Source organism: Rhodococcus sp. RD6.2 (genome assembly GCF_001040705.1).
In the GTDB taxonomy this organism is placed as follows: Bacteria; Actinomycetota; Actinomycetes; order Mycobacteriales; family Mycobacteriaceae; genus Rhodococcus_G.
Map to the genome: position 1 here is coordinate 227114 of NZ_CVQP01000007.1, position 56321 is coordinate 283434.

General features: G+C 69.4%; 57 protein-coding genes and 2 riboswitches (2 of these 59 running past the window's edge). Of the genes, 28 read left to right on the forward strand and 29 right to left on the reverse strand.

Features of this window, described 5'->3' with window-relative positions:
• Positions 1-814: the 3' portion of an acetate kinase gene (locus RHCRD62_RS14735; RefSeq protein ID WP_084734280.1), read on the forward strand. 386 nt of this gene lie to the left of the window's left edge; 814 of the gene's 1200 nt are visible here — the last part of the coding sequence; its start codon lies beyond the left edge, outside the window; its stop codon occupies positions 812-814.
• 38 nt (positions 815-852) lie between these two features.
• Here the strand turns inward: RHCRD62_RS14735 and RHCRD62_RS14740 are convergent, their stop codons facing one another.
• The 3 genes from RHCRD62_RS14740 to RHCRD62_RS14750 form a co-directional block, all read right to left on the reverse strand.
• On the reverse strand, positions 853-3126 hold the full coding sequence (locus RHCRD62_RS14740) for a serine/threonine-protein kinase (RefSeq protein WP_050065479.1): 2274 nt from the start codon (positions 3124-3126) through the stop codon (positions 853-855).
• Position 3127: 1 nt separating this feature from the next.
• Complete coding sequence (locus tag RHCRD62_RS14745) at positions 3128-4072, reverse strand: glutamate ABC transporter substrate-binding protein (RefSeq protein WP_050065820.1); 945 nt, start codon at positions 4070-4072, stop codon at positions 3128-3130.
• Between the two features lie 77 nt (positions 4073-4149).
• Positions 4150-5391 (reverse strand): hypothetical protein, encoded by a 1242-nt coding sequence (locus RHCRD62_RS14750; RefSeq protein ID WP_157050938.1) that lies wholly within the window; start codon positions 5389-5391, stop codon positions 4150-4152.
• Between the two features lie 260 nt (positions 5392-5651).
• On the opposite strand from RHCRD62_RS14750, the gene RHCRD62_RS14755 reads away from it, so the two are divergent.
• Positions 5652-6524: an NUDIX hydrolase gene (locus tag RHCRD62_RS14755; RefSeq protein ID WP_050065821.1), complete on the forward strand. Its 873-nt coding sequence runs from the start codon at positions 5652-5654 to the stop codon at positions 6522-6524.
• Positions 6525-6610: 86 nt separating this feature from the next.
• Here RHCRD62_RS14755 and thiE read toward each other — a convergent pair whose 3' ends face one another.
• Complete coding sequence (gene thiE, locus RHCRD62_RS14760; protein WP_050065481.1) at positions 6611-7321, reverse strand: thiamine phosphate synthase; 711 nt, start codon at positions 7319-7321, stop codon at positions 6611-6613.
• Positions 7322-7347: 26 nt separating this feature from the next.
• A riboswitch (TPP riboswitch) is annotated at positions 7348-7459 on the forward strand.
• On the opposite strand from thiE, the gene thiO reads away from it, so the two are divergent.
• The 8 genes from thiO (at position 7456) to RHCRD62_RS14800 (ending at position 13713) form a co-directional block, all read left to right on the forward strand.
• On the forward strand, positions 7456-8544 hold the full coding sequence (thiO, locus tag RHCRD62_RS14765) for a glycine oxidase ThiO (RefSeq protein ID WP_050065482.1): 1089 nt from the start codon (positions 7456-7458) through the stop codon (positions 8542-8544). Its footprint overlaps the riboswitch before it by 4 nt.
• On the forward strand, positions 8541-8756 hold the full coding sequence (gene thiS / locus RHCRD62_RS14770) for a sulfur carrier protein ThiS (RefSeq protein ID WP_050065483.1): 216 nt from the start codon (positions 8541-8543) through the stop codon (positions 8754-8756). Before thiO ends, thiS begins: the two co-directional genes overlap by 4 nt.
• A gap of 4 nt (positions 8757-8760) precedes the next feature.
• Positions 8761-9525 (forward strand): thiazole synthase, encoded by a 765-nt coding sequence (locus tag RHCRD62_RS14775; RefSeq protein ID WP_283235437.1) that lies wholly within the window; start codon positions 8761-8763, stop codon positions 9523-9525.
• A 205-nt stretch (positions 9526-9730) separates the two neighbouring features.
• Positions 9731-10696 (forward strand): polyphosphate kinase 2, encoded by a 966-nt coding sequence (gene ppk2, locus RHCRD62_RS14780; RefSeq protein WP_050065823.1) that lies wholly within the window; start codon positions 9731-9733, stop codon positions 10694-10696.
• 102 nt (positions 10697-10798) lie between these two features.
• Complete coding sequence (locus RHCRD62_RS14785) at positions 10799-11749, forward strand: ABC transporter ATP-binding protein (protein ID WP_050065824.1); 951 nt, start codon at positions 10799-10801, stop codon at positions 11747-11749.
• Positions 11749-12543, forward strand: a complete 795-nt coding sequence (locus RHCRD62_RS14790) for an ABC transporter permease (RefSeq protein WP_050065484.1) — start codon at positions 11749-11751, stop codon at positions 12541-12543. The genes RHCRD62_RS14785 and RHCRD62_RS14790 overlap by 1 nt, the downstream gene beginning before the upstream one ends.
• A gap of 115 nt (positions 12544-12658) precedes the next feature.
• Positions 12659-13483 carry an adenylate/guanylate cyclase domain-containing protein gene (locus RHCRD62_RS14795; RefSeq protein WP_050065485.1) on the forward strand — a complete coding sequence of 275 codons (825 nt, stop codon included), beginning with the start codon at positions 12659-12661 and terminating at the stop codon, positions 13481-13483.
• Between the two features lie 44 nt (positions 13484-13527).
• The gene (locus RHCRD62_RS14800; RefSeq protein WP_050065825.1) at positions 13528-13713 is read left to right on the forward strand and encodes a hypothetical protein; all 186 of its coding nucleotides are present in this window, start codon (positions 13528-13530) and stop codon (positions 13711-13713) included.
• On the opposite strand, the gene thiD is transcribed toward RHCRD62_RS14800, so the two are convergent.
• Both thiD and thiC read right to left on the reverse strand, forming a co-directional pair.
• Positions 13705-14565, reverse strand: coding sequence for a bifunctional hydroxymethylpyrimidine kinase/phosphomethylpyrimidine kinase (thiD, locus tag RHCRD62_RS14805; protein ID WP_050065486.1), 861 nt, complete (start codon positions 14563-14565; stop codon positions 13705-13707). The genes RHCRD62_RS14800 and thiD overlap by 9 nt on opposite strands.
• Before the next feature lie 11 nt (positions 14566-14576).
• Positions 14577-16217 (reverse strand): phosphomethylpyrimidine synthase ThiC, encoded by a 1641-nt coding sequence (thiC, locus tag RHCRD62_RS14810; protein ID WP_050065487.1) that lies wholly within the window; start codon positions 16215-16217, stop codon positions 14577-14579.
• Positions 16206-16332, reverse strand: a riboswitch (TPP riboswitch). Its footprint overlaps the gene before it by 12 nt.
• Positions 16333-16474: 142 nt before the next feature.
• Between thiC and RHCRD62_RS14815 the strand changes: the two genes are divergently transcribed.
• Both RHCRD62_RS14815 and RHCRD62_RS14820 read left to right on the forward strand, forming a co-directional pair.
• Positions 16475-16813, forward strand: a complete 339-nt coding sequence (locus RHCRD62_RS14815) for a GNAT family N-acetyltransferase (RefSeq protein ID WP_050065488.1) — start codon at positions 16475-16477, stop codon at positions 16811-16813.
• A 105-nt stretch (positions 16814-16918) separates the two neighbouring features.
• Positions 16919-17293, forward strand: a complete 375-nt coding sequence (locus tag RHCRD62_RS14820) for a GNAT family N-acetyltransferase (protein WP_050065826.1) — start codon at positions 16919-16921, stop codon at positions 17291-17293.
• A gap of 19 nt (positions 17294-17312) precedes the next feature.
• Here RHCRD62_RS14820 and RHCRD62_RS14825 read toward each other — a convergent pair whose 3' ends face one another.
• From RHCRD62_RS14825 to RHCRD62_RS14835, 3 genes are all read right to left on the reverse strand, one after another.
• Positions 17313-18128, reverse strand: coding sequence for an exodeoxyribonuclease III (locus tag RHCRD62_RS14825; RefSeq protein ID WP_050065489.1), 816 nt, complete (start codon positions 18126-18128; stop codon positions 17313-17315).
• 100 nt (positions 18129-18228) lie between these two features.
• Positions 18229-19146: an N-acetylglutamate synthase, CG3035 family gene (locus tag RHCRD62_RS14830; protein WP_050065827.1), complete on the reverse strand. Its 918-nt coding sequence runs from the start codon at positions 19144-19146 to the stop codon at positions 18229-18231.
• 352 nt (positions 19147-19498) lie between these two features.
• The gene (locus RHCRD62_RS14835) at positions 19499-20092 is read right to left on the reverse strand and encodes a peptide deformylase (protein ID WP_050065490.1); all 594 of its coding nucleotides are present in this window, start codon (positions 20090-20092) and stop codon (positions 19499-19501) included.
• Positions 20093-20349: 257 nt separating this feature from the next.
• Here RHCRD62_RS14835 and RHCRD62_RS14840 point away from each other — a divergent pair, with 257 nt between their 5' ends.
• The 5 genes from RHCRD62_RS14840 to RHCRD62_RS14860 all read left to right on the forward strand — a co-directional run bounded on the left by RHCRD62_RS14840 (position 20350) and on the right by RHCRD62_RS14860 (position 24655).
• Entirely contained in the window at positions 20350-20676 is a 327-nt protein-coding gene (locus RHCRD62_RS14840) for a nucleoid-associated protein NapA (RefSeq protein ID WP_050065491.1), read from the forward strand.
• Positions 20677-20686: 10 nt separating this feature from the next.
• Positions 20687-21244, forward strand: coding sequence for a LytR C-terminal domain-containing protein (locus tag RHCRD62_RS14845; protein ID WP_050065492.1), 558 nt, complete (start codon positions 20687-20689; stop codon positions 21242-21244).
• Positions 21245-21353: 109 nt separating this feature from the next.
• Complete coding sequence (locus RHCRD62_RS14850) at positions 21354-22031, forward strand: superoxide dismutase[Cu-Zn] (protein WP_050065493.1); 678 nt, start codon at positions 21354-21356, stop codon at positions 22029-22031.
• 98 nt (positions 22032-22129) lie between these two features.
• Complete coding sequence (locus RHCRD62_RS14855; RefSeq protein WP_050065828.1) at positions 22130-23254, forward strand: glutamate--cysteine ligase; 1125 nt, start codon at positions 22130-22132, stop codon at positions 23252-23254.
• A gap of 135 nt (positions 23255-23389) precedes the next feature.
• The gene (locus RHCRD62_RS14860; protein ID WP_301280725.1) at positions 23390-24655 is read left to right on the forward strand and encodes a phosphatase PAP2 family protein; all 1266 of its coding nucleotides are present in this window, start codon (positions 23390-23392) and stop codon (positions 24653-24655) included.
• Between the two features lie 24 nt (positions 24656-24679).
• On the opposite strand, the gene RHCRD62_RS14865 is transcribed toward RHCRD62_RS14860, so the two are convergent.
• From RHCRD62_RS14865 to RHCRD62_RS14895, 7 genes are read right to left on the reverse strand one after another with little or no spacing between them, the layout of a single operon-like run.
• Positions 24680-24973 carry a DUF6191 domain-containing protein gene (locus RHCRD62_RS14865; protein WP_050065830.1) on the reverse strand — a complete coding sequence of 98 codons (294 nt, stop codon included), beginning with the start codon at positions 24971-24973 and terminating at the stop codon, positions 24680-24682.
• A 43-nt stretch (positions 24974-25016) separates the two neighbouring features.
• A complete protein-coding gene (mnhG, locus tag RHCRD62_RS14870) occupies positions 25017-25364 on the reverse strand; it encodes a monovalent cation/H(+) antiporter subunit G (RefSeq protein WP_050065494.1) in 348 nt (115 codons plus the stop codon).
• Positions 25361-25621: a monovalent cation/H+ antiporter complex subunit F gene (locus RHCRD62_RS14875; protein ID WP_050065495.1), complete on the reverse strand. Its 261-nt coding sequence runs from the start codon at positions 25619-25621 to the stop codon at positions 25361-25363. Before RHCRD62_RS14875 ends, mnhG begins: the two co-directional genes overlap by 4 nt.
• The gene (locus tag RHCRD62_RS14880) at positions 25621-26178 is read right to left on the reverse strand and encodes a Na+/H+ antiporter subunit E (protein WP_050065496.1); all 558 of its coding nucleotides are present in this window, start codon (positions 26176-26178) and stop codon (positions 25621-25623) included. Before RHCRD62_RS14880 ends, RHCRD62_RS14875 begins: the two co-directional genes overlap by 1 nt.
• Positions 26175-27803, reverse strand: coding sequence for a Na+/H+ antiporter subunit D (locus RHCRD62_RS14885; protein WP_050065497.1), 1629 nt, complete (start codon positions 27801-27803; stop codon positions 26175-26177). The genes RHCRD62_RS14880 and RHCRD62_RS14885 overlap by 4 nt, the downstream gene beginning before the upstream one ends.
• Positions 27800-28399 (reverse strand): Na(+)/H(+) antiporter subunit C, encoded by a 600-nt coding sequence (locus tag RHCRD62_RS14890; protein WP_050065498.1) that lies wholly within the window; start codon positions 28397-28399, stop codon positions 27800-27802. Before RHCRD62_RS14890 ends, RHCRD62_RS14885 begins: the two co-directional genes overlap by 4 nt.
• The gene (locus RHCRD62_RS14895) at positions 28396-31233 is read right to left on the reverse strand and encodes a Na+/H+ antiporter subunit A (protein WP_084734314.1); all 2838 of its coding nucleotides are present in this window, start codon (positions 31231-31233) and stop codon (positions 28396-28398) included. The genes RHCRD62_RS14890 and RHCRD62_RS14895 overlap by 4 nt, the downstream gene beginning before the upstream one ends.
• Positions 31234-31413: 180 nt before the next feature.
• On the opposite strand from RHCRD62_RS14895, the gene RHCRD62_RS14900 reads away from it, so the two are divergent.
• From RHCRD62_RS14900 to RHCRD62_RS14910, 3 genes are read left to right on the forward strand one after another with little or no spacing between them, the layout of a single operon-like run.
• Positions 31414-31821, forward strand: a complete 408-nt coding sequence (locus RHCRD62_RS14900) for an NUDIX hydrolase (RefSeq protein ID WP_050065500.1) — start codon at positions 31414-31416, stop codon at positions 31819-31821.
• 7 nt (positions 31822-31828) lie between these two features.
• Entirely contained in the window at positions 31829-32413 is a 585-nt protein-coding gene (locus RHCRD62_RS14905) for a helix-turn-helix domain-containing protein (RefSeq protein WP_050065501.1), read from the forward strand.
• A 53-nt stretch (positions 32414-32466) separates the two neighbouring features.
• Positions 32467-34071, forward strand: a complete 1605-nt coding sequence (locus RHCRD62_RS14910; protein ID WP_050065502.1) for a GMC oxidoreductase — start codon at positions 32467-32469, stop codon at positions 34069-34071.
• A 65-nt stretch (positions 34072-34136) separates the two neighbouring features.
• Here RHCRD62_RS14910 and RHCRD62_RS14915 read toward each other — a convergent pair whose 3' ends face one another.
• Positions 34137-35630, reverse strand: a complete 1494-nt coding sequence (locus tag RHCRD62_RS14915; protein WP_050065503.1) for an MFS transporter — start codon at positions 35628-35630, stop codon at positions 34137-34139.
• Positions 35631-35815: 185 nt separating this feature from the next.
• Here RHCRD62_RS14915 and RHCRD62_RS14920 point away from each other — a divergent pair, with 185 nt between their 5' ends.
• On the forward strand, positions 35816-36484 hold the full coding sequence (locus tag RHCRD62_RS14920; protein ID WP_050065504.1) for a TetR/AcrR family transcriptional regulator: 669 nt from the start codon (positions 35816-35818) through the stop codon (positions 36482-36484).
• A gap of 35 nt (positions 36485-36519) precedes the next feature.
• Here RHCRD62_RS14920 and RHCRD62_RS14925 read toward each other — a convergent pair whose 3' ends face one another.
• The 6 genes from RHCRD62_RS14925 to RHCRD62_RS14950 form a co-directional block, all read right to left on the reverse strand.
• Positions 36520-37830, reverse strand: a complete 1311-nt coding sequence (locus tag RHCRD62_RS14925; protein ID WP_157050939.1) for a hypothetical protein — start codon at positions 37828-37830, stop codon at positions 36520-36522.
• A complete protein-coding gene (locus RHCRD62_RS14930) occupies positions 37797-39176 on the reverse strand; it encodes a hypothetical protein (RefSeq protein ID WP_050065506.1) in 1380 nt (459 codons plus the stop codon). The genes RHCRD62_RS14925 and RHCRD62_RS14930 overlap by 34 nt, the downstream gene beginning before the upstream one ends.
• A 124-nt stretch (positions 39177-39300) precedes the next feature.
• Positions 39301-40155, reverse strand: coding sequence for an alpha/beta fold hydrolase (locus tag RHCRD62_RS14935; protein ID WP_084734282.1), 855 nt, complete (start codon positions 40153-40155; stop codon positions 39301-39303).
• 165 nt (positions 40156-40320) lie between these two features.
• Complete coding sequence (locus RHCRD62_RS14940) at positions 40321-41241, reverse strand: helix-turn-helix transcriptional regulator (protein ID WP_050065508.1); 921 nt, start codon at positions 41239-41241, stop codon at positions 40321-40323.
• A 6-nt stretch (positions 41242-41247) separates the two neighbouring features.
• Complete coding sequence (locus RHCRD62_RS14945; protein ID WP_050065509.1) at positions 41248-42084, reverse strand: alpha/beta hydrolase; 837 nt, start codon at positions 42082-42084, stop codon at positions 41248-41250.
• 108 nt (positions 42085-42192) lie between these two features.
• Positions 42193-43158, reverse strand: a complete 966-nt coding sequence (locus tag RHCRD62_RS14950; protein ID WP_050065510.1) for a helix-turn-helix domain-containing protein — start codon at positions 43156-43158, stop codon at positions 42193-42195.
• 255 nt (positions 43159-43413) lie between these two features.
• Here RHCRD62_RS14950 and RHCRD62_RS14955 point away from each other — a divergent pair, with 255 nt between their 5' ends.
• Positions 43414-44166 (forward strand): isocitrate lyase/PEP mutase family protein, encoded by a 753-nt coding sequence (locus tag RHCRD62_RS14955; RefSeq protein WP_050065511.1) that lies wholly within the window; start codon positions 43414-43416, stop codon positions 44164-44166.
• Here RHCRD62_RS14955 and RHCRD62_RS14960 read toward each other — a convergent pair.
• The 6 genes from RHCRD62_RS14960 to RHCRD62_RS14985 all read right to left on the reverse strand — a co-directional run bounded on the left by RHCRD62_RS14960 (position 44163) and on the right by RHCRD62_RS14985 (position 50674).
• Positions 44163-45137 carry a DUF3089 domain-containing protein gene (locus RHCRD62_RS14960; RefSeq protein WP_050065512.1) on the reverse strand — a complete coding sequence of 325 codons (975 nt, stop codon included), beginning with the start codon at positions 45135-45137 and terminating at the stop codon, positions 44163-44165. The two genes, RHCRD62_RS14955 and RHCRD62_RS14960, sit on opposite strands and share 4 nt — an antisense overlap.
• A gap of 18 nt (positions 45138-45155) precedes the next feature.
• Entirely contained in the window at positions 45156-47345 is a 2190-nt protein-coding gene (locus tag RHCRD62_RS14965; RefSeq protein ID WP_050065513.1) for an AAA family ATPase, read from the reverse strand.
• Positions 47346-47366: 21 nt separating this feature from the next.
• Positions 47367-48455 (reverse strand): alpha/beta hydrolase, encoded by a 1089-nt coding sequence (locus RHCRD62_RS14970; protein WP_084734283.1) that lies wholly within the window; start codon positions 48453-48455, stop codon positions 47367-47369.
• 46 nt (positions 48456-48501) lie between these two features.
• Positions 48502-49353, reverse strand: coding sequence for a CDP-alcohol phosphatidyltransferase family protein (locus RHCRD62_RS14975; RefSeq protein WP_050065832.1), 852 nt, complete (start codon positions 49351-49353; stop codon positions 48502-48504).
• An 11-nt stretch (positions 49354-49364) separates the two neighbouring features.
• The gene (locus RHCRD62_RS14980; protein ID WP_050065514.1) at positions 49365-50078 is read right to left on the reverse strand and encodes a phosphatidylserine decarboxylase; all 714 of its coding nucleotides are present in this window, start codon (positions 50076-50078) and stop codon (positions 49365-49367) included.
• Positions 50079-50203: 125 nt separating this feature from the next.
• Positions 50204-50674, reverse strand: a complete 471-nt coding sequence (locus tag RHCRD62_RS14985; RefSeq protein ID WP_050065515.1) for an SRPBCC family protein — start codon at positions 50672-50674, stop codon at positions 50204-50206.
• Positions 50675-50849: 175 nt separating this feature from the next.
• Here RHCRD62_RS14985 and RHCRD62_RS25900 point away from each other — a divergent pair, with 175 nt between their 5' ends.
• From RHCRD62_RS25900 to RHCRD62_RS15010, 6 genes are all read left to right on the forward strand, one after another.
• The gene (locus RHCRD62_RS25900; RefSeq protein ID WP_157050940.1) at positions 50850-51014 is read left to right on the forward strand and encodes a hypothetical protein; all 165 of its coding nucleotides are present in this window, start codon (positions 50850-50852) and stop codon (positions 51012-51014) included.
• A gap of 61 nt (positions 51015-51075) precedes the next feature.
• Positions 51076-51870, forward strand: coding sequence for an HAD-IIA family hydrolase (locus tag RHCRD62_RS14990; RefSeq protein WP_253277327.1), 795 nt, complete (start codon positions 51076-51078; stop codon positions 51868-51870).
• Positions 51871-51969: 99 nt separating this feature from the next.
• The gene (locus tag RHCRD62_RS14995) at positions 51970-52491 is read left to right on the forward strand and encodes a DUF6764 family protein (RefSeq protein WP_050065517.1); all 522 of its coding nucleotides are present in this window, start codon (positions 51970-51972) and stop codon (positions 52489-52491) included.
• A gap of 280 nt (positions 52492-52771) precedes the next feature.
• Positions 52772-54397: a chaperonin GroEL gene (groL, locus tag RHCRD62_RS15000; protein ID WP_050065518.1), complete on the forward strand. Its 1626-nt coding sequence runs from the start codon at positions 52772-52774 to the stop codon at positions 54395-54397.
• A 329-nt stretch (positions 54398-54726) separates the two neighbouring features.
• Positions 54727-55749: an alpha/beta hydrolase gene (locus RHCRD62_RS15005; protein WP_050065519.1), complete on the forward strand. Its 1023-nt coding sequence runs from the start codon at positions 54727-54729 to the stop codon at positions 55747-55749.
• Positions 55750-55953: 204 nt separating this feature from the next.
• Positions 55954-56321, forward strand: the start of a protein-coding gene (locus RHCRD62_RS15010; protein WP_253277349.1) for an HD domain-containing phosphohydrolase. Its footprint extends 1117 nt past the window's final position; only the first 368 of its 1485 coding nucleotides appear in the window; the start codon lies at positions 55954-55956; its stop codon lies beyond the right edge, outside the window.

Consider the following 56321-nt stretch of genomic DNA (forward strand, 5'->3'; position numbering starts at 1 on the left):
AATCGAGAGCGCGATGGCGGTGTTGCCGAACGTCCCGCACGTCGCGGTGTTCGACACGGCCTTCTTCCACACGCTGCCTGCTAAGGCCCGTACGTATGCCATCGATGCCGAGGTGGCGAAGGCACACGACGTGCGACGCTACGGCTTTCACGGTACGTCTCACCAGTACGTGTCGGGCCGGGTCGCCGAGTTCCTCGGCCGCGACATCGGTGAGCTGAACCAGATCGTCCTGCACCTCGGGAACGGGGCGTCGGCGTCCGCGATCGCCGGGGGCCGCGCCGTCGACACCTCGATGGGACTCACTCCGCTGGAGGGGCTCGTGATGGGTACCCGCAGCGGTGACATCGATCCCGGCCTCGTGATGCACCTGCGGCGCAGCGCCGGACTCGACGTCGACGCCATCGACGACCTCCTCAACCGCAGGTCCGGGCTCAAAGGACTGTGCGGGGTCAACGACTTCCGGGAGCTGCGCCGTCTCATCGACGAGGGCGACGTGGACGCGGCACTGGCCTACGACGTCTACATCCACAGGCTGCGCAAGTACATCGGTGCCTACCTGCTGTCGCTCGGCGGAGTCGACGTCATCACCTTCACCGCTGGTGTCGGCGAGAACTCCGCCCCGGTCCGCGCCGACGCACTCGCAGGTCTGGAGCGACTGGGCATCGAGATCGACGCCGACCGCAATGCCGCACGCAGTCGTGAGGCCCGTGTCATCTCCACGGACGCGTCCGCGGTGACCGTTCTCGTCGTCCCCACCAACGAGGAATTCGCGATCGCGCAGCAGGCGCTTCGCGCAGGTGCGCCGATCGTGTAGTTCCAACCACGACAACGGCGCACGGCACCCGGAGGTGCCTACCACCAGGTGCGGGGGCGGACGCGGTTGGCGAGATCGACGAGTTCGTTGCGGTGCCGCGGGTCGGACGTGTTGCGCGCCAGCGTCCGCAGCGCCGCTTCGGTGCCCGTCCGCAGTCCGTGCTCGGTGAACTCGGCACCGAGGATCGGGCCTGCGGTGAGGTCGGCGGTGTGTCCGGACCGCACCCAGTCCAGCGCCGTGCCCAGGACGACCGCACGCATCTGGGGCACGCGTCCCTCCTCGGGCGGCAGTCGCTCGATGCGACGGGCCGCATCGCGTAGCGCCGCCTCGTCCAGGTCTGGGATCGGAACCCCCGACAGCCGCGTCAACGCCGCCGTCATCTGGGCCGTCGCGTACAGTCGCGACGTCGCCGGTATCTGGTCGAGCGCGAGGACCGCGCCCGCGATGTCGCCACGATCCGCGAGTTGCCGCGACAGCCCGAACGCGGCACTCACCACGCCGCGATCGGTGCGCCACACGATTCGGTAGTACTTCTCTGCGAAGGCCCGCCACTGTTCGGGATCGTCGGTGTGCCAGTCCTGCAGGATCAGTTCCGCCGTCGCCGCGAGAGCGAGTTTCGGCGCGATTTCCCCTGGCAGCGCGGCGAGGGTCGCGTCGAAGTTGGTCATCGCGGCCTCGTACTCGCCGCCGAGCAGCGCGACCATCCCGCGGTACCAGTCGACACGCCAGTTCCCGCCCTTCGGCAGGGCAACCGTGTCGAGGACGTGTCCCGCCGCCTCAGGATCACCGAGATCGAGGAGCGCGCGGGCTTCGGCGAACGCGATCTCCGTGGTGTGTCCCGGGGTCCCCGCGACGCCGATATCGAGCCCCTTCGCGCGGGCGAGCCGGATGGCGTCGAGGGTCTGCTCGGGTTCCGCATGAACCGTCGCCGCAATCAGTCCCGAACTGGGATCGGTCGGATCGACCAGTGGAACCGACAGTGCCGCAACGATGTCGCGCGCGGAGACCACTTCCTCGTGACGGCGTCCGTCGGCGTAGACGTCGGTGCCGCGCACCGCCCAGTCGGTGCCGAAGACTGTTCGTCCGGGGCTGAACACCTCGGACATGCCGGGCCGTTCGTCCCCCGTCTGCTTGGCGAGGACCTCGCGGAGCACGCCCGTCAACTGACCCGCGGTCGTCGCGGTGTCCGCGAAGCGTCGCTCCGGCTCGCTGTCGGTGGCGCGCAGCAGGAACCGGTACAGCGACTCGTACTCGGCGAGCGCGGGCGCGTCCTCCGGATCCGGGATCCCCGCGCGATACCGTCCCTTCTCCGACGGCAGGGTCAGGCACAGTGCGGCGAGCGTGCGCCCGACCGTGTAGATGTCGCTGGCGACCGTCGGCCCGGTGCGCAGGATCTCGGGAGCCTGGTACCCCGGAGTGCCATAGAGGTATCCGAAGTCCTCCAGGCCCGCGACCGCTCCGAGGTCGATCAGCTTGACCTGGTCATCGGTGATCATGATGTTCTCGGGCTTGAGATCGTTGTACGCCAGACCGATGGAGTGCAGATGTTCGAGTGCGGGCAGTACCTCGAGCACGTAGGCCACGGCCTGCTCGACCGGAAGTCGGTCGCGTTTCGCTCGGGCACGAAGCAGGTCCCGCAGCGAGTGCCCGCCGACGTACTCCATCACGATGAAACCGACAGTGCTGCCGTCGGATTGCGGATGCTCGACGAAGTTGTAGATCCTCACGATGCTCGGATGCTCGACCTCGGCGAGGAACTGCCGTTCCGCCAGTGCGACCGCCTGCGCGTCGGAGTCGCCCGCATGCAGCAGTCCCTTCAACACCACCCAGCGGTCACTGACGTTCCGGTCGATCGCCAGGTAGATCCACCCGAGGCCGCCGTGCGCGATGCAGCCCTGCACCTCGTACTGGCCGGCGACGATGTCGCCCTTCGCGAGTCGCGGAGTGAAGTCGAAGCCGGCGCCACATGTCGGACAGGTTCCCGAGGCGTCCTCGAGTCCGCCGCGGCCAACTGCTGTCCCGCACTTCCAGCAGTAGCGTTTGTCCACGACGACAACGGGATTCGCCATCACCACCGTCGCCGGATCAGGACTGGCGACCGCGGGAACCTCGACCAGGCCCGCGCCGATCCGGCGTCGCACCGTTCCCCGGGAGCGCTGAGATCGACTGCGACGCCCCGAGATGCGTCCCGACTCCGACTCCGACGGCGTCGTCGGTGCGGCGGCCGGCGCGGTCGGCTTCGCGGCTCTGGTGGCGGACGGGTCGTTGTCCGGGGTGGCGGACGGGTCGTCCTCGGGTTCCTTGTCGGCCACGTCAGTCCTCGTAGTGGGGAGTCGGCGGCGCGGGGGCGGGTCCGAGTGGCGTCAGCCATCGGTCGTGGATGCGCTGCCACGTGCCGTCGGCGCGGATCCGATCGAGGGTGGCGTTCACCTGGCGAACCAGATCGGAGTCGGACTTGTTGACGCCGATCCCGTACGGTTCGTCACTCACCGGCGGCCCCACCAACTCCAGGTTCGGGTCCTGGGCGGCCAAGCCCGCGAGGATCGAGTCGTCCGAGGTCACCGCGTCGACCTGGCGTTGCTGCATGACCACCAGGCAGTCCGCCCAGTTCGGCACCGACAGCACCCTGGCGTTCGGCGCGAGCTCCTGCAGGCGATGCATGTTCGTCGTCCCCGCGACCGCGCACACCCACCGGTCCGCGAGATCCTCCATGCCCCGGATGCCGGAGCCCTTCGACACGAGGACCCGTTGCCCCGCCTCGAAATACACGGTGGAGAACGCCACCTTCTCCCGCCGTTCGCAGTTGATCGTCATCGTCTTGGCGACGATGTCCACGGACCGGTCGACCAGGGACTCGACGCGGTCCGCGGAGGTGAGGATGTGGTACTCGATCCGGTCCGCATCACCGAACAGGTCACGGGCCACCTCGCGGGCGATGTCGACGTCGAAACCCACGATGGACCCCGATGCCGGGTCGCGGAAACTGAACAGGTTGCTGCTCGTGTCGAGCCCGACGACCAGCCGCCCCCGTTCGCGGATGCGATCGACCGCAGGTGTCGGAACCGTGGAACCCGTGGGCAGCGGCCGCAGGCTCGCGGTCGGATCACCACAGGTGGGCGCCGGTGTCGTCACGGGTGCCGGCGGTGCCATGGTTGCCCCGGACGGGAGTGGGGGCTGCACCAGAAGCGATCCCGGTGCGTCCGGCATGTCGTCGTTCGTGGTCGTACATCCGGCACACACCGCCGCCGCCGCGATCATCGCCGCGATGAGCCGGCGCGTGGAAGCGGCCGCGATGAGCCGGCGCGTGGAAGCGGCCGCGACGAGCCGGCGCGCGATCACTGGTACTCCCGCAGTCGGGGCCACAGACCCGCCGCGATGCCTGCGACGGCGAGTGCCGCCAACGCGATCGTCCCCGTTGCCAGTCCCGTCAACGTGTCCACCGCGCGCGCGACCCCGGACCGCAGTTCCGACCGCGTCTCGTCGATCGCGTGCGTGAGATAGGCGTCAGCCGTTGCGTACTGGATTGCAGACCCACCGGCAGGCCCGACAGCGACCGAGACGGCCCCGTCCCAGTCGCCGCGGTCGAGCAGCGTCATCAACCGCCGGTGCGCCTCCGACCAGGCTTCCTGCGCCCGATCCGCCACCGCGACCTCGTCGGCGCCCGCCCGCAGACTCCCTCGTGCGACGCCTTCCAGCAGTGCGTCCAGGTCGGTGAGGCGCTGCTGGAACTGCTCGTCGTAGCGGCCCGAGAAATCACGACGTACCAATCCGAGGGTCTCGTCGGCGCGGGCCTGCTGCGTGATGATGCGGCCTGTCGTCAGCTCGGCCAGCGGCCGCGCGCCCGCGTCGAGAGCGCGGGCGGTGGACGCCGCCGACAACAGTCCCGCGATCACCAGCCACGCCAGCGACGCCGCGACCGCCACCGATGCCAGGATCAGGCCGGCGTTGAGGCGTCGTCGCGTCCACTTCGCCAACAACAGTTGCGCGACCACCAACGCCACGAACGTCACCATCAGCAGTGCGATCGCCAGCCACGGCGGCGTCGCGAACTCCGCCTGCATCTGCACCACCCGCGCCGCCTGCACCGTGTGCAACTGCTCCGCCAGCGGCAGCAGCGTCGACTGCATCATCGACGACGCCTCGCTCAGGTACGCCGACCCGACCGGCTGCCCGCTCCTGTTGTTGACGCGGGCCGTCTCGATCAGTCCCGTGTAGATCGGGACACCGACCGACAGTCGGGCCAGCAGGTCGTGCGAGGTGGTGTCGGACTCGTCGATACCCGCGGCGGCATCGACCAGATCGGCGGAGGCGTCGCTGATGGAAAGGGTGTACCGGTCGCGGACCTCCGCTGGCTCGATCCCACCCGCCAGGAACGCGGTCGTCGCGGCGGCGTCCGCGATGGAGAGCGAGCTGTAGATGTCCTGGGCCGCGTGGGCGAGCGGCTCGACTTCGCTGTGCAGGGTGTCGAGCGTCCGCTCCCGGTCCGTCACCTGCGCGGCGGCCACGGCACCCGACACGATCGCGATCACGATCAACCCGATGCCGACCGCGGTGATCTGCGCGGGAGTGGTCCGCACGAGGGCACGCCTCCGTGCACGCGCACCGACCGGGTCGGCTGCCGTCCCGACGCCGCGCGGACGCGTCGACGGGGCCACCCGAACTACCACCGCGCATCCCTTCGAACCTGGCTCGAACGTCGGACAGGGGGCAGCATATAAGCAGTACCCGCGCTTCGGGTCGAACGACTGGTTATCTTCGAGGGCACGTGACTCGTCCCGTGTCCGGTCCTCCGGCCGTGCGCGTGGCAGTCGGAACACGGGGCAGGTGGGCGAAGTCGATGCGCGGTGACGGGGACGGTTGGGCCGAAAGCGATGACGGCAGCCGCTACTGGGGGCGTCACGGCGCCGCCGGACTGCTGCTCCGCGCACCGGCGCCGGGCGGCGGATCGGCAGTGCTGCTGCAGCATCGCGCGGCGTGGAGTCATCAGGGCGGAACCTGGGCGTTGCCCGGCGGCGCCCGCGACTCCCACGAGACCACCACCCACGCCGCGATCCGCGAGGCAGGCGAGGAAGCAGGTATCGCGGTCGACCATGTCCAGGTCCGCGCCGAACGCGTCACCGCGCACGCGACCAGCGGGCCCTGGACCTACACGACGGTCGTCGCGGACGCCGCGACCGCGCTGGCCACCGTCCCCAACGGGGAGAGCACCGAGCTGCGCTGGGTCCCTGAAGACCAGGTCACCGACCTCCCGCTGCATCCCGGCTTCGCTGCGAGCTGGCCGGGCCTGCGCGCGACACCCGTCCGGCTGCTCCTCGACACCGCGAACGTCCTCGGATCGCGTCCCGACGGCTGGTGGCGGGACCGTGCAGGAGCAACGGGACGCCTCCTCGCCGACCTCGCAGCAACCCTGCCCCGCACCATCGAACTCCCCGGCGGCGGCTTCGGCTGGCTACCCCGCGTCGAAGCGGTTCTCGAAGGTCAGGCGGTGGACGCCGTCGCGGTCGACGCGCGGGTGCCCGTCCACCTCGCGTCCGGCAGCGGCGACGACGCCCTCGCCGAGCTGGCGTCGGCGAGATCGCACTCGGCGACGCTCACCGAAGTCGTTGCCGAATTGACGGCGGTGGTCACCGCCGATCGCGGCCTGCAGGCCCGGCTCCCCGAATCGGTGCTGCGCCTCGCGCCGTCGACCGTCCTGTCCTGGTTGGGCTGACGCTCCGGGCTCCACCCTCGGTTCCCTGATGTGACATCGGGGGTCGTCAAGTGACCCGATGTGACATCAGGGAACCAGGGCAGGTGTCAGCTGCTCGCGGCGATGTTGCGGTCGAGGGCGTCGGCGAGTCGACGGGCCGCGGCCTGCGGGTCGCGGGCCTCGGTGATCGCGCGCACGACGCAGATGCGGGTCGCGCCCGCGTCCAGGACCTCCGGGAGTCGCTGCTCGTCGATACCGCCGATCGCGAACCACGGCATCGTCGGTTGCGACTCGGCAACCTGCCGGACCAGGTCGAGGCTCGCGGCCGTGCGGCCGGGCTTCGTCGGGGTGGCCCACACCGGGCCGGTGGCGAAGTAGTCGACGCCGTCCTCGATGGCGGCGAGTTGCGCCTGCGCGCGGCTGCCCGTGGACCGGCCGATCACGACGTCGGGGCCGACGATCCGGCGCGCGTAGTGCACCGGGAGGTCGCCCTGGCCGAGGTGCAGGACGTCGGCGCCCGCCGCGAGCGCGAGGTCGGCGCGGTCGTTGACGGCGAGGAGCGCGCCGTGGCGGCGGCACACGGCGGCAAGCTCGGCGAGAGCCGCGAGTTCTTCCTTCGCCTCGATCCGGCCGAACTGGCGTTCGCCTGCCGAGCCCTTGTCCCGGAGCTGGATGATGTCGACTCCGCCGGACAGTGCGGCATCGGCGAACTTCGCCAGGTCGCCGCGTTCACGCCGGGCGTCGGTGCAGAGGTACAAGCGCGCCGTGGCGAGGCGTTCGCGCGGTGTGGGTCGTTGACCGGCATGCGAGGTGGGCACGCGTCCAAAGGTAGTCTCTGAGGCATCAGATGTGACACGGGAGTCCCGGCGAACGCGGGGCTGAGAGGGGGCCCGCGGGCCCCGACCGTCAGACCTGACCCGGATCATGCCGGCGCAGGGAGTGAGGTGGAGTGATGAGCGGAACCGTCGCGGTCGTCGGCGGCGGCGTGATCGGATTGTCGATCGCGTGGCGTGCGGCGCAGGCCGGATGGACGGTCACGGTGTACGACCCGCGGGTCGGGTCCGGGGCGTCGTGGGTCGCGGGCGGCATGCTCGCCCCGCTGTCCGAGGGCTGGCCGGGGGAGGACGCGGTTCTCACGGTCGGTGCGGCGTCGCTGGACAGATGGCCGGACTTCGGTGCCGAGTTGGAGCGGGCGACGGGGGAGACGCTGTTCACCTCGCAGAGTTCGATGACGGTGGCCCTCGACGGAGCGGATGCCGCAGACCTGCGAACGGTCGCCGACTGGCTGGACGGGCGTGGGTACCACCTCGACCTGCTGACGCGTCCCCAGGTCCGGGCACTGGAACCGGCGCTGGCACCGACGATCCGGCTCGGCCTGCTGGCGGAGGCGGAGTTCGCCGTCGACAATCGCGCGCTCGTCCGGGCGTTGCGGTCGGCCGGGGAGGCGGCCGGGGTCCGATTCGTCGCCGAGGCCGTCACCGATCCGGACGGTCTGGCCGCCGACCGGGTGGTGGTCGCCGCCGGTACGGCGTCCGCGCGACTGCGGCCCGGTCTGCCCGTGCGACCGGTCAAGGGTGAGGTGCTGCGACTGCGTCACCGCCCCGGTGTCGCGCCCGCGCCGTCGCGCACCATCCGCGCCAGCGTCCACGGCAGGCCCGTCTACCTCGTTCCCCGCGGCAACGGTCTCGTCGTCGGGGCGACCCAGCACGAGTCCGGTGAGGACACCGCGGTCACCGTCGCCGGGGTCCGCGACCTGATTCTCGACGCTCAGGCCCTGATGCCGAGCCTCGGCGAGTACGAACTGCACGAGACCACCGCCGGGCTGCGACCCATGAGCCCCGACAACCTGCCGATCCTCGGACGGGTGTCGGAGAAGATCGTGGTCGCCGCAGGCCACGGGCGTAACGGGATCCTGCTGACGCCACTGTCGGCGGACGCGGTGGTCGCGGAACTGTCCGGCAGTCCGCTGCCGGAGGCGGAGGCCTGTAAGCCCGAGCGTTTCGGGACGGCAGCGACCGACACACGAATGAGGATGGGATGACGAACAGCGTGAACATCGGGATCACCGTCAACGGTGAGGACCATCAGCTGTCCGAGGCGTTGACGGTGGCGCAGCTGCTGGCGCACCTCGGGTTGCCGGAGAAGGGCATCGCCGTCGCCGTGGACGGCGCGGTGTTCCCCCGGACGTCGTGGGACAGTCCGGTCGAAAAGGGTTGGGAAATCGAGATTCTCACCGCGGTGCAGGGTGGCTGACGTGGTGGCGGCTGACGTGTTGACGATCGAGGGCAGGCAGTTCGGGTCGCGCCTCATCATGGGTACCGGCGGGGCCGCGAACCTGGCGGTGCTGGAGGAGGCGCTCGTCGCGTCGGGCACCGAACTGACGACCGTCGCGATGCGCCGCGTCGACGCCGTCGGCGGCACCGGCGTCCTCGACCTGCTGCGCCGCCTCGGGATCGCACTGCTGCCGAACACCGCCGGGTGCCGAGGCGCCGCCGAGGCGGTCCTGACCGCGCAGCTCGCGCGCGAGGCGTTGGAGACCAACTGGGTCAAGCTCGAGGTCATCGCCGATGACCGGACACTGCTGCCAGACGCCATCGAACTGGTTTCTGCCGCAGAGCAACTCGTCGACGACGGCTTCACCGTGCTGCCGTACACCACCGATGACCCGGTGCTGGCGAAGCGGCTCGAGGACGTCGGATGCGCGGCCGTCATGCCGCTGGGTGCGCCGATCGGGACCGGGCTCGGGATCTGCAATCCGCACAACATCGAGATGATCGTCGATGCCGCCGGAGTGCCGGTGATCCTCGATGCGGGCATCGGCACGGCCAGTGACGCGGCACTCGCGATGGAGCTCGGCTGTGACGCCGTACTGCTGGCGACCGCCGTGACACGGGCGAAGGATCCGGCGTTGATGGCGTCCGCGATGGCCTCCGCCGTGACGGCGGGACGGTTGGCGCGGAACGCCGGACGCATCCCGAAGCGGTTCTGGGCGCAGGCGTCCTCACCCGCGTTGGAGTCCTGACGGCCTGCCAGTGTCCGAAACCTGACGGGCCCGCCGCTGTACGAAACCTGACGGCCCGTCGCTGTATGAAACCTGACGGCCCGCCGCTGTATGAAACCTGACGGCCCGCCGTCGCGGCGGTAGGCTCGAAAAGGTGAGCGATCATCAGCACGGGCAGTCGCACGACGGTCGGCAGGGTGACGGGCGGGGGCCGGGCAGTTTCGAACTGGCCAGTCCCGAAACCATCGACGTGACCCCGGAGATCGACGAGATCGGCGAGCTTCTCCGCAAGTCCGGACGCACGCGCCCCGACGACAGCCCCGACGCCCCGTGGCGGCACGGCTACCCGTACGACAAGAAGATGACCCGGCGTCAGTACGAGCACCGGAAGCGGGCGCTGCAGATCGAGCTGCTCAAGCTGCAGGCATGGGTGAAGGAGAACGACGAGAAGATCGTCATCATCTTCGAGGGACGCGACGCGGCCGGCAAGGGTGGCGCCATCAAGCGGTTCACCGAGCACCTCAATCCTCGTGGCGCTCGCGTCATGGCTCTCGAGAAGCCGACCGAACGGGAACGCACGCAGTGGTATTTCCAGCGGTACGTCGCGCATCTGCCCGCGGGCGGCGAGATCGTGCTGATGGACCGGTCCTGGTACAACCGGGCAGGCGTCGAACGGGTCATGGGCTACTGCACGCCCACGGAGTACCTCGAATTCACCCGCTCCGCACCGGAATTCGAGCGGATGCTCGTCCAGTCCGGAATTCACCTGATCAAGTTCTGGTTCTCCGTCGGGCGGGAGGAGCAGCACGCACGATTCGTCGCCCGCAGCACCGACCCGGTCAAGCAGTGGAAGCTCTCGCCGACCGACCTCGCCAGCCTCGACAAGTGGGACGCCTACACCGAGGCCAAGGAGAACATGCTGTTCTACACGGACACTCCCCATGCGCCGTGGACGATCGTGAAGTCGAACGACAAGAAGCGGGCCCGTCTCGAGGCGATGCGCTGGGTGCTCGCGCGTTTCGACTACACCGGCAAGGACACCCGGATCGTCGGACGACCGGACGCGCAGCTCATCGGGCCGCCCCAGACCGTGTACGACGAGGGCGAGGACCCGGCGAGCAAGTTCCCCAAGCTGCCCGCGCATGCCGCCGGCTCGGCCAGTGGCAACGGCCAGGTCACCGCGACACCCTGAGTCGACCCCGAGACGCACACACGCCGTGTCATCCCCGGGGATGACACGGCGCGCGACCTGCGGTGGATGTGCGCGCCCGGAATTTCCGGAATGCTGGCAGTCATGATTGAAGTGAGGGGACTGACCAAGACCTTCGGGGACGTGAAGGCGGTCGACGATCTGACGTTCAGTGTTCGACCCGGAATCGTCACCGGATTCCTGGGGCCGAACGGGGCGGGCAAGTCGACGACGATGCGGATGATCCTCGGACTGGACCGCCCGACGTCCGGCGAGGCACTGATCGACGGGCAGTCGTACCGCGAACTGAAGCACCCGCTGCGCACCGTCGGAGCTCTGCTCGACGCCAAGTGGGTGCACCCGAACCGTTCCGCGAAGGCACATCTGCAGTGGATGGCCGCATCGAACGGGATTCCGGGCTCACGCGTCGACGAGGTGCTGCGGCTGGTCGGGCTGACCGAGGTCGCGGGGAAGAAGGCTGGCGGTTTCTCGCTCGGCATGGCGCAGCGGCTGGGGTTGGCGGGCGCACTGCTCGGTGACCCGAAGGTGCTGCTCTTCGACGAGCCCGTCAACGGTCTCGACCCCGAAGGCATTGTCTGGATCCGCAAGTTCATGCAGCGTCTCGCCGCGGAAGGCCGGACGGTTCTGGTGTCGAGTCACCTGCTGTCCGAGATGGCTTTGACCGCAGAGCATCTCGTGGTGATCGGCCGTGGCCGGCTCATCTCCGACTCGCCCGTCCAGGCGTTCGTCGACCGCGCGTCCGAGGCCGGGGTGCGGGTACGCAGCCCGCAGCTCGACGCGTTGCGTGCGGCACTGACCGGCGCGGGGCTGGCGTTCCGCGAGGACGGTGTCTCCGGTAACGGGTCCGGCGCGCCTGCGGCCTCGGCGTTGGTTGTCTCCGGTGCGACGACCGAGGTCGTCGGCCAGGTCGCGGGCGACAGCGGCATCGTGTTGCACGAGCTGTCCGCGCAGCGGGGCTCGCTGGAGGACGCATTCATGAAACTGACCGGGGACGACGTGCAGTACCACGCCGACGTGATGGGAGGGGCGCTCTGATGGGTGTCGTGACAGCAGAACGCATCAAGCTCACCTCGACGAAGTCGCCGTGGTGGTGCACCGTCGCGATCATCGCGCTCGGGCTCGGTCTCGCAGCGGTGATCGGCCTGACGTCGAAGGCCAGCCTGAACGCGTACAACGATCAGATCGCGAACGGTGAGAACCCCGGCATCGACCCGTTCCTGCCGACGCTGGCCGACGCGGTCGGTGGCGTCTCCGGGTTCGGCGTGCTCGTGTTGATGATCCTGGCCGCCCTCGCCGTGACCAGCGAGTACCGGTTCGGGATCATCCGGACGACCTTCCAGGCGGTACCCAAGCGCGACTCGGTGCTCGTGACCAAGGCCGCGCTGATCGGAGTGTCCGGGGCGGTGCTCACGTTCCTGTTGACCTTCGGCGCCTACGCCATCGCGAAGGCCACCGCGGGCAGCGAGGCCGGCGCCCTGCTGACGCTGTCGGGCGGCGAGGCGTGGCGCGCGATCTACGGGGTGCCGATCTACGCGCTGCTGTGCGTCGCGCTGGCCGTCGCGGTCGGGTCGTTGCTCAGGCAGTCGGCGGGTGCGATCGCCCTGCTGCTGCTGTGGCCGCTGCTGATCGAGTCACTGTTCGGACTGTTCGGCAAGGTGGGACGGGAGATCCAGCCGTTCCTGCCGTTCGCGAACGCCAACCACTTCCTCGGTTCCGATCAGGGCATCGACTGGCACTGGGGGCCGTGGGGCAGTCTCGTCTACTTCATCGCGTTCGTGGCCGTGATCTTCGGTGCGGCGCTGGTCGTGGTCAACCGCCGCGACGCATAGGAACTCGGACCCGTCGACACTGTTTCTCCCCGTGAGTCCGTTCTGCCCGCAGAGGGCCGAACGGACTCACGGGCGTATCAGGCGCCTGTGTGTGACCGATGGTTACACTCTGCCGATGACCGAGGAGCCTCAGATCCCGGACGACAGAGGTCGGATCGCGTCGGCACTGTCCTGGGTACGGGCTGTGGACAGCTCGCCCGGCGTCGTCGGTGCGGTGCGGCGGGTCCGTCGCGCGCTGCCCGGCGACCCCGGTTTCGGTGATCCCCTGTCCACGTCGGGCCCCGGCAGCGCGCGAGCCGTCGCCCGCGTCGCCGACCGACTCCTCGACGACAGCCCCGGGGCGTCACGCGAGGTGGGGCTCGGTGCGCTGCAGGTGTGGCAGGCGCTGCTCGAGCGCACCGGTCGAGGTCGCGGTACCCGCGAGATGACGCTCGTGTTCACCGATCTCGTCGGCTTCTCGGACTACGCGCTCGCCGCGGGCGACGAAGCGACCGTCGACCTGTTGCGGGCCGTGGCGCGGGCCATCGAACCTCCCGTCGCCGCGCACGGAGGGCACGTGGTCAAACGTATGGGCGACGGGATGATGGCGGTGTTCCCGCGGCCCGACCGCGCGTTCGACGCGGCGTTCGCCGCCCGCGACGCCCTCGCCCTCGTCGACTGCGCAGGCCACCGGCCGCGCATGCGCGTCGGCCTGCACACCGGCGTTCCGCGTCAGGTCGGCGACGACTGGCTCGGAGTCGACGTCAACGTCGCCGCCCGCGTCATGCAGGCAGGCGGCGACGGAAAGACGATGGCCTCCTCCGCGACTCTCGACGCACTCGGCCACGACCGGCTCGCCGAACTGGGCTATCGCGCGCAGCCGTACCGTCGTGGATTCTTCTCCAGCGCGCCCCGCGGTGTGCCGGACGGACTGCAGATGTACACCATCGAAAGGGCTTGAATCGGCCATTGCCACACGCACCGGTGGGCGCGGACACTGGATGCATGGTTGATCGAGAACAACGCACACCCTTCTACGGGATCCTCCTGATCCTGGCTGCGATGTTCGGTGCTTTCGCCGTGAACTACTACGGGGTCGGGGCCTACTGGTTCCGGATCACCGTGTACATCGTGGCGGTGGCGGTGGTCGCGGTCGGATTCGTGATGACCTTCAGGGACTACTCACGCTGATGCGTCGGGCGCCTCGCGCAGGCGCCACAGTGGCGACGCCGGCCCGTGCCCGGCGCCGAGGTCGTACGAGGCCTGGAGGCAACGGGTGACCCACTGCTTGCCGAACGCGACGGCCTCGGGCATCTCGAGGCCGTGCGCCAGCGCGGACGCGATCGCCGCGGCGAGGGTGTCGCCACCGCCGTGATCGTTGCCGGTGTCGATTCGCGGGCTGGTGAACTCGTGGAACGTCTCCCCGTCGAACAGAAGGTCGCGGCTCTCCGTCGACGTGCGCAGGTGCCCGCCCTTCACCAGCGACCACTGCGCGCCGAGCTCGTGCAGGGCCTCCGCCGCTCGCCGCGCGGACGCGTCGTCGACGACGTCGATGCCGGTGATCAGCCGGACCTCGTCGAGATTCGGTGTCACCAGCGACGCGATCGGGATGAGGGTGTGCCGCACGGCGTCGAGTGCCTCCGCGTGCAGCAGCGGATCGCCGTGCATCGACGCACACACCGGGTCGACGACCAGCGGCACGGGCTGGTCCCGCCCGATCCCGACCTCGGTGCAGACCGCGGCGACGGACTCGATGATCGCCGTCGACGCCAGCATGCCCGTCTTCGCGCCGCTGACCCCGATGTCACCGACGACGCTGCGCACCTGGTCGGCGACGATCTCCGGAGGGATCTCGTGAAACCCGCTGACGCCCAACGAGTTCTGCACCGTCACCGCCGCGACGGCGACGCAGGCGTGGACGCCGAGCATCGCCATCGTGCGGGAATCGGCCTGGATGCCCGCGCCGCCACCGGAATCGGTGCCTGCGATGGTGAGGGCGCGAACAGGGGTCTGACCGTCGGGGGCCAGCGGCAACAACTTCACAACGACACAGCCTATCGATCGGAGGCAACGACAGGCAGGTACACCTGCCCACCGCTGCGGGTGAACTCGTCGGACTTCGCGGCCATCCCCGCCTCCACAGCCGCGACATCGGTCAGGCCGTGCTCCTCGGCGTACGCACGGACATCCGCCGAGATCCGCATCGAACAGAACTTCGGGCCGCACATCGAGCAGAAGTGTGCGGTCTTCGCGGGCTCGGCGGGCATCGTCTCGTCGTGATACTCGCGGGCCGTGTCCGGGTCGAGGGACAACGCGAACTGGTCGCGCCACCGGAACTCGAAACGTGCCGTGGACAGGGCGTCGTCGCGTTCCTGCGCCCCGGGATGCCCCTTCGCCAGATCGGCCGCGTGCGCGGCGATCTTGTAGGTGATGACGCCGACCTTCACGTCGTCCCGGTTGGGCAGTCCCAGGTGCTCCTTCGGGGTCACGTAGCAGAGCATCGCGGTTCCGGCCTGCGCGATCATCGCCGCGCCGATGGCCGAGGTGATGTGGTCGTAGGCGGGTGCGATGTCGGTGGCGAGCGGTCCGAGGGTGTAGAACGGCGCCTCCTCGCACAGTTCCTCCTCGAGCCGCACGTTCTCGACGATCTTGTGCATGGGGACGTGTCCCGGACCTTCGATCATCACCTGCACACCATGCGATTTCGCGATCTTCGTGAGCTCACCGAGGGTGCGGAGTTCGGCGAACTGGGCTTCGTCGTTGGCGTCTGCGATCGACCCGGGGCGGAGGCCGTCTCCGAGCGAGAACGTCACGTCGTAGCGGGCGAGAATGTCGCAGAGTTCCTCGAAATGCGTGTACAGGAAGGACTCCCGATGGTGCGCCAGGCACCAGGCTGCCATGATCGAGCCTCCGCGAGAGACGATGCCGGTGACGCGCTTCGCCGCGAGCGGCACGTACCGGAGCAGCACCCCGGCGTGCACGGTCATGTAGTCGACGCCTTGCTCGCACTGCTCGATCACGGTGTCGCGGTACAACTCCCACGTCAGCTTCGTCGGATCGCCGCCGACCTTCTCCAGTGCCTGGTAGATCGGCACCGTGCCGACGGGGACGGGGGAGTTGCGCAGGATCCACTCCCGCGTCTCGTGGATGTTCCTGCCCGTGGACAGGTCCATGATGGTGTCGGCGCCCCACCGGGTCGCCCACACCATCTTCTCGACCTCCTCGGCGATGGACGAGCTGACCGCCGAGTTGCCGATGTTCGCGTTCACCTTCACCGCGAAACGCTTGCCGATGATCATCGGTTCGAGCTCCGGGTGATTGCGGTTGGCGGGGATCACGGCGCGTCCCGCCGCGACCTCGTCGAGCACCACGTCCGGTGAAACACCCTCTCGGGCTGCGCAATAGAGCATCTCCTTGGTGAGGACGCCTGCACGAGCCCAGCCGAGCTGTGTGGTGGCACCCGCGGGACGCGGCCACGATGCCCGCACTTGCGGCAGGCCGGCGTCGAGGTCGATCACCGTGTCCGTGTCCGTGTCCGTGTACGGGCCGGAGGTGTCGTACAGGTCCAGATGGTCGCCGGTGCTCAGGTGGACGCGTCGCACCGGGACCGTGACTCCGTCGGCGTCGACGTACTGCTTGCTGCTGCCTTCGATCGGTCCCGTGGTGACGGACGAGACGACAGAGGTCTCCCTCATGATTCTCCCTACGCCGGCATTACCCGGTCAGGTTCATACGGTCGACGGCCCTGATCGCTCGTGATGAGCTAGCCGTCCTCTCAGCCCGCTGGTGCGAGCCCCCGTGGGTTGTTGAGTTGTCGTCGCAGACTCTAGGGCATGGCGCCGCCCCTCAATTCGTGCGCCCGATTTCGGTGGTTCGGCGTCACGCCAACCCGACCTCACCTATAGTGGCGTAGGTCACATTTTAGTTACAGGTGGGTTAGGGAGTGCCGGGGATGTTCACGGACAAGGCGACCGTCGAGGTCACAAACAATGCAGGTCAAAGCCGTTTCGAGCTGTGGCTCAACGGCGAGATCGTCGGCATCCTCGGTTATTGGGACATGGAGGCGGACGGTCGCCCCGTCCGGTCCAAGCGCGCCGGGACTCCGATCGTGTCCTTCCAGCACACCGTGATCGTGGAGGACTTCGGGCACCGCGGGCTCGCCGCGCTGATGGTCGGCCGCGCACTCGACACCGCTCGCGAGAACGGCTGGAAGGTGCGGCCCGTGTGCACCTATCTGCAGCGATTCGTGGTGGCGAATCCGGAGTACCGAGACCTGCTCGTCCCCGTGTGAACCGCCGAACCGCCGGCGGCGATTCGGCCACGATTCGACGAAGGATGGGCGACAACTTGTCGCCGTGAGGGGCACGTCACCGAAAGTGCTGTTTCCATGGACAGCATGTTCAAGAGGAGCCACGACCGGGAGTCGGTGCAGGAGGTCGTCGTGCGCGCCGACCCGACGCTGGCCCAGGTCGAGGACAACCCTGCGCACTCACGATTCGACCTGTGGGTCGGCGACGAACTGGTCGGAATACTCGGGTACCGCAGGCTCGACGGCGTCGACAGCCCCCCGGTTGCGGGGACCTCGGTCGCGTTGATGCACACCGTGGTCAAGGAGGAGTACGGCGACCGGGGATGGGCGGCAGTCCTCGTCCACGAGGTTCTCGAGGAGTCCCGGGTCCGGGGTTGGCGCCTACATCCGGTGTGTACCTACGTCCGGCGCTATCTCGGATCGCACACCGAGTACCTCGCACTCCTCGACGACCAGGCCTGACGTCGCGTTCGCCGTGCGCTCAGTCGAATTCGACGACGACGGGCGCATGATCGCTGGCGCCCTTGCCCTTTCGCTCCTCGCGGTCGATCGACGCGCCGGTGACCCGCGCGGCGAGCGCAGGTGACGCGTACTGGAAGTCGATCCGCATGCCCTGGCGCTTCGGGAACCGCAACTGGGTGTAGTCCCAGTAGGTGTAGACGCCGGGGCCGGGGGTGTGCGGCCGTGTCACCTCGGCGAAGCCGATCTCCTCGAACGCGGCGAACGCGTCACGCTCCGGCTGCGACGTGTGCGTCTTGCCGTCGAACAGCGCCGGATCCCACACGTCCTCGTCGGTCGGCGCGACATTCCAGTCGCCGACCAACGCGACCTGGGCGTTCGGGTCGTCTGCGAGCCACTTCGCGGCGTCGTCACGCAGCGTCGCGAGCCAGTCCAGCTTGTACGCGTAGTGCGGGTCGGCCAACTCGCGGCCGTTCGGCACGTACAGACTCCACACCCGAACCCCGCCGCACGTCGCGCCGATCGCGCGGGCCTCGACCACCGGCGTCGCGACGTCCAGGCTGTCCGGTACCTGCTTGACGAATCCCGGCTGGCCCTCGAACCCGACCTGGACGTCGTCCAGACCGATGCGGGAGACGATCGCGACACCGTTCCACTGACTCAGGCCGATGTGGGCGACCTCGTAGCCGAGTTCGGTGAACCGTTCGGTCGGGAACTGGTCGTCCCGGCACTTCGTCTCCTGCATGGCGAGCACGTCCGTGTCGGTGCGGACCAGCCAGTCCACGATCCGGTCCGTCCGGGCCCGAACCGAGTTCACGTTCCACGTCGCCAATCGCATGCCCGCAGCGTAGTTCGGCCCTCCGACACCACCGCCGTCCGGGTGAGGGGAACCCACACCCGGTCTGACCGGCGGGGTTCCCCTCACCGTTCGCGATCGATCAGGGTGCGGTGGCGTAGCGGTAGCGGTGGTGGTCGACGAGGCCGAGGGTCCGGTATAGCGCGATCGCGCCCGCGTTGTCCGCCTCGACCTGGACGTAGGTGTGGGTGGCTCCGCGGTCGCGTCCCCAGCGGATCATCTCCGCGCAGATCAGCATCCCCAGTCCCCGACGCCGGTGCTCCGGCGCGACCTCGACCGCGCTCAGCCCCACCCAGCGCCTGCCGTCCGGAGCCTGCGTCACCGCGCCGCGCGCGATCGCCAGGAAACCGGTGTCGGGAGTGCCGAGCGCGCCGAACGCGACCTCACCCTCGCTGACCGCGGTGAGCACGGCGGCCGCGGAGTCGGGCAGCGGTGCGCCCCGGTAGTGGTACGTGGCCAGCCATTGGGGGTCCGGCGCATCGCTCACCGTCACGGCCGACTCCCCGTTCGGCAGCGTCAGATTCTCGATGTCGGCGGCCATCACCTGCACCTCCGGCGACTCCGTCCATCCTGTGGGGGCGGCGCCGAGCCGGTCGGGAAGCAGCAACGTCAGTGGCTGATCATGCGCGGCGAACCAGGCGCGCAACCGGTCGAGGGTCTCTCCGGAGTGCAGATTGCCCATTCGCTGTGCGTTCCCGAGCGGAGCCGCAGCGTTGGCGCGTCGGGTGAACCCGTGACCCGATCGGACCAGCCAGCCGTCGATCCATGCCTGCTCGGTGCCCGGCCAGCCGTCGGCCGCGGCCAGCTCGAGCGACCGGATCTCCCGTGTCGCGACAGGACGGGCGCCGAGCTCCTTGAGCGCGACCACCTGGTCGGGGGAGACCTGGACGACACGGCCGTCCTGGGCGCGGACGACGACGACCGCGGGTGACACGCTGACGAGTTCTCCGATGACGTCCGTCAGCGGCTGCGGGTAGCCGGGAGGCAGCTTGTACCGCATCACAACCCGACTGCCAGGACGCGGTCCCGGAGGCGTGGTCGCGGCAACAGTCGACGGCGCGGCGGCAGGAACCTCCGGCTCGGCGGCGGCAGGAGCCTCCGGCTCCGCGGGGGCAGCAACGACCGGCGCGGCGGCAGGAACCTCCGGCTCCAGGGGGCCGGCAGCGGCCGACTGCTCGACATCGACGGCCGACTGCGCGGCGGAGGCGACGGCCGACCGCGCGGCGGAGGCGATTGCCGGTTCGGTTGCCGCGATCGCCGGCTGTACACCCACGGCCGTGGTCCAGAGTGCGGCTGTGGCCTCGGGGGTGTCACGAATCCGCCGGTGGTGCCTGCCTCCCGCCGGCCGGGTGTCACTCATCGTGGCCGAAAGGGTCCTCGACCGTCCCAGGGGTCCAGTCCAGGCCGGGGACGCCCCAGCCGGACCGCTTGATGATCTTCTTGGCCGCCCGCTTGTACCGTCCGATCAGCATGTCCGTGTACAGGAAGCCGTCGAGGTGGCCGACCTCGTGCTGCAGCATCCGCGCGAAGAATCCGGTTCCCTCGATCGTGACGGGATCGCCGTTGCGGTCCACACCAGTGACCTTCGCCCAGTTCGCGCGACCGGTCGGGAACTGCTCGCCCGGCACGGACAGGCAGCCTTCCTCGTCGTCGTCGGGGTCGGGCATGGTCTCCGGGATCTCGGACGTCTCGAGCACCGGGTTGATCACCTCGCCGCGCCTGCGGGCGCCGTCCTTCGGGTCGGCGTCGTAGTCGGGGCAGTCGTAGACGAACAGGCGCAGCGCCACACCCACCTGGTTGGCGGCGAGACCGACACCGTTCGCGGCGTCCATCGTGTCGTACATGTCGCCGACGAGCTCGGCGATTTCGGAAAGCGGCTGCGTGACCGGTTGCGTCGGCTGGTGCAGTACCGGGTCGCCCACGATCACGATCGGAAGAATTGCCATGCGGCAAAGGATAGTGGTGGTCTGCGGCGTGACCGGGGACCGGTGGTCGGCGGTTGTGTACGTCACCTCCGCGCGCGTTGTGTGTGACACCTGCGACGCGCCCGGCCGGGAACCCTGACCGGGCGCGGCCACCGTGGTTGAATGACTGCGGAAGTACAGGGTTGTAATTCGTTCGCCCCGGTCGGAGCCGGTTCGGGTCGACGGGGTGCTTCGGACCCGGCCGAGCTCGGGGCGGGTGCTCGACGTTGAGGAGTGAGATGGACGGCGCAGTCGCGCGTAGCCGGAATTCGCAGCCCACCGACCAGCAGGACGTCGACGAGGTCGGCGCGGACGGACTCAGCCGCCGCGATCACGACATCCTGGCCTTCGAACGCCAGTGGTGGAAGTACGCGGGCGCGAAGGAAGACGCCATCAAGGAACTGTTCCAGATGTCCGCCACCCGCTACTACCAGGTGCTCAACGCGCTAGTCGACCGGCCGGAAGCCCTCGCCGCCGACCCGATGCTCGTCAAAAGGCTGCGTCGCCTGCGGGCGAGCAGGCAGAAGGCGCGCGCGGCGAGGCGGCTCGGATTCGACGTCACGTAAGGTCGACGCCGTGAGCACCCCGCAGCAGGCACCGTCGGGACCCCCGCTTCGCGCCCTCGCGATGGTCCTGATCGCCCTCGCGATCGCGTTTGCCGGTATCGGCGCGATGAGTCTCTCCGATTCCGGGTCCGACGCGCAGGCCACTGACGTCGTCCCGAGTGTGGCGCCGGTGACGGCGGCCCCGAACTCCCCAGGCGCGTCGGCGCGGCCGACGACGACGCCCCCCACCACGAACGCCGCCGCGACGTCGGTTTCCGCGCAGGCGGCGTCCGCCACCACAGCCGACAAGTCCTCCGTTCCGGTGCGGGTCTTCAACAACAGCACGATCAGCGGTCTCGCCGCGGATACCGCGAGCACCCTCGAGTCCGGTGGGTGGACCGTGGCCGAGACGGGTAACTACAGCAGCGGCAACGTCGCGAAGACCACGGTCTACTACTCCGCGAACTCGGCAGCGGAGAAGAAGGCCGCCCAGGAGATCGCAGCGGAACTCGGTGTCACCGCCGAGCAGCGTTTCTCCGGTATCGCGTCGGCTTCTCCCGGTGTGATCGTCATCGTCACCGCGTCCTAGCGCAGCTCACAGTCGGGTCAACTATGCGACGTCGTAGACCACCGGAAGGTCGCTTCTTCTGGCTGGCTATGATCAGTGCACTTCCAGCCCACCTCGAAGGAGCGGTTTGATGGCCTTGCTTACCCGACGCGATTCACAGACGACCCGGTCAGGCCGCGTGTCCCTGCGCGTCGTCGCCCCGATGGTCGCGATCGCGGCCCTCGGTCTCACCGCGTGCAGCCCCCCGAACCAGGAGGCCAGCGACGTTCCCGGCACCACCCCCGCAGTGTGGACCGGTCAGGCCGCGCCTGCCGACCACGGCTCCGAGGGCGACGGGCACGGCGCGGGTGCGACCAGCCGGCTGAACACCGTCCTCAAGGGCGCAGACGGCAAGGCTGCGGGTACCGCCACCTTCGTCGGTGACGGTGACACCGTCGTCGTCACGGTCGCGGCCAACGGTCTCGAGCCGGGCTTCCACGGTCTGCACATTCACTCGGTCGGCAGCTGCGAAGGCGATTTCACGTCCGCGGGCGGACACCTGAAGGTCGAGGGCCACACCGGACATCCCGCGAGCGGCGACCTGCCGTCGCTGTTCGTCCTCGAGGACGGCACCGCGAACCTGACCACCACCACTGACGCGTTCACCGTCGAGGATCTGCAGAACCACGACAAGGGCACCGCGATCGTCGTGCACTCCGGTGCGGACAACTTCGCGAACATCCCGACGCGGTACGCGCCTGCGCCGGACCAGGCCACGCTCGACACCGGTGACGCGGGCTCCCGTGTCGCCTGCGGCGTCATCAAGTAGGACACCCCGCAACAGCACGCGACGCCGCGACGATGACACCGGCCACAGGCCGGTTCCCCGTCGCGGCGTCGTCGTCTGCACTGTGGTTGGATTTCGCTGTGGCTGTTCCCTTCGCCGGTTCACCCCGGCCGACGATCGGTGTCGAATGGGAGGTCGCGCTGATCGACCCGATCACCCGCGACCTGTCCAACACGGCTGCGCAGGTCCTGGCTGCCGCCGGCGAATTGGCGGACGGCGCGCAGCCGCGCCTGCACAAGGAATTCCTGCGGAACACGGTCGAACTCGTCACCGGCGTCTGCGACACCACCGGTCAGGCGATGGACGATCTCCGCGAGACGATGACGCTGCTGCGCCGTGCGGCCGAGCGCGAGAAGGTCGAGTTGATGTGTGCGGGCACGCACCCGTTCGCGCAGTGGTCGGCGCAGCAGGTCACCCCGAATCCGCACTACGACGAGATGATCAACCGGACCCAGTGGTGGGGCCGCCAGATGCTGATCTGGGGAGTGCACGTGCACGTCGGTGTTTCGTCGGCGGAGAAGGTCTTCCCGATCATCAACGCGCTGCTGGTGAAGTACCCGCACCTGCTGGCACTGTCGGCTTCGTCGCCGATGTGGGCGGGTGTCGACACCGGCTATGCCAGTAACCGGGCCCTGATGTTCCAGCAGTTGCCGACGGCGGGTCTGCCGTTCCAGTTCGAGACCTGGTCGCAGTTCGAGGGTTTCGTGCACGACCAGATGAAGACCGGCGTCATCGAACGGCTCGAGGCCTTGCACTGGGACATCCGGCCGGCGCCCAAGTGGGGCACGGTCGAGATCAGGGTGTGCGACGGGGTGTCGACGTGGGCCGAACTCGAAGCGCTGGTCGCGTTGATCCACTGCCTGGTCGTGTACTTCGACCGCAGGCTCGAGGCGGGGCTCGACCTGCCCGGGATGCCGCCGTGGCACGTTCAGGAGAACAAGTGGCGGGCGGCGCGGTACGGGCTCGACGCCGAGGTCATCCTCGACGCCGACAGCAACGAACGCCTCGTCACCGACGATCTGCACGACCTGCTCGAGGACCTGGCACCCGTCGCGCGCGACCTCGGGTGTGAGCGCGAACTCGCCGCGGTCGAGGACATACCGCGTCGTGGTGCGTCCTACCAGCGTCAGCGGCGCGTCGCCGTGGCCGGTCGGGGTGACCTCACGGGAGTCGTCGACGCGCTGGTGAACGAGCTGCGGGCCTGACGCCGGGGATCCGACCGTCCAGTTGTCCGACCGGCAACGTCAATCCGCTGTTCACACGCCCTTTACTATGTACGGGTGCTGATCGAGGATTCACCCACCGAGACGCCCTGGCGTCGACCGGGTACGGGTCCCGCGATCGCGTTGGCCGCCGCAACCGCGGTGGTCGTGGCGATGATCGTGCTGCAGATCGTGGCCAGCCGCTCCGGTTTCGAAGGCCCACTCGACTCCCTCGCCCGCGACTTCGTCGGCACACCCAAGTCCATGTCGGTGCCGTGGGCCGGTCTCGCGCTCGGACTGGTCGGGCTGACCAATCGACAGCGTGTGCTGGCTGTCGCCGCCGCAGTCGGAATCGACGTGGTGTTCGTCGCCGGGCGGGCGGTGACGGACGGACCGTTCGGGGTCGGGAACGGCCCGACCTGGGTGCTCGCCGGCATCGCCGTGGTCGCGGCGTGGCGCTGGACCGAGCCGCAGCGCAGCAGCGCCCTGCTCGGCGCCGGACTCGGCGCACTCCTCATCGCCGCGACGAAGATCGGTGACGTCTGGCTGCAGATCACCGTCATGGCCCGGCCCGCCGTCCTCGACCAGTATGTCGAGCTCGCGGACCGTGCGTTCGGTGCGCCGTCGTGGGTGATGGGTCAGGTCGTCGACGCCCTCGGACCCGTCGGGTACGGCGTCCTGCACTGGGTGTACATCGAACTGCCCGTCGCGGCAATCGCCGTCGCCCTCTACCAGTTGCGGGGCGGGTGGCCGTCGCATCACCTGGTGCGCACCTTCCTCGCCATCGGCCTGATCGGACCGCTGTTCTACCTGGTGTTCCCGGTCGTCGGACCGGACTTCGCGTTCGGCGCCGCGGGACAGGGCGCCCAACTCGGCGACTACTGGCCGACGACGATCCCGACGGGCACCGACCCGACGGCCTTCGTGTTCGACGGCGGCGCCCCGCGCAACTGCATGCCGAGCCTGCACACCGCGTGGGCGTTGTCGATCTTCGTGCACACCCGCAGCGGCCCGCGCTGGCTGCGCTGGGGTGGCACGTTCTGGCTGGTGTGCACGCTGATGGCGACCCTCGGCTTCGGCTACCACTACGCCGTCGACCTGGTCGCGGGCGTCGTGCTGTGCCTGACCATCGAGTCGGCGCTGCGTGATCCCGAGCGTGGCTGGGGTCGGTTCCGCATCCGTCTGGTCGTCGGGGGCGCGGCCGTGTTCGCCGCGCTGCTGCTGAGCTACCGGTACCTCGCCGTGCCGATCGCCGCCCACCCGATGGTGTCGGTGCCGTTGATCCTCGGCGTCCTCGCCGCCGTCGTCGCGGCGTTCCATGCGACGTTCTTCGCTGCGCCGGATTCTGCTCTGGGCCGGTGGGGCGGGCGGAACGCGTCCGCCACCGTCCGGGTCCCGGTGTAGGTCGTCGCCCGGGAATCCGACGGGTCAGCGGTCGAAGCGGACCGTGCCGTCGTCGAGGTCGACGCGGATCCCGGTGCCGTCTCCGGTTGCCGTGTCGTGGCGGAGCGTCTGCTTGTTCCTCTGCTCGTCGACGACGTGACGGTGCGACGGTGACAGCACCGACTGGATCTCGCCGAAGGCGCCGGTGATCGCGCCGCCGTCGACCTCCGGCTTGCGTTTACGCCAGTAGATCCAGCCACGGCGTTCCGCCCACAGGGCGACCCGGTCCAGGAGGGTGGCCCCGAGAACCAGTGCCGACACCCACACGATCACGGTCACCCGCACCACGCTACCGGCGTCGGGGACGGACCACGGTCGCGGCCTAACGCGGGGTCGGGCCCTCGTCGCGGTCCAGTTCGCCGACCAGTCCGAGTCCGTCGCGTCCGCGCTGTTCGCGGTAGGCGACGCGGCCGACGGTGTGCGCGATCACGGGTGCGGTCAGCAGCGTGAACAGTCCGACTAGGACGAGCATCCAGATGTCGACATTGCCCCGCAGTCGGATCACGCAGCCGGCGAGCACCAGGATCATGCCGATCACCTGTGGCTTCGTCGCCGGATGCATCCGCGACAGGGTGTCGTCGAAGCGCACGATGCCGATCGCGGCGGTCATCGCGAGCAGCGCCCCCAGCAGGATGGCGATCGCCGCGACGACGTCGAGTGCGGTGCTCACTGGTCGTCCCGAACCCGGAATCGGGCCACCGACACCGAGCCGATGAACCCGACGAGGGAGAGGGCGACGATCGCGGGCACCAGGGTGGTGTCCATGCTGTACGCCGCCCAGAGGGCGAGACCGCAGATGGACACTGCGACGAGGGTGTCCATCGCGACGAGTCGGTCCAGGGTGGAGGGTCCGTCGAGCAGGCGGTACGCGGTGAGTACCGCGGCGATCGACATCATCACCCCGGCGATCACGATCACTGTCGTCATCACAGTTCCTTTCGTGTGGCGATGTCGCCGGTGCCGGGGGTGTCGCCCGCCCACTCGGCAGGCCGTTCGAACGCCTCGATGAACAGCCGCTCGAGACGGCGGACCGTGGCATGGAACTGGTGCACCGCCCTGTCGGTGCCGAGGTCGAGAACGTGCACGTACACCGTCCGCTTGACCTGGTCGACCTCGAGGACGAGGGTGCCCGGAATGAGGTTGAGGACGTCCACGCACAGCGTCAGGACGAGGTCCGACTTGATGGCCAGCCGGCAACGGAGAACGCCGGTCACCGGGAGCGGGCCCGGGCGGATCGACAGCCATGCCACCTGGACGCTCGACTGCGCCGCGTACCAGAGGCTGATGCCGACGAGTTTCACGATCGACCACAGGTGGATGCGACCGCCGACGGGAACGCGGGGTAGGGGAAGCAGGACCGTGATGAGGACGGCGACGACCAGGCCGCCGACGATGTTGGCGACAGAGATGTTTCCCCACAGGAGGACCCACACGAAGACCAGCCACGCGAGCGAGCCCGCGCGCAACACCGCAGACCGGCTCATCTGTCGCCTCCTGTCGCGGTGACATGCTCGGAGTAGTTCGGACCGAGCACGGCGTCGATGTAGATGGACCGGTCCTGCAGATCCGTCGCCGCGCGATCGGTGACGGCGATGATCTGGCCCGCGAACACCGTCAACGCGATCCCGACCCCGACGAGCGCGAACGTCGGCGCCAGCATCAGCGCGGGCATCCGGCCGACGTCCTCACGGTCGACGAACGCGATGTCCTCCTCGGACTCGTCGATGAGGGCGGACGGGCTGACGTCGGCGAGATCGCCTTCCGGGGCGTCGGCACGGGCCCGCCAGAACGCCTTCGTCCACACGCGGGCGACGACGTACAGGGTCAGCAGGCTGGTGAGCGTGCCGCCCGCGACGAGCACCCAGGACAGCGCGCTCGGATGTGCGGCGCCCGCCTGCAGGAGGGCGATCTTGCCGATGAACCCGGAGAAGGGCGGGATGCCGCCCAGGTTCAACGCGGGAACCAGGAACACGAGCGCCAGCACCGGGCTCGCGGCGGCGAGACCACCGAGCCGGCGCAGCGACGACGACCCGGCCTGCCGTTCGATCAGACCGACGACGAGGAAAAGCGTGGTCTGCACGATGATGTGGTGCGCGACGTAGTAGATCGAGCCGGACAGGCCCTGCTGCGTCGAGAGCGCGATGCCGAACACCATGTAGCCGATGTGGCTGACCAGGGTGAACGAGAGCAGACGCTTGATGTCGGACTGGGCGATCGCACCGAGGATGCCGACGATCATCGTCAGCAGGCCGCAGATCATCAGGACGTCGTCGAGCTCGCCCTGCGGGAACAGCAGCGTGTGTGCGCGGATGATCGCGTACACACCGACCTTGGTGAGCAGTCCCGCGAACACCGCCGTGACGGGCGCTGGTGCGGTCGGGTACGAGTCGGGCAGCCACGTCGACAGCGGGAAGACCGCGGCCTTGATGCCGAACGCGACAAGCAGGACACCGAAGATCGCCATCCGGGTGCCGTTCGGGACGTCGTCGAGCCGCACCGCCATCTGCGCGAGGTTCAGTGTGCCGGTGGCACCGTAGGCGAGCGCGATGCCGATCAGGAAGATCAGCGACGACACCATGGACACCATCACGTACGACACGCCCGCACGGACCCGGTCGGCGCTGGCGCCGAGGGTCAACAGCACGAAGGACGCCGCGAGCAGCACCTCGAACCCGACGAACAGGTTGAACAGGTCGCCGGCGAGGAAGGCGTTCGAGATGCCCGCGGCCAGCGCCAGATAGGTCGGCAGGAAGATCGACACCGGCTGCTTTTCGTTGCCGTCGTGAATACCCTGGCCGACGGCGAACGCCATGACGGCGAGCAGCACGATGTACGAGACGACCAGCATGATCGCGGATAGTCGATCGACGACGAGGGTGATGCCGATCGGGGATTCCCAGCCGCCGACCTGCAGCGACGAGATGCCGTCCCGGTCGGCGAGGTACAGCAGCATGCACGACACGGCGAGGCCTGCCACGAGTGCGGCGATCGTGACCGCGCGCTGGAACCGTGGCCTGCGTCCGCCGACCAGCGTCACGGCGGCGGCGAGCATCGGGATCAGGACGGGCAGTGGCGTCAACGTCTGCACGACGCCGGGTGACAGCGTCATCGGCGGTCACCGCCCGGAGCGGCCCCGACCTCGTTGCCGGGTTCGTCGTCGCCGCGGGAGTCGAACTCGTCGAAGTCGCCTTCGCGCAGATCTTCGTACACCTCGAGTTCCTCGAGGTTCGTGAGCTGTTCGAGTGGGATCGGGTTGCCCTTGTCGTCGAAGGCGTCACCGCTGAACGTGGAGTCGCCGGTGATCGGATCGTCGGAACGGTCGTGGTCGGGTGCCTCCGCGGGACTGCGGAGGTGTTTGACCTTGGTGTCCTCGGGGTCGTCCTCGACGGCATCCTTCGTGTTGATCTTGTAGGACCGGTAGGCCAACGCCATCACGAATGCCGCGATACCCATCGTGATGACGATCGCGGTCAGGATCATCGCCTGCGCGAGCGGATCCGACATCTCGTCGTACACCTCGTTGGTGCGGCCGACGATCGGGGCGCTGCCCGGCGGCCCGCCCGAGGACAGGATCAGCAGGTTGACGCCGTTGCCGAACAGCAGCAGGCCCAGCAGCATCTTCGTGATCGAGCGTTCCAGCAGCAGGTACACACCGCACGAGATGAGGATGCCGATGACGAGGAGGAATCCGAGGTTGACGGTCACCGGGTCGTCACCTGCCTTCCGGGCTCGGGGAGGTTCTCGACCTCGGCGTCGAGTCGGGCGCCCAGGCTGCGCAGGACGTCGAGCACCAGACCGACGACGATGAGATAGACGCCGAGGTCGAAGAACAGTGCGGTCACGAGTTTGATGTCGCCGAGCAGTGGCAGCGTCATCTCGATCGTCGCCGACGACAGCGCGGGGGCGCCGAGGAACACGGACGCCAGCGCGGTGCCCGCGGAGAAGATCAGGCCGAGTCCGAGGATCTTGCCCGCGTCGATCGGGACCGTTTCGCCGAGTTCGTACCGGCCGCCCGCGAGGTAGCGGAGCACGAGCGCGAGTCCCGCCGTGAGGCCGCCGGCGAAGCCGCCGCCGGGAGCGTTGTGGCCGGAGAAGAAGAAGTACACCGACAGCACCATCATCGTCGGGAAGACCATTCGCGTGGTGACCTCGAGGATCAGCGACCGGTGTCGGGGATCGATCAGGTCGCCGCCGAGGAGCCACGTGGTCTCCGGCGTCGGAGCGAAGGACGGAGCGTCCGCCACGCGGGGCGCGGTGCCGAACCGTCGGGTGCGGAACACCAGGGACGCGACGCCGGTCGCGGCGACGAGCAGCACGGAGATCTCGCCGAGGGTGTCCCAGGCGCGGATGTCGACGAGCAGGACGTTGACGACGTTCTTGCCGTTGCCGACGTGATAGGCGAGGTCGGGCATGTGCACCGAGATCGGTTCGGCGGAACGCGCACTGATGGCGAACGCGCCGAGCGCGGTCACGGCCGCGCCGACCGCGACGCCGAGCGCCGCACGCGCCGGCTTGAACCCGACGGACTGGCGTTCGTCGATCTCGGCGGGCAACTTGCGGAGCACCAGCACGAAGATCACCAGGGTCAGCGTCTCGACCAGGAACTGCGTCAACGCGAGGTCGGGGGCGCCGTCGAGCGCGAAGATGACGCCGCAGCCGTAGCCGGTGACGCCGACGAGGATGACGGACGCGAGCCGGTTTCGCATGACGGTCGCCGCGAGTGCCGCGGAGATCATGATGAGCCCGACCGCGAACTGCACCGGCGACTCCCACACGTGCAGGGACACCGAGTTGTCGGTGCCGAGGAGCAGCAGGATCGTCGGCAGCAGGACGAGGGTGACGAGAATCGACGCCTGGGTCAGCGGCAGCGAACCGCGCTGCGTGGTGCCGGTGAGCCGGATCGACAGGGTGTCCATGCCGCGCAGCGTCGCGTCGTAGATGCGTTCCGCATTGCCCAGCAGGGGACGCTCGAACCGGAGTCGGCTGATCCGGCGGTGCGCGAGGTAGAGCGCGACGCCACCGACGATCACGAGCACGGTCAGCCACAGGGCCAGCCCGAACCCGTGCCACAGTCCGAGGTGGTAGCCCTGGGGTCCGGGGAGGGTGTCGGCGTAGGCGACGAGCAGGCTGTCGAGGACCGGCGAGATCAGGCCGGTGACCAGGCCCGCCGCAGACAGCAGGGCGGGAACCGCGAGGAACAGGGGCCCGGCCCGGTGCATGTTCTGCACGGGCGCGCTCGGCTCCGCGAGCTGCTTGCGAGCGAACGCGCCCCACACGAACCGGATGCTGTAGGCGACGGTGAGGATCGAACCGAGGACGATGCCCGCGAGTACCAGGGCGCGGACTGTCGGGTTGAGCACCGACGTGGTCGCGACGGCCTCGAGCGCGGCTTCCTTGCCGACGAACCCCAGGAACGGTGGAAGCCCCGCCATGCTCGCGGCCGCCCCGATGGCGACGACGCACAGGACCGGTGCGGCGGGACCGAGGTGCGCCAGCTTGCGGATGTCGCGGGTGCCGGTCGTGTGGTCGATGATGCCGACCACCATGAACAGGCAGGCTTTGAACATCGCATGCGCGACGACGAGGGTGATGCCCGCGAGCGCGGCGTCGCGGGAGCCGGTCCCGACGAGCACGGTCAGGAATCCGAGCTGACTGACCGTGCCGAACGCGAGGATCAACTTGAGGTCGAAGGCGCGCATCGCGCGCCAGCCGCCGAGAATCATGGTGCCGAGGCCGAGCGTCAGGACGGTGACGCGCCACGGACCGGAATCGGCGAAGCCGGGTGCGAGGCGGGCGATGAGGTAGATACCCGCCTTGACCATCGCGGCGGCGTGCAGGTACGCGCTGACCGGAGTCGGGGCGGCCATCGCTCCGGGGAGCCAGAAGTGCATCGGGATGATCGCGGATTTCGAGAGTGCACCGGTCAACACCAGGACGACGCCGATCGCCGCGAGCACACCGTCCGGAGGGTTCTCCAGCAGCACGGACAGTTGGTAACTGCCGCCGACCTGCCCGAGGATGATGAACCCGACGAGCATCGCCAGGCCGCCCGCAGTGGTCACCAGCAGCGCCTGGGTGGCGGCGCGGCGACTCGACGCACGCTCGGCGTAGTGGCCGACGAGCAGGAATGACAGGACCGTCGTCAATTCCCAGAACGTGTAGAGGATGAGCATGTTGTCGCTGGTGACGAGCCCGAACATGGCTCCGGAGAAGGCGACCATCTCGGCGGCGAAGATGCCGAGGCGGGTGTCGCCGTCCTGGAAGTAGCGCGCGCAGTAGATCAGCACGAGGGTGCCGATGCCGAGGATCAACGCGGACATGATCGCGGCGAGGGAGTCGAACCGCATGTCGATGTTCATCGACAGTCCGGGAGCCCAGGTGATGTGCAGCGACTGCTCGGTGTTCCAGTTCGCGATCACCCACACCAGGGACGCCGCGGGCACCAGCGACAGGGGGAGAAAAGCGTTGCGCCCCATTGTTCGCACGACGGCAGGCGCCAGAACGGCGGCGAATGCGTGGGCGAACAATATTGCGAGCAAGGGCACTCCGTCGGTGTCGAGGGCGGGGTGTCTATACGCCCTGGAGTATCCGGACGCCTGGTGTCCAGTTTAGGGGATACGAACATTCCCCCCGCAGGCGGCTCTGCCGCTCCCGCGCGCATTCGGGGTGTCCGGACCCTGAAACCGCTCGCGAGCGCCGCAGGCGCTTACCCTTGGGGAATGCCCGATATCAGGACCGTCGCACTCGCCCACGTGCGCGACCGCCGGATGCTGCAGGCACGGTCTGTCGGCAAGACCGCCTTCTACATGGCGGGCGGCAAGATCGACCCCGGGGAGACGCCGGAACAGGCTCTGCACAGGGAGATTCGCGAAGAACTCGACGCAGGAATCGTCGACGGCACCCTCGAACGGCTCGGGGTGTTCGAAGCCGAGGCGTTCGGTCATCCACCAGGAACCCGACTGCACATGACCTGCTACCTCGCGACGCTGACCGCCGAGCCCGTCGCGACGAGCGAGATCGCGGAACTGCGCTACTTCACCGTCGACGAGTACGCGGCGATGCCGGAGTCCGCTCCCGGCTCCCGGCTGGTGTTCGAGCACCTCCGTTCGCTCGGCCTGGTGGACTGAGCCGACGGTGATCTTCACGGCGGACGCACTCGCAGGCATCGTCGCCGGGACCGTGAGGCTCGCGTTCCGGAGATGGGACCGCCCCCGGGTGCGCGCGGGCAGCAGCCAGCGGACCGCCGTCGGGGTGATCGCGTTCGACTCCGTGGACGAGGTCGCGCCGAACGAGGTGACGGATGCCGACGCGCACGCGGCCGGCTTCGCGTCTGCCGACGTCCTCCTCGCGTTCGTCGACAAGAAGGCGCACGGTCCGATCCTCTACCGGATCGCGCTGCGGTCGGGCGGCCCCGACCCCCGTGCGGTGCTGCGGGAGAACGCCGACCTCTCGGACGCCGACGTCGTCGCGCTGCGCCGCAGGCTGGCGCGGATGGATGCCAACGGACCGTGGACCCAGGCGACGCTGCGACTGATCGGGGAGCGGCCGGCCGTGGTCTCGACCGAGCTCGCACCGGTCGTCGGGATGGATCGGCCGACGTTCAAACAGAAGGTGCGCCGCCTCAAGGAACTCGGGCTGACCGAAAGCCTCGACGTCGGATATCGGCTCAGTCCGCGCGGGCGGGCACTGCTGGATCGGCTTACTCGGTCAACCGAATGAAACTCGACCGGAACAGGCCCGGACGTGTTTTCCGAGGGCTAGGTTCGGAGGTCATGGACCCCAGTGGTGTGTCGAGACGTGACGTACTCCGCGGAGCAGCGGTCGGACTCGGCGCCGCCGCAATCGGTTCGCTCGGCGTGGGAAGGGCGGCGGGGTCCGCCCCGGGACGCACCGCTCTCGTCATCGGCAGCGGATTCGGCGGCGCCGTCGCCGCGTTGCGACTCGGGCTGGCCGGATTCGAGACGACGGTCCTCGAGCGAGGGCGGCGGTGGCCGATCGACCCGTCCGGCAACACCTTCGCCACTTTCGACAACCCCGATGGCCGGGCGGCGTGGTTCTCGACGAAGCCGCCGATCAACCCGCTGACGCAGTTCCAGCAGATCCCGCTGTACGCGGGCGTGGTCGAGGAGATCAAGGGCAACGGCATCAACGCGCTCTACGGCGCCGGTGTCGGCGGCGGATCGCTGGTGTTCGGCGCCTACTCGGTGCAGCCGCGTCGCCGCGACTTCGAGCAGATCTTCCCGCAGTCCCTCGACTACGGCGAACTCGATCGCCTCTACTTCCCTCGGGCCAAGGCCGAACTCGGCACGTCGCCGCTGCCCGCCGACCTGCTGGCCCGGCCCGAGTACGTGGGCGCGCGGTCGTGGCTGGCGGACATCGCCGACTACGGCGGCACCCCGACGTTCCACGATTTCTGCGTCGACTGGGATCTCGTGCGCGCCGAGTTCGAGGGCCGCCTGCGCCCGTCGATCTCAGTGGCGGAGGGGCCGTACGGCATCAACTCCGGCGCGAAGAACAGCGTCGACCACAACTATCTGCCTCGCGCCGAGGCCACCGGCAACGTCACGGTCCTGCCCCTGCACGAGGCGATTGGAATTCGTGAGCTCGGCAACCGGTTCGAGATCACGGCGCGGCAGATCGACGAGCACGGAAGGGAACTCGGGACGCGCACCTTCGTCGTGGACCATCTGTTCCTGGCTGCCGGTTCGTATCACTCCACCGAACTGCTCGTCACCGCGCGCGCCACGGGAACGCTGCAGAGGCTGAGTCCCGAGGTCGGGCAGGGCTACGGCAACAATGGCGACTTCATCACCTCCCGCGTGATGAACCGCCGCGAGTACGGGTCGAAGCAGCCCGGCCCCGGCGTGGCATTGCTCTACGACGACGAGGACCCGGACGGCTCGGTGTCGATGTCGTGGCAGGCAGCGCCGTTCCCGGAGATCGCGGGCGGGCACACCAGCACGAACCTGATCCAGGCGATCACGCACGAGCGCGGGTCCATCGACTGGAACCCCGCGACGGGCCGCGTCGAACTGAACTACCCGTACGCGGAGGGTGCGAACGACCTCGACATCCGGGCCGCGCGGTTCGCGGGACGCTTCCACGAGCGGGCCGACACCCGCCACGGATACCCCGCGAACGGCATCCCCGTGTACTCGCGTGCGGTCGGATTCGGCAGCGCTGCAACGTATCACGGACTCGGTGGCGTCGTGATGGGCAAGGCCGCCACGGACGATGGTCGGGTGCACGGTTACGACAACCTGTACGTCGTCGACGGTGCACTGATCCCCGGCGCGGTCGGACTGGTGAACCCGTCCCTGACGATCACCGCGATCGCCGAGCGGTGCATGGACCGGTTCGTCGCGCGGAACGGCTGACGCCTGTGAGTCCTTTCGGCCAGTAGCGGGGGCCGAAAGGACTCACAGGCGGCGCTGTCGCTCGCTCAGTGGGCAGTGACCAGGACGTCACTGTCCTCGGCGGGCAGTGTGCCGCCGGGGAGCAGGAACGCCGAGATGACCGCGCCGCCGACGAAGATCGCGGCCGCCCACCAGAAGGTGGTGGTGTAGCTCTCGGCGGCGGCGAGTGCCTTCGTCTGCGCGTCCGGGGTCCGGCCCGCCATGAAGTCGGCGGCCGCCGTCGCTGCGACTGTGCTGAGCAGGGCGGTGCCGATGGAGCCGCCGACCTGCTGCATGGTGTTCACCGTCGCCGAGGCGACTCCGGCGTCCTCGGGTTGCACGCCGGTCACCGCGCCCTGCATGCCGGGCGCGAAGACCATGCCCATGCCGATGCCGAGCAGGACCAGTCCCGGCAGGATGTGTGCGGCGTAGCCGCTGTCCACCTGAAGCTGCGCGAGGTAGGCGAGGCCCGCCGCGCCGAGTGCGAGGCCACCGACCATCAGCGGACGGGGACCGACCCGCGGCAGCAGCACGCCGGTCGCCGTGGTCGCCGAGACGACCATGCCCGCGACCATCGGCAGGAACGCGACGCCGGTGACGATCGGCGAGTACATCAGCGTCGTCTGCATGTAGAAGGTCAGGAACAGGAAGACCGCGAACATGCCGGAGCCGGTGAGGAACATCGCCAGGTACGCCCCGCCGCGGGTGCGGTCGAGAACGATGCGCAGTGGCAGCAGCGGATGCGAGACCCTCGTCTCGATCACCACGAAGGCACCGAGCAGGACGGCGCCACCGACGAGCCAGGCGATGGTCGCGGGGTTCGACCAGCCGTGCGACTCGGCATGCGAGAAGCCGTAGACGATGCCGAACAGTGCCGCGGACACGGTCACCGTGCCCGGAATGTCCAGGCGCGGGCGGTGTTCCGCGCGGTGCGGTGCCATCATCGTCAGTGCACCGACGAGCGCGACGGCGGCAAAGATCAGGTTGACGTAGAGGCTCCACCGCCACGACGTCCACTCGGTGAGTGCACCGCCGAGCAGCAGGCCGATGGCGCCGCCCGCTCCCGCGACCGCGCCGAAGATGCCGAATGCCTTGGCCCGTTCTCCGGGTTCGGTGAACGTGGTGGCGAGCAGGGACAGTGCGGCGGGCGCGAGCAGGGCGGCGAACACGCCCTGGCCGGCGCGGGCGGCGACGAGCATGCCGAAGTTGACTGCGGCGCCGCCGACCGCGGACATCACGGCAAACCCGACCAGGCCGATGACGAAGGTGTTCCGTCGGCCGAACAGGTCGCTGAGCCGGCCGCCGAGCAGCAGCAGGCTGCCGAAGGCGAGGGCGTAGGCGGTGACCACCCACTGGCGGTCGGCGTCGGAGAACTCGAGTGCCTGCTGCGCGGCGGGGAGTGCGATGTTCACGATGGTCGCGTCGAGCACGACCATGAGCTGGGCCAGGGCGATGACTGCGAGGACGAGCCAGCGCAGTCGGTGCTCTCTTTCGGCCGAGTCCGGACCGGCGTCGGGCCGGTCGAGTGTGGTGGTGGTCATGGAACTGCCCCCTCGGTGTGACATGACGTGACGGGCTTCGCAAGAAATGGAGGAGTAAACTCCACTTAGGAAACCGTACGCCCATGTGGAGGAGTTGTCTCCACTTAATTTCGCGCTTGGGGTGGGTTCTGTCCGGGTTTGTCCGATTCCCGGTCCGAATTCGCCGCGAAACCGGAGATGACAAGATGAGATTCGTGAGCACTGTCACAGGAGGGCGTCCGCTGCGCGCCGACGCCGAGCGCAATCGCCGCAAGATCCTCGACGCCGCGGCCGAACTGTTCGCGCTACGCGGCATCGACATCACCCTCGACGACGTCGCCAAACACGCGAAGGTCGGCGTGGGCACCGTCTACCGGCGTTTCAGCTGCAAGCAGGAACTCGTCGACGGTGTCTTCGAACAACACATGGCCGACATGGCCGCGGGCGCGAGCGACGCGCTGAAAGTCGACGACGCGTGGCGGGGCCTGGCAAACTTCCTCGCGTTCACGTGCGAGCAGATGTCCGCCAACCGTGGCATGGGCGAGGTGTTCTTCAGCTGCGACGAGGGCCGCGAGCAGATCGCGTGCGCCCGCGAACGCGTCGCCCCGCTCGTCGAGCAACTCATCACCCGAGCCAGAGACGCAGGCGCCCTGCGCCCCGACGTCACCGCCAACGACCTGCTCACCGTCGCCAAGATGGTCGGCGCCGTCATCGACTTCGCCGGACCTGTCGCCCCCGACGCGTGGCGCCGTTACCTCGGCATCGCCCTCGACGGCCTGCGCTCCGAGGGCGCCGCTCGCACACCCCTGACCGAGCCCCCGCTGACAGACGAGCAGGTCGAGGCGGCCAAGGTCGCGGCAGCCGCGCGCGGCTAGGACTGCACAGCCGTGCGGCTGGGACTGCCGGAGACTCAGTCCTCCGCGCGTTGCCGCAGGAGGCCTGCCGCCGCGATCGTCGCGAGGCCGACCACCGTCATCGCAGTGGTCAGCCAGTAGGGGTCGGGTGGCATCGACGCCATCATCCCGCGCGGCAGCGACCTCAGTGGCGACCGATCCTCCAGCAGGTCCGGTGCCCCCTGCCCCGCGACGCTCAGGGCGCTGGGCACGAACAGCACCGAGAGTCCGGCGATCGTGGCGCCCGACCGGATCGGATCGCACGAGCCCAGCGCGTAGCCGGCAATGGGGGCGACGGCCAGCCAGCGCACCGCGCCACCCATCCCGTCCGCGATGTCGGGCAGCAGACCCGCCAGGGAGACGGCCGCCAGGAGCGTCAGTCCGACCACGACGCTCGGCCACCGCGACCCGACCACCACGCCGACGGTCAGCCCGACGATCAGGATGACAACGCCGATCCAGGTGGTGTCCGACCATCCGGACAGCGGCGCGACTGCCGCGGCGATCGCGGTCGTCGTCAGGAGCAAGGACCCGTCCTGTCCGTCGAGCAGGAACGCCGCGCCGATGGTGACGGCGACGAATACCGCGAGCAGCGCCCCGGTGAGCGGCCGATTGTCCTGCGCGGCAGCGATGGCTGCGTTCGTCGCCAGCGCCGTCGCCACCACGGTCGCCGTGACCGCGACGCCCCGCGTGGACGGCTTCGCGGGCCGCGCGCCACCGAGCGCCGTCGCGAAGGCTGTTGCGACGATGGCGGGCAGCAGCAGCATCCACGCCGGTGCCGAGGTGAGGGTGCCCGCGTCGGTCAGCGGGGCGTAGGGCGTCCACTGCTGCTCGGGCGCCCGACCCAGGAGTTCGCTGGTGACGGGAACCACCAGGAACGCGGCGACTGCGGCGCCGAGCAGCACGGCCGTCTCGGTTCGGTCGCCGGCTGCGGCGGCCGCACCGCCGAGCGCGACACCCGCCGCGATCCCCGACACCCACGTCACTGCGATCAACCATTCGAGTTGCCACACACCGTCATTGCTGTACTGCACCGCGACAAGGACACCCAGCCCTACCAGCGTGGTCATCCGTGCCGCTCGCGCGGACCCGCGCCGAGACAACGCGCCCGCGAGCGTGGCGGCCACGACCAGCCCGACTGCGGAGGCCAGCGGTCGGCTCGCCATCAGCGCAGTCAGCTGACCGTCGGTGCCGCTGATCCCGAAGTTGGGTGCCAGCGGTGCCAGCAGTGCCCACCCCGCGGTCGCGCCGACCAGCAGAGTGGCGAGCAGGTCGAACGTGCGGCGCATCGTCGTCATCGACGGGCCCGCAAGCCGTGAATGCCCCACGCGCAGAAGGCGACCGCGAGAGCAAGCGCGATACCGGCAACGCGGTCGTCGTAGTGGGGGATGAGTGCGAACCTCTCGAACTGCTTGTCGAGCTCACTCGCGTACTCCAGCGACATCTCGGAGCCACTGAGTGGTTGATATGCGCCGTCGTAGGTCACCGGACCGCTGGGCGCGATGACCGTCGCGGCCGCGTGGAAGACGTAGGACACGAAGGGAATCGACAGTGCGGCCGCCGCGACGGCGGCGGTGCCGGGAAGTGTCGCCGCCACGCCCCACCCGGCGCCGACACCGACTATGGCCAGTCGCACCAGCAGCCAGGGGCCGTCGGCGCCGAAGTCGGGCCAGATCACGGCGACGACGGGGACCAGGGCGGCGACCCCGAGTCCGGCCATCGGATTCGGGAGCCGAAGTGCGAGCACCATCCCGGCGAGGACCGCGACCGCGGCGACGGTGACCGTCAGCCATGCGGGGACGTCACGGAACGGGCTGCGCAGGTCGACCAGGACCGGCATGGCCGCGGCCGCCATCCCCGTGGCGGCCACGACGATCACGCCGTCGGCGATCTCGGTGCGGCGGGCGACGAACCGCGCGCACACGACCGTCGCGACCAGGACCACCATCATCGCGACCGCGATGATCACCCATTGCCGGGTTCGGGTCTCGTTGCCGCTCTGTCCGATCCACGCGAGCTGCGCCCGGTTGATCACGGCGAGCGCCGCGATCGTCAGCAGAGCAGCGCCTGCTTCCGGGGCGGTGATCCTGGGGATCCGGGACCCGGTGTCCGCGACCGCGGCCGCAGCGATAGCCGCCGCGACGGTCACGGCGAGCAGCCACCACGACGGCTCCCCGAGAGTCGAGGTGCTCTGCGTCGACGTCGCCGCGCCGAAGGCGGGCACGGACAGGAACCCGGTGACGGCGCCGACGACGACCGCGAGTTGAGCGCCGCGGTGGCCCCACACCGCCGCGACCGCCGATCCGAGCAGCGCGCCCGCGGCAACGCACTTGACGATGTGCAGCGAGATCAGGGCGTCGACTCCGGTGATCTCCGGAACCGCCATCCGCACCAGACCGAGCGGCAGCGTCGCCGCGGCGGCCACCACCCAGGCGAGGCGCCGCGACCCGCTTCGCTGGAGGGCGACACAGACCGCGACCGCGACGACGACGCCGACCACGATGCCCGTGGGCTGCGCCCCGAGCCAGCGGTCGAGTTCGCGGTCCGACACCTCGATCGCCCACCGTCCGCCGGGCGGGTCGGTGAGGACGAATGCGACGAGGAACGCGCCGAGTAGTCCGGCGAGCGCGGACACGGCGGTGCGGGGGGTGACGGGCAGAGTCCTGGCGGGCATTGCCCGACGCTAGCCGAACAGCCCGCCTGCTCCGCGGACCCGAGGTTCCCTGATGTCACACCGGGTCACTTCACGACCCCGAATGTGACATCAGGGAACCTCGGGCGGGGTGGGCAGGCGCGGTTCAGGCGCCTGCGGCGTCGACGATCACCGCGGTCACCTCGTCCGGCCGCGACACCAGTGACGCGTGGGAGGCGTCGATCTCGGTGGTGTGCGCGCGGGCGCGGTCGGCCATGAACCTTTGCGCGTCCGGGGGGATCACCTGATCCTGTGTCGACACGAGATACCAGTTGGGGCGCGTCGTCCACGTCGGCGTCGCGGACGGTTCGAGGTTCGCCCACAGTGCCGCGGACTGCTGGTGCGCGAACATGTCGGCGGCGGTGGCGTCGTCGACGTCCTGGGCGAAGATGCCGTGGAAGTACTCGCCCGCGATGTACCCGTCGAGGTTCTTGCCGCCGATGGCCTGCGCGTCGTCGACGATCTTCAGTTGCAGCGCGGGCGGGAGCAGCTTGCTGCCGGGGAAACGCAGCGGGTTCAGGATGCCCTGGACGAACTCGCCGCGGTCGGGGGCGAACGCCGCGATGTACACGTTGGCCTTGACGTCGGGGTCGTCGGTGTTGCTGATGACGACGCCGCCGTACGAGTGGCCGACGAGGACGATCGGGCCCTCGATGCCTGCCAGCTTCTGCTCGAGGAGCGTCGAATCGTAGGCGGGACCGCGCAGTGGGTTGTCGAACGTCTCGACGGGATAGCCCCGCGCGGTGAGGTTGGCGGCGACGTCGTTCCACCCCGTCGAGTCGGCGAACGCGCCGTGCACCAGGACCACGGTGGGCAGGGGAGCTGCGGCGACGGGTGCCACCGACAGGGCCAGTGGAGTGAGGGCGACCACCGCCGCGACCGACCACCTGGCAGCTCGCGGCCGGAGGGATGTCGAGAAGGGCGGTTTTTTCGAGAAGGGCGACTGTTTCGGGAAGGACATGGGGTGACTCCCGTTCTGCGTCGTGGGCACGGGACAGCGGTGATGCGACGCCGGTTACGCGTGGGAGGCGACGCCCCGGGGACGATGTCGGGGTCGCCCCCGGGCTGATTCGACGGTAGGTCGCGGAGTGGGCGCGGAATCGGCCGTCTGCGCACGTCGCTGTCCTCAGGGTGCGCGGGCCAACCGGTCGCGACGCAGGCGTCCCGGCGTGACGCCGTATGCGTCCCGGAATCGTCGGGTGAAATGCGTGGCGTCGACGAAACCGTGCCGCTGCGCGACGGCCGCGATCGTGAGGTGCCGGTTCCTGCTGTCCAACAAGGTGTCACGGGCCTCGTCGAGCCGGCGTCTCGAAATGTGCTCGCCCAGAGTCGTACCGGTGGCCGACCACACGGAATGCAGGTGTCGCACCGAGATGTGGTGGGCGGCGGCGACCTTGGTGGGTCCGAGCTCGGTCTCGCCGAGGTGTGCATCGATGTACGTCCGGATGCTGTCGATCAGGTCGGCGCGGGGATCGTCCGGTCGTCGCCCGAGCGATCCGAGAAGCAGGGCCCGCACGAGATCGACCGTGGGGTCGACGAGCGCAGGTAGCGCCGACGGTGAATGCGCGGCGATGTCGGCGAGATCGACGAGGCTGCACACGATCAGATCGTGGAGGGCGGGGCTGTCGCACAGATGCCGTGCCGCCTCGGGCACATCGGCAGGCTGTATCACGACGGCGGTGCGGTCGAGAGTGATGCTGACGGCTGTACCGACGTCCCGGCGCCGGAAGTCGTGGGGTGCGGTGTGGTCGATCAGGATGAGGGTCGGCTCCGACCGGGTCGGGGTGACGGTGTGTCCGTACTGCGTGAACGTCCAGTCGCCCGGACTCACCGCCGCGACCGTCAGGCGGGACACCCCGCCACCCCGATCGCGTCCGACGGACACGCCGGTGCCCGCCGCGTCGACGAGCACGGCGCCGCAGCCGAGGTTCCAGGTCCGGACGCGGGCCCAGCGATCGCGACCGGGAAGGGGGTGGATCGACACCGGAACGCCTGCCTCGCGCAGTGCACTGCTCTGCGCGAGGCGTGGCTGCGGGTCGGGAGGCACGGGAGGTCAGGCGGTGGGTTCGGCCGCGGGGGAGTCTGCGTGCTCGACCGCCCACTCGAGCGCCAGGTCCGCAACCGCCTCCCAGCCCGGCTCCGCACACGTCCAGTGCGACCTGCCCTCGAAGAGGTGGAACTCGGTGAGTGACGCGGACTTCCGGTAGTGGTCGGCGTTCGACTTGTTCACCGACGCGGGCATGATGTGGTCGGCTCCGCCCGCGATGAACAGCAGCGGCGCCCGGTCGTCGGAGGAGTAGTCCACCCACGTTTCCTGGTGCCCCGGCTTGAAGTTGGCGATCAGTCCGTACGCCCAGACCCAGTTGCCCGGTGCCGGGATGTGGTACCGCTCCCACACCGCGTCGGAGTCCTCGCGGCTGAGGGTGTTGGTGAAGGCGTAGTGGAACTCCTCGGGCGTGAACCCGACGGCCCGATGCAGGTTCGCCGGGTTCTTCAGCGCGGGAAACAGTGATTTGACCTGGGACAGCGGTGTGACTCGGACGCCCTCGGTCGGGGCGGAGTTGACGACGACACCGGCCGCGCCGAGGCCGCGGGCGAGCAACAGCTGTGTGAGCGTTCCACCGAACGAATGGCCCATGATGATCGGCGGACTGTCGAGACTTTCGATCACGGCTGCCAGGTGGTCGACGGTCTCGGGAACCGTCAGCTTCGCGATCAGGTCGGGATTCTCACGCAGCGCCTCGACCTCGATGTCGAAGCCCGGGTATCCGGGGGTGATCACGCGGAAGCCCTTGGCTTCGTAGTGCGCGACCCAGCCCTCCCAGCTTCGGGGCGTCATCCACAATCCGTGGACGAGAACGACGGTGTCCGGTGACGCGGTCGATGGCATGGCTCGGGCCTTTCGTCGGATGCCACTGTCTGGTCGGCTGGACGCTAGTGCTGTCGCTGCGGTCGGAACCGGCTGTGCGGGCACGGTTCTGTCCCCAGGACGAACGATTCATCGGTCCGGCTCCCGTGCTGCCGCGGCGGCGTCCCGCCACTGCGACGGGGTGACGCCGTACGCGGCCCGAAAGCGCCGGGTGAAGTGCGCGTGGCCCGCGAAGCCGAACCGCCGCGCGATCGTCGCGATCGGGACGGCCGCGGCTCGGGGCGTCGACAGCTCCTCGTAGGCGCGCCGCAGCCGCTGCTCGATGATCCACTGCTCGAGGCTGAAACCCGCAGCGGCGCAGAGGGTGTAGAGGTGACGGGTCGATATGCCGTGTGCGGAGGCGACCGTCTCGGCCGACAGGGTCCGGTCGAACAGGTGCGCGCGGACGTGACTGCGGATCCGCGTCGTCAGGGTGTCGTGCATCGCGGTGCGGCCGTGGTCGCTACCGGACGCCGTCGCGAACAGCGCGCGCGCCAGATCGATCGCCGCCTCACCGAGCGCGGACGATCCCGGACCCACGCTCAGCGCGTCCCCCTCGACGGTCAGCGTCGAGATGTGGCGGGCGATCATCCGGGCCACCGGACTGCGCTCCGGATGCGCCGACGCCGCCCGGATGACGTCGGACGGCAGGTCGAGCCGGTCGAGGGGCACGTGCAGACAGCGGGAACTGCCGAACGTGTCCCAGGAATAGTCGTAGCCGGCGTTCAGGTCGACGACCATCAACTCTCCCGGCGCGACGAGGCGCTGCACCCCGCGCTGCTCGTAGCGGGCCGTCGCGACCTCCTGGACGGCGATCGCGATCAGCGGTGACGGTGTCCGGTCGGCCTGCTTACCGGTGCGGACAAGCCCCATGCCCGACATCCGCGACCGGAAGATGCTTGCGTCGCCGTACGACCAGACCTCCATCAGCGACGTCACCGCAGCCGGGTCCTCGAGGACCACGGTGGACGGCGCGGAGTTCTCCTGCATCGCGGTGCACGTCGCGTCGGCGCGGTCCCCGGCGTCGAACTGCGCGGTGTCGAACACGATGGTCATGGGCGTCGGGACTCCCTGTCGTGCGGTGGTTACCGGCGCACCGGTGTCGTGTCGTGCGGGAGCCGGTGCGCTGCAGGACAATCTCTGATGACGTTAGTAGTCCGGTTCGTCCGATCACAGTCGTGCGGTCGAAGGTTCACACACCCGTGACATGATGCGGCCGGATCGGCGCGAAACACGCCGTCCCTGCAGCGGTCCGGGGGCCGCGGCGTGCCACGATTGCCGCACCACCACACGAGGCGAGGACACCCAACCATGGATTCGATCACCGAGAAGGCCACGACGCTGCTCGCACTGCACCGGCCCGGCGACCCCGTGATCCTTCCGACGGTGTGGGACGCCTGGTCCGCGAACCTTGCCGCGCAGGCAGGTTTCGCCGGGCTGACGGTCGGCTCGCATCCGGTCGCGGACTCCATCGGCAGGGCGGACAACGAGGGCATGACGTTCGGGGAACTGCTCACCCGCGTCACCCAGATCACGGCCGCCGTCGACCTCCCGGTGTCGGTGGACATCGAGTCCGGCTACGGGCAGACCCCCGAGGCCCTCATCGACGGATTGGTCGAGGTCGGGGCCGTCGGCCTGAACATCGAGGACACCGTCCACAGCGAGGGCGGCAGGCTCCGCGAGGCGCAGGAGCACGCCGACTTCGTGGGACGGTTGCGCCGCGCCGCCGATGCGGTCGGCGTCCACGTCGTCATCAACGCCCGCACCGACATCTTCCTACGGCAGATCGGTGACGAGGCGGACCGGACCGCTCGCGCGGTCGCCCGACTCGAACTGTGCGCCGAAGCCGGCGCCGACTCGCTGTACCCGGTCGGATTCCACACCGACGACGTGTACCGCGAGCTCGTCGCGGCGCTGCCACTTCCGGTCAACGCGATTGCCGACCCAGCCAGCGGCGATCGTGTGCACCTCGCGTCGCTCGGCGTCGGGCGCGTCAGCTTCGGGCCCCTGTTCCAGGCGAATCTCGCCGCCCGCGCCGCCGAGCTCCTCGGCCCCTGGCGCTAGTGCCCGTAGGCCGCCGCCTGGGTGGCGACCAGGTCGACGAGGTCGCCCTGCGCGACGTTGACGTCCAGCAGGTGCAGGCCCCACGACTCGTTCGGGACGGTGGGCAGCAGCTGCGCCCCGGGGCCGTCGATCAGCAGCACGTTCGTGGTGCCGCCGGTGCAACGGCCGCGGAACGACTCGACGTCCCGGCCTCCGATGATGCTGTGCAGCGGAGCCGACGCCGAATTGTCGTGCAGGGAAGCCGGGTTGGTGCACAACACCTCGAGCCCGGGGGAGGGTGACCGGCCGTACCGGATGTCCGGGGGGATCCGCGAGTACGCCGAGTACGCGACGACGCAGCCCGTCTGCGCGGCATCGGTGCACGCCGGCACCGACTCGAAGTCGCCCCCGACGACGTCACCCGCGCGGACCGTCACGCCGCCGCCCAGCAGCAGTGCCGACACCAGCTGCGACTGCGCGGGAGTGCCCTCGATGCGCTCCTGGATCAGGGTGCGCAGCATCCGCGTCCCCTGGGAGTGCCCGATCAGGACGACGCCGCGTCCGTCGTTGTGGTTCGCCAGATAGTCGTCCCACGCGCGTTCGACGTCGTCATAGGCGAGTTCGAGTGCCGCGGCCCGCTCCTCGGGAGTCCCGGCGAACAGGCTGCGCAGCGTGAGCTGGCGATACACCGGCGCCCACACGTTGCAGTTCGCGCCGAACGGCTCGGCCTGCAGGCGTGCGATGCCCTGCACCTCCGGCGACCTGTCGAAGTTCGCGTTCGTCGACAGTTGCGCCGAGATCGTGGGGTAGACGTAGAAGCAGTCGACCGGTGCGCCCGACCGACCTCCACAGGGGTCGGCGGGCTGTCCGGGACGGCACAACCACGTCGTCCCCGCATCGGCCGTGGCGGGCGGTGCGGCCGCGAGCGCCGCGCCCAGCAATACCGTCCAGAGCAGAACCACCAGCGTGCGTGCCCCACGGGAGATCGCCATGCCGGTGAGGGTAACGCGTCAGCGCCCGTCGGCGTAGGCCTGGAGATGCGCGACCTGGGCGGCGTCGAGGGACGGTCGGACCGATTCGCGCGCTGCGGCGACGTCGGCCGCGGTCACATCGGCGGCGTCGACGTCGCGGCGCATCGCCGCCAGCGCCGCCTCCCGCAACAGGGCCGAACAGTCCGCCGCCGAGTAACCGTCGAGATCCTCGGCCAGCGCTGCCAGGTCGACGTCGTCGGCCAGCGGCACGGAACGACCCGCGGTGCGCAGGATCTCGCGACGTGCGTCGGCGTCCGGCGGCGGCACGAACACCAACTTCTCCAACCGTCCCGGACGCAGCAGTGCCGGATCGATCAGGTCCGGTCGGTTGGTCGCCCCGACCACGACGACGTCGCGCAGCGGCTCGACACCGTCGAGTTCGGTGAGCAGCGACGCGACCACGCGATCGGTGACGCCCGAGTCCGAGGACTGCCCCCGCCGCGGTGCGAGCGCGTCCACCTCGTCGAGGAAGATCATCGACGGCGCCGAATCCCGTGCCCGCTGGAACAGTTCGCGCACGGCCTTCTCGGACGCGCCGACCCACTTGTCCATCAGCTCGGCACCCTTGACCGCATGTACCGACAGTTGACCCGAACTGGCCAGCGCCCGAACGAGATACGTCTTGCCGCAGCCGGGCGGACCGTACAGCAGGACACCCCGCGGCGGGTCGACCCCGAGACGCGCGAACGAGTCGGGATGCTGCAGCGGCCACAGGACCGTTTCCGTCAGTGCCTGCTTGGTCTCCACCATGTCCCCGACATCGTCGAGGGTCACCGATCCGACCGCCAGCTCCTCCGTCCCGGAACGGGACAGGGGCCGGATCACCTCCAGTGCGCCGACCAGGTCCGTCTGCTCCAGACGCGGTTCGCTCCCGGCGGCACTGGCCCGCGACGCCGCGCGGATCGCCGCCTCCCGCACCAGCGCGGCAAGGTCGGCCGCGACGAAACCGGGTGCCCGCGAGGCGATCTCGGCGAGGTCGAGCGTGTCCGTCGGGACGCGCCGCAGCATCAGCTCGAGCAGGGCTCGACGCGTCGCTCCGTCCGGGAGGGGAATCGTCAGCTCGCGGTCGCATACGTCCTGACCGCGGGTGCGGTCGTCGAGCGCATCGGGGTGCGCGGTCGTCGCGACGAACGCGACGCCCGGGGTGTCCACCGCCCGGCGCAGCTCGTCGAGGATCAGCGTCGACACCGGTTCCGGCTCGGAGGGCAGCAGGGCGTCGAGATCGGTGATCAGTAGGACGCCCCGGTCGTGCCGGAGTCTCGCCACGGCGTCGGTGACGCGCTGCAACCGCGCCCCGGACTCCAGCGCTCCCACCGTCGGACCGTCCAGTTCGGCGACGTTCCGGCCGGCCAGGACCGCGCGGGCCAGTGTCGCCTTGCCGACTCCGGCAGGCCCGGTGACGAGCACGCCGAGATGTGCGGACGCACCTAGGGTGTGCAGCAACTCCGGTTCGTCGAGAGCGAGTTTGAGCCACTCGGTCAGCCTCGAGGCCTGCGCCGCGACGCCGACGAGGTCCTGCACAGCCACGGGCTCGGGCCGGGGCGACGTCTCCTGCGGTGCCGCGACCGGGGTCGGGGCAGGGCTCGGGGGCACGGGCGCCGAGGACGAAGTTGGGACATCCCACCCGACAGCCGAATTCGGCTGCACGCTCACCGGTCCCTGCGGGTCGACGGATGCAACGGTCAGGAGCTCCGACGTCCACGCGACGCCGAACGTGCGGGACAACGACTGCGTGGCGGCGACGGTGGAGACGCCGGGACCGAGGTCGCGCGGCAGCAGCGACACCGTGTCGCCGACGGTGAGAACCTTGCCGAGCAGCGCCTGACGCAGCGTGGTCTCCGAGATGGAGCGCATCGCCAGCGCCGAGCCGCTCAGCGTCGCGCTTCGGGCGCCGTACACCGTCACCGGTGAAACAACCACCCGCGCATCCTCTTTGAGTCCAGCGTTCGACAGGGTGACGTCGTCGAGGAGCGCCGTCCCGGTGGGGGTACCGGACGGTGCCAGCGCCACCACCGCCGCGGTGCGCCGTGCCCCGATCACCGCGATACCGTCCCACTCACGCAGGCCGAGCGCGGCCAGGGCCTCGGGATGCAGTCGTACGACACCGCGGCGGGCATCGGCGGCGGAGGTGTTGAGCCGGGCGGTGAGCGCGAGTTCCGGTGTGGTCACCCGCCCCACAGTAGTGACGGATCAGGCGGTCAGGCCGAGCGCCCACTCGTGCAGCACACCCGCGAACTCCAGCGACTCCGGCAGCGGCACGAGCGGGTCGATGCGGCTCGGAGGGAACGGGCCGAGCTCGTCGAGGAGGTGACTGGCGTTCGCGAGGTGCGCGAACCGGAGGGTGGTGTGGTCGAGCGCGTCGCGCAGTGCGCCGACCTGATCGCAGCTGATGTTCAGGTCCTTGTCCGAACACGTCACCAGGACGGGAGTGTCGTCGGCGATCGCCGCGGCGAGCTCGAGCGGGTCCTGGGCGTCCGCCTCGGCGAGGAACCTGGCATTGGCGTGGACCAGGCCGATGCTCGCGAGGAGTGGATCCGGTTTGGCGGGCAACTTGCCGGTCTCCCGCAAGCTCGAGACGCTCTCCTTCAACGTCGCACGCGCGGCGTCGGCGTCGGCGGTGGACAGCTGCCCGGACCCGACCGCCGCGTCGAGCTGGGTGTTCAGCTGGGCGGTGAGCAGGTCCAGGTACCGCATCGGCAGCGGCGCGAGGAGGGCGATCCCGCCGTGACCGACTCCGCGTCCGGTCAGTTCGAGGGCGGTGAGTGCGCCTTCGCTGTGTCCGACGAGGACGAGCCGGTCGACGGGCACGCCGGTCCGGTCGGAGAGCAGGGCCGCCGCGGCCTGCGCATGGTCGACCTGCGAGGTGAACCCGAATTCGGCGAGCCGGTCCGCGGGCAGGCCCGCGAGTCCGGTGGCTCCGCTGCCGAGCTTGTCGAACCGCAGGCTGGCGACGCCCTGGGCGGCGAGGTCGTCGGCGAGGCGTCGCATCGTGTCGGCCTTCAGTCCGGACTGGTTGCCGTCGCGGTCGGTGGGGCCGCTGCCGGGCAGGAGCAGCGCGGCGACCCCCTGACGGGCATGGGCGGGGGTGCGCAGGCTCGCGTGGAGCGTCAGCCCGTCCGCGTCGAACGTCTCCTCGGTGTCGGTGCCCGTCTGTGAGGCACTCGAGCCGATGAACGGGAGAGGAATCCGCGTCGCCGCCGTCGCGGGTACCGCCAGAGGTGCCGTCGACAGCAGTGCCGCGAGGGCAGCGCCCGCCAACCGCAGTCTCGTAGTGTTCATCGCTACCGACAATAGGGGACGGCGCGCCCGACTCGAAGTCACCCGGTTACCGCGGCCGCGGCTGACGCAGGCCGAGTCGCGAGTACGACCGCCGGTCGCCCGTGGTCACCCGACGGATCGCCCGACGCTCGGAGGGCTTGACGTCCCACACCTCGGGCCGGGCCGCTACCCAGCGCTTCGACCGGACCGCGAACGGAATGTGCGCGAGGTACGCGAACACCAGCACGATCAGCAGGATGAACGGGTACGTGATCAGTGCGGCACCGGCCAGGGCGACGCCGACCAGCAGCGCGGCCGCCATCCGGCGCGGCACCGAGAACGACTTCATGGCGAGCGTCGGGATCCGGCTGACGATCAGCCCCGCCGACAGCACGGTCCAGGCGGTGACCACCCAGAACGACGACCACCAGCCGTCGCCCCATTGCACGAACGCGGCGAGCGGCGTCAGCGCGATCAGCGCGCCTGCAGGAGCAGGAACGCCCACGAAGAACTCGCTCGTGTAGGACGGCGCGGTGTCGTCGTCGAGGAGCGTGTTGAACCGCGCAAGCCGCAGCACGATGCTCACCGCGTACACCAGCGCCACGATCCAGCCGGCGTTGCTGCCGTCGAGCAGCGTCACGTACAGCACCAGCGCGGGCGCGACGCCGAACGAGATCGCGTCCGCCAGTGAGTCCAGTTCGGCGCCGATCTTGCTCGTCGCGTCCAGCAGTCGCGCGATCCGGCCGTCGAGGGAGTCGAGGACCGCGGCGGCGCCGATCATCGCGAGCGCGACACCCAGTTCGCCGCCGAGTGCGAACTTCACCGCGGACAGGCCGCTGCACAGAGCGAGGATGGTCAGGGTGCTCGGCAGGAGAAGCAGGCCGCTCGACGCGACGCGTCGGGGCCTGCTGGTCACCACCTCACGCGGACTCACGGGAGCTGTGCGAGGACGGTTTCGGCGCCGACGGCCCGCTGCCCCCGCTCGACCAGGAGGGTGCTGCCGACGGGGAAGTAGGTGTCGACGCGGGAGCCGAACCGGATCAGTCCGTAGGTGTCGCCGATCGGCAACCGGTCACCGACCGTCGCGTCGCAGACGATGCGCCGCGCGATCAGGCCCGCGATCTGCACGACCGCGACCTCGTGACCGTTGTCCGTCCGCAGCAGCATCGAATTGCGCTCGTTGGCCTCGCTCGCCTCGGCGAGATCCGCGGACAGGAACTCGCCCGACTTGTGGACGACCTGCAGGACCTCACCCGCGACGGGGCTGCGCTGGACGTGCACGTCGAGGACCGAAAGGAAGATGCTCACCCGCGGCACCGGCTGATCGCCCATGTTCAGCTCGGCGGGCGGTACCGCCGTGTCGACGAGCGCGACCTCGCCGTCAGCGGGGGAGACCGCCACGTTCGCGCGGTTCGGCGGAACGCGGTGCGGATGCCGGAAGAAGGCGGCGCAGGCGCCGGACGCGAGGAGTGCGGTGTTGCGGACCCAGCGGCGGCGTCTGCCGAGCACGGCGACGCCGAGTGGGGCGAGAACGAACGGCAGCCCGGCCGGATGCAATGGCGGGATCGTCGTCTTGACCAGGTCGACGACGTGTGCGAGACCGGTCGGCTGCGGAGTGCCGATGGGGGTGGGGCGGCGGGCCACGGGTTCCTCATCTGGTTCGGTGACGGTGGGGTCCGCGCACGGTGGAGCCGTTCACGGGCACTGCAAGGTTAGGCCACGTCGGGCCTGTCCCGCTCCGCCGTCCCGTCGTCCCGCCGCCCCCGCCCTCAGCGAGCCGAGGCGGTGGCCGACTCGGTCTCGCTCTTGATGCGCGCCAGGGTGGTGTTCATGCCCGCGATCATGTCGACCTCGAAGCCTGCGGTGCCACCCATGAACTTGTCGACGAGGAACGACGAGACCTTCGTGGTGCCCGTGGGGGCCTCGCGGCGCTCGGTCACCCGGGTGCCGGTGTCGGTCGCGGTGAGCTCGTAGGTCCAGACGGTGTGGTTCTCCGCAACGCGCCACGCGATGGCCCGGCTCGGCTCGAAGCGGATGACCTTGGACGTCGTGGGCCACACGAGCAGGCCCTTCTTGTTGACGTTGACGGTCCGGCTGCCGTGTCGGACAGGGCCGCCGAGCACCTTCATCACCTTGCACTGGGGGCTCCACTTGCCCATGCGCTCGAGGTCGGACACGACCTTCCACACCGCCTCGGGGGTGGCGTCGATCTCGATGCTCGCTTCGAGGGTGTTCGTCACAGGGTGCTCCGATTCATGAGGGTAAGCGCTACTGACGGTTACACATGTTTTCCTGGACGCGGCCGTACGTCAAGAGAGGTCGGCGAGGGTGTAATGGGGGGTGCGCGTCGGGCGATGAACAGGGTAGTCACACAGTGGTCGACCCAAGGGTCGGCACCCACACCCGGAGCTCATCGTGAAATTTCCTGCCGCACTCCGTTCCACGCCGCACACCGACGCCGTTCCGATGCTGCCGAGCGCACGAACCTGGCGGCGTCGTGAGACGTGGCCCAGTGAGCGACTGGAACGACTGCTGACCCAGCGGGAAGCCGACGACCTGGTGCGGGGCCACTTCCGTTGATGGCGCCGCCGACGCCCGTCCGTTCCTGATGGCTGTGACCGATCCCGCGCATACTGGTGCTGTGACCGTCGGCGTGCTGTTCGACATAGACGGGGTGCTTGTCACGTCGTGGCAGGCGATCCCCGGTGCGGCCGCTGCGCTGGATGCGGTCCGTCGGCGAGCCCACCCGCTGGCCTTCCTCACCAACACCACCTCGCGCACCCGATCCGAGATCGCCGCGTCCCTGTGTGCAGCCGGTATGGACGTCACACCCGACGAGATCGTGACGGCCGCCGGGCTCACGGCGGAGTACCTGCGTTCGACGTATCCCGATGCCCGGTGTCTGCTCGTGAACCACGGCGACGTCACCGAGGACCTGCCCGGCGTCCGCCTCGACGACGTGAATCCCGATGTCGTCGTGCTGGGTGGAGCGGGACCCGAGTTCGATCACGACACCCTCAGTCGCGTCGTCGGCCTGATGCAGCAGGGCGTGCCCGTCGTCGCGATGCAGGGCGGGTTGTCATGGGCGACCGAGGACGGGGTCAAGATCGACACCGGTGCCTATCTCCCCGGGTTGGAGGCGGCGGGTGGCGGGCGAGTGACGGTGATCGGCAAGCCCGCGCCGACGGGGTTCATCATGGCGGCCGCGCTCGTCGGGATCGACCCCGAGCACGCGGTCATGATCGGCGACGACGTCGCGAACGACGTGCTCGCCGCACAGTACGTCGGATTCACGGGGGTTCTGGTGCGGACCGGCAAGTTTCGGCAGGCCGCGGTCGAGTCGGCCTCGGGCACGCCCGACCATGTCGTCGACTCCGTTGCGGACCTGCCCGCGTTGCTGGACGCCCTGGGCGGCGAGCCGGGTGCAGCCGACTGAGAGGTCGGGGAAAGCGTGCGGTCCGGCGGCGCTTCATTGGGTACGGTCGACGGCACCGTCGTTCACTGTCCTGTCGTTCACTCTGTCCCGAGGAGTTTCGTGCGCACCGTGTTCCGTTCCCGTTCCCTGTCCTTCCATTCCCACCGCCTCGTGCGCACCGGCGCGTCGATCGCGGCGGGACTCGCGGTCGTCGGCGGGCTCGCCGTCGCGGGGACGGGTGTCGCGTCCGCCGCCCGCGTGGACTGCGTCTCGCCGCCGTCGCCGAACGACATCCACGTCATCGGTGATGCGAGTTGCGGCGCGACCGCCACGGTCGGTGGTGCCGCGAACGCGGGCGCGATGGACAGCGGCACCGCGGTGAGCGTCGCGCAGGGCGGCACCGCGAACACGTTCGCCACCGGCTTCGGTATCGCGCTGAGCACGTCGAAGGCCGCGGGTCAGGCGAACGCCTTCGCGATCGGTGGCGGGATCGCGAAGGCGAGCACCGACAACGGCAACACCACGTTGGCCCTGGCCGGCTGGGGTTCGGGTGCGACGGCCGAGTCGGGCGGCGTCAACTGCGTCGGTCCGCTGTCCTTCGCGGTCAACCTGAACACCGGTGCCGTGTGCCTGATCCGCTGATCCGCCGCTGATTTTCTGACACACAGGTGCCCGCGGCGGACCGCCGATACCTTGCACTCACCCCCGGTGAGTGCTAAAAATGCACTTGGCACTCACGACGCGTGAGTGCCAGGTCGGGACGGTGAGACCGGGATCCATCGACACCCCCGGTCGTCCGTCGCGGGCACCGAGCCTGGCCATGTGAACGGGGAAACCGCGTGCGGTCACCCCGCGAACAACTGAGGCGACCCGACGAGCGGTCGCCTTGCGTGTCACCCCCAATCCGGAGGATCACTTCGCAATGGCCAAGATCATCGCGTTCGACGAAGAGGCCCGCCGCGGCCTCGAGCGTGGCCTGAACAGCCTCGCCGACGCCGTCAAGGTGACGCTGGGACCCAAGGGTCGCAACGTCGTGCTCGAGAAGAAGTGGGGCGCCCCCACGATCACCAACGACGGCGTGTCCATCGCCAAGGAGATCGAGCTCGAGGACCCCTACGAGAAGATCGGCGCCGAGCTGGTCAAGGAGGTCGCCAAGAAGACCGACGACGTCGCTGGCGACGGCACCACCACCGCCACCGTCCTCGCTCAGGCGCTCGTCCGTGAGGGTCTGCGTAACGTCGCTGCCGGCGCCAACCCGCTGGGTCTGAAGCGCGGCATCGAGAAGGCCGTCGAGGCCGTCACCGCCAAGCTGCTCGACACCGCCAAGGAGGTCGAGACCAAGGAGCAGATCGCTGCCACCGCCGGTATCTCGGCAGGCGACGCGTCCATCGGCGAGCTCATCGCCGAGGCCATGGACAAGGTCGGCAAGGAAGGCGTCATCACCGTCGAGGAGTCCAACTCCTTCGGCCTGCAGCTCGAGCTCACCGAGGGTATGCGCTTCGACAAGGGCTACATCTCGCTGTACTTCGCGACCGACGCCGAGCGTCAGGAAGCGGTCCTCGAGGATCCGTACATCCTGCTCGTCAGCTCCAAGATCTCCACGGTCAAGGACCTGCTGCCGCTGCTCGAGAAGGTCATCCAGGCTGGCAAGCCGTTGCTGATCATCGCCGAGGACGTCGAGGGCGAGGCCCTGTCGACCCTGGTCGTCAACAAGATCCGTGGCACCTTCAAGTCCGTCGCCGTCAAGGCTCCGGGCTTCGGTGACCGCCGCAAGGCGCAGCTCGCCGACATCGCCATCCTCACCGGTGGCGAGGTCGTCAGCGAAGAGGTCGGCCTCTCCCTGGAGACCGCAGGCATCGAGCTGCTGGGTCGCGCCCGCAAGGTCGTCGTCAGCAAGGACGAGACCACCATCGTCGAGGGTGCAGGCGACGCCGACGCCATCGCCGGTCGCGTCAACCAGATCCGCGCCGAGATCGAGGCGTCGGATTCGGACTACGACCGCGAGAAGCTGCAGGAGCGCCTCGCGAAGCTGGCCGGCGGCGTCGCCGTCATCAAGGCCGGCGCTGCGACCGAGGTCGAGCTCAAGGAGCGCAAGCACCGCATCGAGGACGCCGTCCGCAACGCGAAGGCTGCCGTCGAAGAGGGCATCGTCGCCGGCGGTGGCGTGGCCCTGCTGCAGGCCGCTCCGGTCCTGGACGACCTGAAGCTCGACGGTGACGAGGCCACCGGTGCGAACATCGTTCGCGTCGCCCTCGAGGCTCCGCTCAAGCAGATCGCGTTCAACGCCGGCCTCGAGCCGGGCGTCGTCGCGGAGAAGGTCCGCAACCTCCCCACCGGCCACGGCCTGAACGCCGCGACCAACGTGTACGAGGACCTGCTCGTCGCGGGCATCAACGACCCGGTCAAGGTCACCCGCTCGGCGCTGCAGAACGCGGCGTCCATCGCGGCCCTGTTCCTGACCACCGAGGCTGTCGTCGCCGACAAGCCGGAGAAGGCCGCTGCTCCCATGGGCGACCCGACCGGCGGCATGGGCGGCATGGACTTCTGAGTCCGTTTCCTCCCGGGGCCTGACGGTCCCACCCGGTTCCACGCGAGGCCGGCTCACCTTCGGGTGGGTCGGCCTCGTGCCGCGCCGGGACCGCAGCCCGCACATCCAGAGGGTCGAGTGATGTAGGACATTCGTCCACAACTTCGACGAAACTTTGGACAACGGGCGCGGACTCGGACACACTGTTGAGCGCGCACTCGATCGTCGCGACCCCACAGGTAACGGTGGGGTCGCACTGCTGAATGGGTGCGCCCTCCGAGCAAAGCCAGTTCACACGCATACAGAGCGCCCGACAGACCGCAGCGCCCGACAGATCACAAGGTGGGAAGATGCCCAAGTTCCGTGGACCCGGCCGCAGGTTCGGTCGCATTGCGGCCGTAACCGCCGCACTGACCGTTCTGCCGCTGCTCGGCGTGGGCGGCGTCTCGAACGCCGCTCCGAGTGCGGTCTCCCCGAACGGGTCGTCGCTGGAGCGTGTCGACGGCACCGGCCGTCAGGTCACCGCCTACGTGCACTCGGTGTCGATGGACAAGACCATCCCGGTCAAGATCCAGATGCCCGCCGACATGAGCGCTCCGCGCCCGACGCTGTACCTGCTCAACGGCGCAGGCGGCGGCGAGGACTCCGCGACCTGGCAGCGTCGCACCGACATGGCGTCGTTCTTCTCCGACAAGAGGGTCAACGTCGTCACCCCGATCGGTGGCGCGTTCAGCTACTACACCGACTGGCTCAAGGACGATCCGGAGCTCGGCCGCAACAAGTGGACGACTTTCCTGACCCAGGAACTTCCTCCGATCATCGACGGAGCGTTCAAGGGCAACGGCGTCAACTCGCTCGCCGCGATCTCCATGACCGGAACCAGCGTCCTCAACCTCGCGATTCAGGCACCGGGCCTGTACAAGAGCGTCGCAGGCTACAGCGGTTGCGCCGAGACCAGCACCCCCGCGGGCCAGGCATACATCAAGTTGGTCGTCGAGTCCCGTGGCGGCGGCGACACCGAGAACATGTGGGGCCCGACCAGCGGTGCAGGGTGGGTCGAGAACGACCCGGTCGTCAACGCCGAGAAGCTGCGCGGCACCGAGATCTACATGTCCAGCGGAAACGGTCTGCCGGGTGCCCATGACACCCTCGCGAAGACGGGGAGCAATGCGGCTCTCGCGAACCAGGTCCTGCTCGGCGGTGCCATCGAAGGTGCCACCCTGCTGTGCACCAACAACCTGTTCAAGCGTCTGAACGCGCTGAACATCCCGTCGACGTTCGACTTCCGTCCGAACGGCACCCACTCGTGGGGCTACTGGCAGGACGATCTCCACAAGTCGTGGCCGTGGATCGCCCGCACGATCGGCCTGTGACACCCGGCCCCCTGACCTAGGCGACCACGACGGCGCCGATCCCGCTTCGCGCGGGGTCGGCGCCGTCGTGCTGTGTGCGGTAGGCGGGTGGGGGACAATCGTCTCGTGCGCGCGAATGCGGCGTTCGATGCCGCGGGTGGGCCGAGGCGGGCGGAAGTGCTGGCGGCGCTGTCGCTGGCCATCGACCTCGGTCTCGGGCAGCCGATGGAGCACATGCTGCGGTCGTCCCTGATCGCGTCCCGGCTCGCCGAGCGGGTCGGCGTTCCCGAGTCCGACCGGGCCGCGGTCTACTACGGCACCCTCGTCGGCTGGATCGGGTGCCACGCGGACTCCCACGAACTGGCCGCGCTCGTCGGTGACGACATCGCGTTCCGCGCCGACACGTACGGGATCGAGATGGTCGGCTGGCCGATGCTCCGGCTGATCCTGCGTCACGCCGGTGAGGACCGAGGGACGTGGGCGCGCGGACTGAACGCGGTGACGGTGGGGTGGACGGCGCGGTCCCGGGTCACCCGACTGATCACCTCGCACTGCACGTCGGCGCAGGCGCTCGCCGCCCGCGCAGGTCTCGG

What these genes read in the sequence shown, in the direction of transcription:
- RHCRD62_RS14745 (WP_050065820.1), bottom strand. Translation starts at nt 4,072, where the DNA reads ATGATCGCGGCGGCGGCGGTGTGTGCCGGATGTACGACCACGAACGAC.
- RHCRD62_RS14755 (WP_050065821.1), top strand. Translation starts at nt 5,652, where the DNA reads ATGCGCGGTGACGGGGACGGTTGGGCCGAAAGCGATGACGGCAGCCGC.
- thiO (WP_050065482.1), top strand. Translation starts at nt 7,456, where the DNA reads ATGAGCGGAACCGTCGCGGTCGTCGGCGGCGGCGTGATCGGATTGTCG.
- thiS (WP_050065483.1), top strand. Translation starts at nt 8,541, where the DNA reads ATGACGAACAGCGTGAACATCGGGATCACCGTCAACGGTGAGGACCAT.
- RHCRD62_RS14785 (WP_050065824.1), top strand. Translation starts at nt 10,799, where the DNA reads ATGATTGAAGTGAGGGGACTGACCAAGACCTTCGGGGACGTGAAGGCG.
- RHCRD62_RS14790 (WP_050065484.1), top strand. Translation starts at nt 11,749, where the DNA reads ATGGGTGTCGTGACAGCAGAACGCATCAAGCTCACCTCGACGAAGTCG.
- RHCRD62_RS14795 (WP_050065485.1), top strand. Translation starts at nt 12,659, where the DNA reads ATGACCGAGGAGCCTCAGATCCCGGACGACAGAGGTCGGATCGCGTCG.
- RHCRD62_RS14800 (WP_050065825.1), top strand. Translation starts at nt 13,528, where the DNA reads ATGGTTGATCGAGAACAACGCACACCCTTCTACGGGATCCTCCTGATC.
- thiC (WP_050065487.1), bottom strand. Translation starts at nt 16,217, where the DNA reads ATGAGGGAGACCTCTGTCGTCTCGTCCGTCACCACGGGACCGATCGAA.
- RHCRD62_RS14815 (WP_050065488.1), top strand. Translation starts at nt 16,475, where the DNA reads ATGTTCACGGACAAGGCGACCGTCGAGGTCACAAACAATGCAGGTCAA.
- RHCRD62_RS14820 (WP_050065826.1), top strand. Translation starts at nt 16,919, where the DNA reads ATGTTCAAGAGGAGCCACGACCGGGAGTCGGTGCAGGAGGTCGTCGTG.
- RHCRD62_RS14825 (WP_050065489.1), bottom strand. Translation starts at nt 18,128, where the DNA reads ATGCGATTGGCGACGTGGAACGTGAACTCGGTTCGGGCCCGGACGGAC.
- RHCRD62_RS14830 (WP_050065827.1), bottom strand. Translation starts at nt 19,146, where the DNA reads ATGCGGTACAAGCTGCCTCCCGGCTACCCGCAGCCGCTGACGGACGTC.
- RHCRD62_RS14835 (WP_050065490.1), bottom strand. Translation starts at nt 20,092, where the DNA reads ATGGCAATTCTTCCGATCGTGATCGTGGGCGACCCGGTACTGCACCAG.
- RHCRD62_RS14840 (WP_050065491.1), top strand. Translation starts at nt 20,350, where the DNA reads ATGGACGGCGCAGTCGCGCGTAGCCGGAATTCGCAGCCCACCGACCAG.
- RHCRD62_RS14850 (WP_050065493.1), top strand. Translation starts at nt 21,354, where the DNA reads ATGGCCTTGCTTACCCGACGCGATTCACAGACGACCCGGTCAGGCCGC.
- RHCRD62_RS14875 (WP_050065495.1), bottom strand. Translation starts at nt 25,621, where the DNA reads ATGACGACAGTGATCGTGATCGCCGGGGTGATGATGTCGATCGCCGCG.
- RHCRD62_RS14880 (WP_050065496.1), bottom strand. Translation starts at nt 26,178, where the DNA reads ATGAGCCGGTCTGCGGTGTTGCGCGCGGGCTCGCTCGCGTGGCTGGTC.
- RHCRD62_RS14885 (WP_050065497.1), bottom strand. Translation starts at nt 27,803, where the DNA reads ATGACGCTGTCACCCGGCGTCGTGCAGACGTTGACGCCACTGCCCGTC.
- RHCRD62_RS14900 (WP_050065500.1), top strand. Translation starts at nt 31,414, where the DNA reads ATGCCCGATATCAGGACCGTCGCACTCGCCCACGTGCGCGACCGCCGG.
- RHCRD62_RS14910 (WP_050065502.1), top strand. Translation starts at nt 32,467, where the DNA reads ATGGACCCCAGTGGTGTGTCGAGACGTGACGTACTCCGCGGAGCAGCG.
- RHCRD62_RS14915 (WP_050065503.1), bottom strand. Translation starts at nt 35,630, where the DNA reads ATGACCACCACCACACTCGACCGGCCCGACGCCGGTCCGGACTCGGCC.
- RHCRD62_RS14920 (WP_050065504.1), top strand. Translation starts at nt 35,816, where the DNA reads ATGAGATTCGTGAGCACTGTCACAGGAGGGCGTCCGCTGCGCGCCGAC.
- RHCRD62_RS14930 (WP_050065506.1), bottom strand. Translation starts at nt 39,176, where the DNA reads ATGCCCGCCAGGACTCTGCCCGTCACCCCCCGCACCGCCGTGTCCGCG.
- RHCRD62_RS14935 (WP_084734282.1), bottom strand. Translation starts at nt 40,155, where the DNA reads ATGTCCTTCCCGAAACAGTCGCCCTTCTCGAAAAAACCGCCCTTCTCG.
- RHCRD62_RS14945 (WP_050065509.1), bottom strand. Translation starts at nt 42,084, where the DNA reads ATGCCATCGACCGCGTCACCGGACACCGTCGTTCTCGTCCACGGATTG.
- RHCRD62_RS14950 (WP_050065510.1), bottom strand. Translation starts at nt 43,158, where the DNA reads ATGACCATCGTGTTCGACACCGCGCAGTTCGACGCCGGGGACCGCGCC.
- RHCRD62_RS14955 (WP_050065511.1), top strand. Translation starts at nt 43,414, where the DNA reads ATGGATTCGATCACCGAGAAGGCCACGACGCTGCTCGCACTGCACCGG.
- RHCRD62_RS14960 (WP_050065512.1), bottom strand. Translation starts at nt 45,137, where the DNA reads ATGGCGATCTCCCGTGGGGCACGCACGCTGGTGGTTCTGCTCTGGACG.
- RHCRD62_RS14970 (WP_084734283.1), bottom strand. Translation starts at nt 48,455, where the DNA reads ATGAACACTACGAGACTGCGGTTGGCGGGCGCTGCCCTCGCGGCACTG.
- groL (WP_050065518.1), top strand. Translation starts at nt 52,772, where the DNA reads ATGGCCAAGATCATCGCGTTCGACGAAGAGGCCCGCCGCGGCCTCGAG.
- RHCRD62_RS15005 (WP_050065519.1), top strand. Translation starts at nt 54,727, where the DNA reads ATGCCCAAGTTCCGTGGACCCGGCCGCAGGTTCGGTCGCATTGCGGCC.